This is a genomic window from Flavobacterium sp. 270, assembly GCF_004368785.1.
Classification (GTDB): domain Bacteria; phylum Bacteroidota; class Bacteroidia; order Flavobacteriales; family Flavobacteriaceae; genus Flavobacterium.
Genome location: NZ_SODM01000005.1, coordinates 1 through 57,312, shown reverse-complemented (window position 1 = coordinate 57,312; position 57,312 = coordinate 1). Strand labels below are relative to the sequence as shown.

61 protein-coding genes, 1 tRNA gene and 1 rRNA gene (1 of these 63 only partly in view) are annotated in these 57,312 nt (G+C 32.8%); 30 read left to right on the top strand and 33 right to left on the bottom strand.

The annotated features are described in order from the left end of the window. A protein-coding gene (locus tag EV144_RS17470; RefSeq protein ID WP_134150469.1) for a S46 family peptidase crosses the window boundary here: on the bottom strand, positions 1 to 2,088 show its 5' portion. It extends 57 nt beyond the left edge of the window; 2,088 of the gene's 2,145 nt are visible here — the first part of the coding sequence; the start codon lies at positions 2,086 to 2,088; the stop codon falls past the left edge of the window. A 312-nt stretch (positions 2,089 to 2,400) separates the two neighbouring features. Here EV144_RS17470 and EV144_RS17465 point away from each other — a divergent pair, with 312 nt between their 5' ends. Beyond that, positions 2,401 to 2,931, top strand: a complete 531-nt coding sequence (locus EV144_RS17465; RefSeq protein ID WP_134150468.1) for an outer membrane beta-barrel protein — start codon at positions 2,401 to 2,403, stop codon at positions 2,929 to 2,931. A gap of 101 nt (positions 2,932 to 3,032) precedes the next feature. Here EV144_RS17465 and obgE read toward each other — a convergent pair whose 3' ends face one another. From obgE to hpt, 4 genes are all read right to left on the bottom strand, one after another. Continuing rightward, the gene (gene obgE, locus EV144_RS17460; RefSeq protein WP_134150467.1) at positions 3,033 to 4,034 is read right to left on the bottom strand and encodes a GTPase ObgE; all 1,002 of its coding nucleotides are present in this window, start codon (positions 4,032 to 4,034) and stop codon (positions 3,033 to 3,035) included. Positions 4,035 to 4,136: 102 nt separating this feature from the next. Continuing rightward, the gene (locus EV144_RS17455) at positions 4,137 to 5,411 is read right to left on the bottom strand and encodes a hemolysin family protein (RefSeq protein ID WP_134150466.1); all 1,275 of its coding nucleotides are present in this window, start codon (positions 5,409 to 5,411) and stop codon (positions 4,137 to 4,139) included. 207 nt (positions 5,412 to 5,618) lie between these two features. Next, positions 5,619 to 6,191 (bottom strand): adenylate kinase, encoded by a 573-nt coding sequence (locus tag EV144_RS17450; protein WP_134150465.1) that lies wholly within the window; start codon positions 6,189 to 6,191, stop codon positions 5,619 to 5,621. Positions 6,192 to 6,270: 79 nt separating this feature from the next. After that, positions 6,271 to 6,801: a hypoxanthine phosphoribosyltransferase gene (hpt, locus tag EV144_RS17445; protein ID WP_134150464.1), complete on the bottom strand. Its 531-nt coding sequence runs from the start codon at positions 6,799 to 6,801 to the stop codon at positions 6,271 to 6,273. A 185-nt stretch (positions 6,802 to 6,986) separates the two neighbouring features. Between hpt and EV144_RS17440 the strand changes: the two genes are divergently transcribed. The 7 genes from EV144_RS17440 to EV144_RS17410 all read left to right on the top strand — a co-directional run bounded on the left by EV144_RS17440 (position 6,987) and on the right by EV144_RS17410 (position 16,127). Beyond that, entirely contained in the window at positions 6,987 to 8,261 is a 1,275-nt protein-coding gene (locus EV144_RS17440; RefSeq protein WP_134150463.1) for a PQQ-dependent sugar dehydrogenase, read from the top strand. Between the two features lie 134 nt (positions 8,262 to 8,395). Beyond that, positions 8,396 to 10,486, top strand: coding sequence for a TonB-dependent receptor (locus EV144_RS17435; protein ID WP_134150462.1), 2,091 nt, complete (start codon positions 8,396 to 8,398; stop codon positions 10,484 to 10,486). A gap of 23 nt (positions 10,487 to 10,509) precedes the next feature. Continuing rightward, entirely contained in the window at positions 10,510 to 11,061 is a 552-nt protein-coding gene (locus EV144_RS17430) for a hypothetical protein (RefSeq protein WP_134150461.1), read from the top strand. A 186-nt stretch (positions 11,062 to 11,247) separates the two neighbouring features. Further along, on the top strand, positions 11,248 to 12,405 hold the full coding sequence (locus EV144_RS17425; protein WP_134150460.1) for a 5-(carboxyamino)imidazole ribonucleotide synthase: 1,158 nt from the start codon (positions 11,248 to 11,250) through the stop codon (positions 12,403 to 12,405). 297 nt (positions 12,406 to 12,702) lie between these two features. Further along, positions 12,703 to 13,188 (top strand): 5-(carboxyamino)imidazole ribonucleotide mutase, encoded by a 486-nt coding sequence (gene purE, locus EV144_RS17420; protein ID WP_134150459.1) that lies wholly within the window; start codon positions 12,703 to 12,705, stop codon positions 13,186 to 13,188. Positions 13,189 to 13,316: 128 nt separating this feature from the next. Beyond that, positions 13,317 to 15,344, top strand: a complete 2,028-nt coding sequence (locus tag EV144_RS17415; RefSeq protein WP_134150458.1) for a M3 family metallopeptidase — start codon at positions 13,317 to 13,319, stop codon at positions 15,342 to 15,344. A 123-nt stretch (positions 15,345 to 15,467) separates the two neighbouring features. Beyond that, positions 15,468 to 16,127 (top strand): vancomycin high temperature exclusion protein, encoded by a 660-nt coding sequence (locus EV144_RS17410; RefSeq protein WP_134150457.1) that lies wholly within the window; start codon positions 15,468 to 15,470, stop codon positions 16,125 to 16,127. Positions 16,128 to 16,151: 24 nt separating this feature from the next. On the opposite strand, the gene EV144_RS17405 is transcribed toward EV144_RS17410, so the two are convergent. From EV144_RS17405 to EV144_RS17395, 3 genes are all read right to left on the bottom strand, one after another. Then, positions 16,152 to 16,502, bottom strand: a complete 351-nt coding sequence (locus tag EV144_RS17405) for a type II toxin-antitoxin system HicB family antitoxin (protein WP_134150456.1) — start codon at positions 16,500 to 16,502, stop codon at positions 16,152 to 16,154. Between the two features lies 1 nt (position 16,503). Next, positions 16,504 to 16,746, bottom strand: a complete 243-nt coding sequence (locus EV144_RS17400; protein ID WP_134150455.1) for a type II toxin-antitoxin system HicA family toxin — start codon at positions 16,744 to 16,746, stop codon at positions 16,504 to 16,506. 206 nt (positions 16,747 to 16,952) lie between these two features. Further along, entirely contained in the window at positions 16,953 to 18,215 is a 1,263-nt protein-coding gene (locus tag EV144_RS17395; protein WP_134150454.1) for a cation:proton antiporter, read from the bottom strand. A gap of 137 nt (positions 18,216 to 18,352) precedes the next feature. Here EV144_RS17395 and EV144_RS17390 point away from each other — a divergent pair, with 137 nt between their 5' ends. From EV144_RS17390 to EV144_RS17360, 7 genes are all read left to right on the top strand, one after another. Next, positions 18,353 to 18,856 (top strand): GbsR/MarR family transcriptional regulator, encoded by a 504-nt coding sequence (locus tag EV144_RS17390; RefSeq protein WP_134150453.1) that lies wholly within the window; start codon positions 18,353 to 18,355, stop codon positions 18,854 to 18,856. Positions 18,857 to 18,911: 55 nt separating this feature from the next. Continuing rightward, positions 18,912 to 19,244 carry a hypothetical protein gene (locus EV144_RS17385; protein WP_134150452.1) on the top strand — a complete coding sequence of 111 codons (333 nt, stop codon included), beginning with the start codon at positions 18,912 to 18,914 and terminating at the stop codon, positions 19,242 to 19,244. 2 nt (positions 19,245 to 19,246) lie between these two features. Continuing rightward, a complete protein-coding gene (locus tag EV144_RS17380; RefSeq protein ID WP_134150451.1) occupies positions 19,247 to 19,972 on the top strand; it encodes a YqjF family protein in 726 nt (241 codons plus the stop codon). Then, positions 19,956 to 20,309, top strand: coding sequence for a hypothetical protein (locus tag EV144_RS17375; protein WP_317129086.1), 354 nt, complete (start codon positions 19,956 to 19,958; stop codon positions 20,307 to 20,309). Before EV144_RS17380 ends, EV144_RS17375 begins: the two co-directional genes overlap by 17 nt. 18 nt (positions 20,310 to 20,327) lie before the next feature. Further along, positions 20,328 to 20,714, top strand: a complete 387-nt coding sequence (locus EV144_RS17370) for a hypothetical protein (RefSeq protein WP_134150450.1) — start codon at positions 20,328 to 20,330, stop codon at positions 20,712 to 20,714. Positions 20,715 to 20,803: 89 nt separating this feature from the next. Further along, entirely contained in the window at positions 20,804 to 21,712 is a 909-nt protein-coding gene (locus EV144_RS17365) for a TIGR01777 family oxidoreductase (RefSeq protein WP_134150449.1), read from the top strand. Next, positions 21,709 to 22,176, top strand: coding sequence for an SRPBCC family protein (locus tag EV144_RS17360; RefSeq protein ID WP_134150448.1), 468 nt, complete (start codon positions 21,709 to 21,711; stop codon positions 22,174 to 22,176). The genes EV144_RS17365 and EV144_RS17360 overlap by 4 nt, the downstream gene beginning before the upstream one ends. Here the strand turns inward: EV144_RS17360 and EV144_RS17355 are convergent. The 6 genes from EV144_RS17355 to EV144_RS17330 all read right to left on the bottom strand — a co-directional run bounded on the left by EV144_RS17355 (position 22,166) and on the right by EV144_RS17330 (position 27,331). Further along, positions 22,166 to 23,644, bottom strand: a complete 1,479-nt coding sequence (locus tag EV144_RS17355) for a hypothetical protein (protein WP_134150447.1) — start codon at positions 23,642 to 23,644, stop codon at positions 22,166 to 22,168. The genes EV144_RS17360 and EV144_RS17355 overlap by 11 nt on opposite strands. Before the next feature lie 157 nt (positions 23,645 to 23,801). After that, positions 23,802 to 24,215, bottom strand: a complete 414-nt coding sequence (locus EV144_RS17350; protein WP_134150446.1) for a DUF1842 domain-containing protein — start codon at positions 24,213 to 24,215, stop codon at positions 23,802 to 23,804. A gap of 341 nt (positions 24,216 to 24,556) precedes the next feature. Continuing rightward, entirely contained in the window at positions 24,557 to 24,919 is a 363-nt protein-coding gene (locus EV144_RS17345) for a hypothetical protein (protein ID WP_134150445.1), read from the bottom strand. 208 nt (positions 24,920 to 25,127) lie between these two features. After that, positions 25,128 to 25,598 (bottom strand): hypothetical protein, encoded by a 471-nt coding sequence (locus EV144_RS17340; RefSeq protein ID WP_134150444.1) that lies wholly within the window; start codon positions 25,596 to 25,598, stop codon positions 25,128 to 25,130. A gap of 24 nt (positions 25,599 to 25,622) precedes the next feature. Further along, positions 25,623 to 26,039 carry a hypothetical protein gene (locus EV144_RS17335; RefSeq protein WP_134150443.1) on the bottom strand — a complete coding sequence of 139 codons (417 nt, stop codon included), beginning with the start codon at positions 26,037 to 26,039 and terminating at the stop codon, positions 25,623 to 25,625. Positions 26,040 to 26,524: 485 nt separating this feature from the next. After that, positions 26,525 to 27,331: a hypothetical protein gene (locus tag EV144_RS17330; protein ID WP_134150442.1), complete on the bottom strand. Its 807-nt coding sequence runs from the start codon at positions 27,329 to 27,331 to the stop codon at positions 26,525 to 26,527. Between the two features lie 219 nt (positions 27,332 to 27,550). On the opposite strand from EV144_RS17330, the gene gcvP reads away from it, so the two are divergent. From gcvP to EV144_RS17300, 6 genes are all read left to right on the top strand, one after another. Continuing rightward, positions 27,551 to 30,400: an aminomethyl-transferring glycine dehydrogenase gene (gcvP, locus tag EV144_RS17325; protein WP_134150441.1), complete on the top strand. Its 2,850-nt coding sequence runs from the start codon at positions 27,551 to 27,553 to the stop codon at positions 30,398 to 30,400. Between the two features lie 279 nt (positions 30,401 to 30,679). Continuing rightward, positions 30,680 to 31,738, top strand: coding sequence for a 3-oxoacyl-ACP synthase III family protein (locus EV144_RS17320; RefSeq protein WP_134150440.1), 1,059 nt, complete (start codon positions 30,680 to 30,682; stop codon positions 31,736 to 31,738). A gap of 246 nt (positions 31,739 to 31,984) precedes the next feature. After that, positions 31,985 to 32,506: a methyltransferase gene (locus tag EV144_RS17315; protein WP_134150439.1), complete on the top strand. Its 522-nt coding sequence runs from the start codon at positions 31,985 to 31,987 to the stop codon at positions 32,504 to 32,506. Between the two features lie 103 nt (positions 32,507 to 32,609). Then, a complete protein-coding gene (locus tag EV144_RS17310; RefSeq protein WP_134150438.1) occupies positions 32,610 to 33,458 on the top strand; it encodes a glycosyltransferase in 849 nt (282 codons plus the stop codon). An 80-nt stretch (positions 33,459 to 33,538) separates the two neighbouring features. Beyond that, entirely contained in the window at positions 33,539 to 34,285 is a 747-nt protein-coding gene (locus tag EV144_RS17305; RefSeq protein WP_134150437.1) for an MlaE family ABC transporter permease, read from the top strand. Then, positions 34,285 to 35,046, top strand: coding sequence for an ABC transporter ATP-binding protein (locus tag EV144_RS17300; protein ID WP_134150436.1), 762 nt, complete (start codon positions 34,285 to 34,287; stop codon positions 35,044 to 35,046). The genes EV144_RS17305 and EV144_RS17300 overlap by 1 nt, the downstream gene beginning before the upstream one ends. 76 nt (positions 35,047 to 35,122) lie before the next feature. On the opposite strand, the gene EV144_RS17295 is transcribed toward EV144_RS17300, so the two are convergent. From EV144_RS17295 to EV144_RS17240, 12 genes are all read right to left on the bottom strand, one after another. After that, positions 35,123 to 35,719 carry a SprT-like domain-containing protein gene (locus EV144_RS17295; protein WP_134150435.1) on the bottom strand — a complete coding sequence of 199 codons (597 nt, stop codon included), beginning with the start codon at positions 35,717 to 35,719 and terminating at the stop codon, positions 35,123 to 35,125. 85 nt (positions 35,720 to 35,804) lie between these two features. Further along, a complete protein-coding gene (locus EV144_RS17290; RefSeq protein ID WP_134150434.1) occupies positions 35,805 to 36,482 on the bottom strand; it encodes an SDR family NAD(P)-dependent oxidoreductase in 678 nt (225 codons plus the stop codon). A gap of 37 nt (positions 36,483 to 36,519) precedes the next feature. After that, on the bottom strand, positions 36,520 to 37,491 hold the full coding sequence (locus EV144_RS17285; protein WP_134150433.1) for a M20/M25/M40 family metallo-hydrolase: 972 nt from the start codon (positions 37,489 to 37,491) through the stop codon (positions 36,520 to 36,522). 22 nt (positions 37,492 to 37,513) lie between these two features. Beyond that, on the bottom strand, positions 37,514 to 38,173 hold the full coding sequence (locus EV144_RS17280) for a hypothetical protein (protein ID WP_134150432.1): 660 nt from the start codon (positions 38,171 to 38,173) through the stop codon (positions 37,514 to 37,516). A 2-nt stretch (positions 38,174 to 38,175) separates the two neighbouring features. After that, positions 38,176 to 39,210, bottom strand: a complete 1,035-nt coding sequence (locus tag EV144_RS17275; protein WP_134150431.1) for a D-alanine--D-alanine ligase — start codon at positions 39,208 to 39,210, stop codon at positions 38,176 to 38,178. Between the two features lie 11 nt (positions 39,211 to 39,221). Then, positions 39,222 to 39,932 carry an NRDE family protein gene (locus EV144_RS17270; protein WP_134150430.1) on the bottom strand — a complete coding sequence of 237 codons (711 nt, stop codon included), beginning with the start codon at positions 39,930 to 39,932 and terminating at the stop codon, positions 39,222 to 39,224. Beyond that, positions 39,920 to 40,408, bottom strand: a complete 489-nt coding sequence (locus EV144_RS17265; RefSeq protein WP_134150429.1) for a DinB family protein — start codon at positions 40,406 to 40,408, stop codon at positions 39,920 to 39,922. Before EV144_RS17265 ends, EV144_RS17270 begins: the two co-directional genes overlap by 13 nt. Before the next feature lie 2 nt (positions 40,409 to 40,410). Beyond that, positions 40,411 to 40,797 (bottom strand): DoxX family protein, encoded by a 387-nt coding sequence (locus EV144_RS17260; protein ID WP_134150428.1) that lies wholly within the window; start codon positions 40,795 to 40,797, stop codon positions 40,411 to 40,413. A 6-nt stretch (positions 40,798 to 40,803) separates the two neighbouring features. After that, a complete protein-coding gene (locus tag EV144_RS17255; protein ID WP_134150427.1) occupies positions 40,804 to 41,262 on the bottom strand; it encodes a YHS domain-containing (seleno)protein in 459 nt (152 codons plus the stop codon). 6 nt (positions 41,263 to 41,268) lie between these two features. Next, positions 41,269 to 41,865 carry a peroxiredoxin-like family protein gene (locus tag EV144_RS17250; RefSeq protein WP_134150426.1) on the bottom strand — a complete coding sequence of 199 codons (597 nt, stop codon included), beginning with the start codon at positions 41,863 to 41,865 and terminating at the stop codon, positions 41,269 to 41,271. 90 nt (positions 41,866 to 41,955) lie between these two features. After that, positions 41,956 to 42,633 carry a Crp/Fnr family transcriptional regulator gene (locus tag EV144_RS17245; RefSeq protein WP_134150425.1) on the bottom strand — a complete coding sequence of 226 codons (678 nt, stop codon included), beginning with the start codon at positions 42,631 to 42,633 and terminating at the stop codon, positions 41,956 to 41,958. A 111-nt stretch (positions 42,634 to 42,744) separates the two neighbouring features. After that, positions 42,745 to 43,887: an acyl-CoA dehydrogenase gene (locus EV144_RS17240; RefSeq protein WP_041516214.1), complete on the bottom strand. Its 1,143-nt coding sequence runs from the start codon at positions 43,885 to 43,887 to the stop codon at positions 42,745 to 42,747. Between the two features lie 482 nt (positions 43,888 to 44,369). Here EV144_RS17240 and EV144_RS17235 point away from each other — a divergent pair, with 482 nt between their 5' ends. The 3 genes from EV144_RS17235 (at position 44,370) to EV144_RS17225 (ending at position 47,461) form a co-directional block, all read left to right on the top strand. After that, the gene (locus EV144_RS17235; protein ID WP_134150424.1) at positions 44,370 to 44,945 is read left to right on the top strand and encodes a chalcone isomerase family protein; all 576 of its coding nucleotides are present in this window, start codon (positions 44,370 to 44,372) and stop codon (positions 44,943 to 44,945) included. 141 nt (positions 44,946 to 45,086) lie between these two features. Then, the gene (locus EV144_RS17230; protein WP_134150423.1) at positions 45,087 to 46,313 is read left to right on the top strand and encodes a Glu/Leu/Phe/Val dehydrogenase dimerization domain-containing protein; all 1,227 of its coding nucleotides are present in this window, start codon (positions 45,087 to 45,089) and stop codon (positions 46,311 to 46,313) included. Between the two features lie 248 nt (positions 46,314 to 46,561). Next, positions 46,562 to 47,461 (top strand): energy transducer TonB, encoded by a 900-nt coding sequence (locus EV144_RS17225; protein ID WP_134150422.1) that lies wholly within the window; start codon positions 46,562 to 46,564, stop codon positions 47,459 to 47,461. Between the two features lie 307 nt (positions 47,462 to 47,768). On the opposite strand, the gene EV144_RS17220 is transcribed toward EV144_RS17225, so the two are convergent. Both EV144_RS17220 and EV144_RS17215 read right to left on the bottom strand, forming a co-directional pair. Beyond that, positions 47,769 to 48,164, bottom strand: coding sequence for an ExbD/TolR family protein (locus EV144_RS17220; protein ID WP_134150421.1), 396 nt, complete (start codon positions 48,162 to 48,164; stop codon positions 47,769 to 47,771). 3 nt (positions 48,165 to 48,167) lie between these two features. Next, positions 48,168 to 48,863 (bottom strand): MotA/TolQ/ExbB proton channel family protein, encoded by a 696-nt coding sequence (locus EV144_RS17215; RefSeq protein ID WP_134150420.1) that lies wholly within the window; start codon positions 48,861 to 48,863, stop codon positions 48,168 to 48,170. Between the two features lie 130 nt (positions 48,864 to 48,993). Between EV144_RS17215 and EV144_RS17210 the strand changes: the two genes are divergently transcribed. From EV144_RS17210 to EV144_RS17200, 3 genes are all read left to right on the top strand, one after another. Further along, positions 48,994 to 50,217, top strand: a complete 1,224-nt coding sequence (locus tag EV144_RS17210) for a bifunctional folylpolyglutamate synthase/dihydrofolate synthase (RefSeq protein ID WP_134150419.1) — start codon at positions 48,994 to 48,996, stop codon at positions 50,215 to 50,217. Positions 50,218 to 50,397: 180 nt separating this feature from the next. Further along, positions 50,398 to 50,475: transfer RNA gene (locus EV144_RS17205), tRNA-Val, on the top strand. A gap of 250 nt (positions 50,476 to 50,725) precedes the next feature. Next, on the top strand, positions 50,726 to 51,235 hold the full coding sequence (locus tag EV144_RS17200; RefSeq protein WP_134150418.1) for an SMI1/KNR4 family protein: 510 nt from the start codon (positions 50,726 to 50,728) through the stop codon (positions 51,233 to 51,235). Between the two features lie 235 nt (positions 51,236 to 51,470). Here the strand turns inward: EV144_RS17200 and EV144_RS17195 are convergent, their stop codons facing one another. Continuing rightward, positions 51,471 to 52,151, bottom strand: a complete 681-nt coding sequence (locus tag EV144_RS17195; RefSeq protein WP_134150417.1) for an alpha/beta fold hydrolase — start codon at positions 52,149 to 52,151, stop codon at positions 51,471 to 51,473. 56 nt (positions 52,152 to 52,207) lie between these two features. Then, positions 52,208 to 52,798: a Crp/Fnr family transcriptional regulator gene (locus EV144_RS17190; protein WP_134150416.1), complete on the bottom strand. Its 591-nt coding sequence runs from the start codon at positions 52,796 to 52,798 to the stop codon at positions 52,208 to 52,210. A 357-nt stretch (positions 52,799 to 53,155) separates the two neighbouring features. Here EV144_RS17190 and EV144_RS17185 point away from each other — a divergent pair, with 357 nt between their 5' ends. The 3 genes from EV144_RS17185 (at position 53,156) to EV144_RS17175 (ending at position 55,601) form a co-directional block, all read left to right on the top strand. Then, positions 53,156 to 54,358: a PQQ-binding-like beta-propeller repeat protein gene (locus tag EV144_RS17185; RefSeq protein WP_134150415.1), complete on the top strand. Its 1,203-nt coding sequence runs from the start codon at positions 53,156 to 53,158 to the stop codon at positions 54,356 to 54,358. 140 nt (positions 54,359 to 54,498) lie between these two features. After that, on the top strand, positions 54,499 to 54,999 hold the full coding sequence (locus EV144_RS17180; protein ID WP_134150414.1) for a hypothetical protein: 501 nt from the start codon (positions 54,499 to 54,501) through the stop codon (positions 54,997 to 54,999). Positions 55,000 to 55,130: 131 nt separating this feature from the next. Then, positions 55,131 to 55,601, top strand: coding sequence for a hypothetical protein (locus tag EV144_RS17175; protein WP_134150413.1), 471 nt, complete (start codon positions 55,131 to 55,133; stop codon positions 55,599 to 55,601). Positions 55,602 to 55,629: 28 nt separating this feature from the next. On the opposite strand, the gene lpxA is transcribed toward EV144_RS17175, so the two are convergent. From lpxA to rrf, 3 genes are all read right to left on the bottom strand, one after another. Beyond that, complete coding sequence (gene lpxA, locus EV144_RS17170) at positions 55,630 to 56,418, bottom strand: acyl-ACP--UDP-N-acetylglucosamine O-acyltransferase (RefSeq protein WP_134150412.1); 789 nt, start codon at positions 56,416 to 56,418, stop codon at positions 55,630 to 55,632. Positions 56,419 to 56,482: 64 nt separating this feature from the next. Then, positions 56,483 to 57,046: a Crp/Fnr family transcriptional regulator gene (locus tag EV144_RS17165; RefSeq protein WP_134150411.1), complete on the bottom strand. Its 564-nt coding sequence runs from the start codon at positions 57,044 to 57,046 to the stop codon at positions 56,483 to 56,485. A 174-nt stretch (positions 57,047 to 57,220) separates the two neighbouring features. After that, a 5S ribosomal RNA gene (rrf, locus tag EV144_RS17160) occupies positions 57,221 to 57,312 on the bottom strand; the annotation flags it as partial.

Genomic DNA, 57,312 nt, shown 5'->3' with positions numbered 1-57,312 from the left:
AATCCAAAGTACATAACGAATATCTACGTTAATTGTTCTTTGCAATTTAGGATCAAAAATAACGTCTCCAGCCATAGCTTCGATGTTTCCGTCGAATGCAATACCAATTAATTCTCCTTTTCCATTAAGAACTGGAGAACCAGAATTTCCACCAGTAATATCATTATCTGTTAAGAAGTTTATTGGCATATATCCTGCTTTATCAGCATATTGACCGTAATCTTTTGCTTTGTTTAATTCTAATAAACGTGCCGGTAAATCAAATTCCTGATCTCCTGCTTTATACTTTTTCACCATACTTTCCATGGTTGTATAATTGTTTATTGTTGCATCGTTACGCGGGTCAGCAGGCAAAGCGCGAACTTTTCCGTAAGTCAATCTCAAAGTAGAGTTTGCGTCTGGATATTTAATTGCATTTAGTTTTGATTCTCTTAATCCTTCTACCAATTCGCGGTAAGCAATTGCAAAACCATCATCGGCTTTAGCCTGATCATCAGTTTTAGCACGGTATTTTGTCAATAAATCATTAGAGATAATATATAAAGGATCGTGTACAATTGCCAATGGTTTTGGATCTGCCAAGAATGCCAATACTTTTTCTTTGTTTGTAAAATAGCTAATTTCAGTTGCTTTTGCTACATCTGCAGTAAAGTCGCCATTATTTGCCGTTTTCATTTTTGCAACTTCCGAAGCAAGTCCATATTCAGCAGCTTTAGAAGCGTATAAATTTAATTGCGCTGTTAAAACATCTTTTTCTAACGGAGCGTAAAATTCTCCATAAATGCTTTCAACCATTGCATTAATTTTAGGAAGCATTTCTGCTTTCTTAGCATCATTTTCTTTGTAATAAGCAATCAATGCATTTCCTAAATTTGCTGGTCCTGTTGCATAACTTGAAGTACGTAAAAGCTGTGTCAAATAGTTATCGTGACGCGCTTTTAAATTTGTTTCTTTATAATACTCGTTAATCGTCGGGATTACATTTTCGTATTTATCTTTATTAGCAGGTTTGCTTGCCCATTCGTAGAATTTATCTTCTTGAGCCGCTTTTGCGTCAACAGTTCCGGCTTTTGTTAAAGCATCAATCATTCCTTGACGGTTTTTCCAGTAGTTTGCTGTAGAAGCATATTTAGAAGCGTATTGTAAACGAACAGTTGCGTCTTTGTCCATGTACTTTTTCATTACGTCCATTCCGGTTTTTGCACCTTCAACCCAGGCAGGATATGCAAATTTTATATTTTGCTCAATTCCGCCAGCCGGCATCCAACGGTTTGTTCTTCCCGGATAACCTAAAATCATGGCAAAATCATTTTCTTTTACACCTTTAATACTTACTGGCAAATAATGTTTTGGCTGTAAAGGCACATTTGTTTTAGAATATTCTGCAGGATTTCCGTCTTTATCAGCATAAACTCTAAACATAGAGAAATCACCAGTTTGACGAGGCCATTCCCAGTTGTCTGTGTCACCACCAAATTTACCAACGCTTTCTGGAGGAGTTCCTACTAAACGTACATCTGTATAATCTTGGTAAACAAAATAGTAATATTCATTTCCTTGAAAGAAAGGACGAACTGAAACAGTGTATTTTCCACCTTCGTTATTTTCTTTTTCGATCAGGCTGATTTCCTGCTGAATGATTTTGTTTCTTTCTGTTTCAGACATTTGATCATTTACTTTTGATAAAATTCTTTTAGAAACATCATCCATACGCACGAAGAAACGAACATATAAAGATTTTGGTTTCATCTCTGCACTTCTTTCTTTTGCCCAGAAACCATCTTTCAAATAGTTTTGTTCAGCAGTAGAAAGTTCGGCAATAGCATTATAACCACAGTGGTGATTTGTTAAAACCAAACCGTCTTTAGAAACGATTTCAGCTGTACAACCTCCGTTAAATTGTACAATAGCATCTTTTAAACTATGGTGGTTAATACTGTAGATTTCTTCAGAAGTTAATTGAAGTCCCATTTTTTCCATATCTCTATGGTTTAATCTTTCGATAAACATCAAAAACCACATTCCTTCATCAGCTTTTGCCGGAAGAGCCATTAGGCACATGGTTAAGAATAAAACTATTTTTTTCATGTTATTTTGTTTAAGTAACGCGAATATAATTCATTTTCGCAATAAAAACATTTAAAATCAAATAAAGCAACATATATGAAATAGATTATTCTGATATTTTACGAAATCCATAATTGAAAAAAGAAGTACTGTAACTTTATTTTTTAAAATTAATACAAGAACAATCTATTAAATTTTTAAAAAATCATCTTTAAACATCTTAATAAAACATATTAATTGTAAAAATAAACTTTCTTTTAAAAATATTAATTATAAATTATTTCTTACAAATTAGATTTTATAGATTTGTCTTTAATAAATAATAATTATAAAATGAAAAAATTACTTTTAGTAGTTGCGCTGTTTGTTGCAACTATTTCGAATGCACAAAAAAACTCTGTATTATTGGGCGGGAACGTTGGATTTCAATCTGAAAAAATTGGTGATGCAAAAGCAACTGATTTTGATTTTTCTCCAAAAGTTGGATATCAATTTACAGACAACTGGACAATTGGTGTAGAGGGTTCTATTGCAAATGTAAAGGTAGACGGATTTGGTAAAACTGAAAAATATAAAATTGGAGGTTTTACACGTTACTCTTTACCTCTTTCTGAAACATTTGCTTTTTACACAGATTTGGGCGCAGGTTACCAATCAAGTTCTGTAAATGACGCTAAAGGTATGTATGTAAGTCTTACACCTGCATTATTCATTAATGTGAAAAGAGGTTTTGGATTAAACTTCTCTATCGGAGGTGTTAACTATGACAACTTAGATGGCAAAAATGATCCTAGACAAGAGCGTTTTGGTTTTAACTTTGGAAAAACTTTAAACATCGGAATTTCTAAAAACTTCCAATTATAAATTCTAAAATAAAAAAGAGACTATAAAAGTCTCTCTTGATGTACAATACTATTTGAGATTTAAAAGCCCAATAAAAAAATTTATTGGGCTTTTATTTTGTATTAATCGTTAAGCATTTTCCAAAGCTTGTCTTTTAGATCTGTCAAACCTTGTTGTGCAACTGATGAAATAAACATATACGGAACATCTTTAAAAGCAACATCTAATTCTACTTTTAATTCAGCTTTAAGTTCATCATCCAGCATATCACATTTTGAGATAACCAAAAGACGTTCTTTATCCAGCATTTCTGGATTGTATTTTGTCAATTCATTTACCAAAATATCATATTCTGCTTTAATATCCGGCGTATCAACAGGAACTAAAAATAGTAAAGTTGAGTTACGCTCAATATGACGTAAGAAATAATGTCCTAAACCTTTTCCTTCTGCCGCACCTTCAATAATTCCGGGAATATCTGCAATTACAAAAGATTGAAAATCTCTGTACGCCACAATTCCTAAATTTGGTTTTAATGTTGTAAACGGATAATCTGCAATCTTAGGTTTTGCTGAAGTTAAAACAGACAATAAAGTCGATTTTCCTGCATTCGGAAAACCTACTAAACCAACATCTGCCAAAACTTTAAGTTCCAGAATAACATCCATTTCTACACCCAATAAACCTGGCTGTGCATAACGTGGCGTTTGGTTGGTAGAACTTCTAAAGTGCCAGTTTCCTAAACCACCTTTTCCTCCTTTACAAAGAACTCTTTTTTCTCCATCTTCTGTGATTTCAAATAAAGTTTCTCCTGTTTCTTTGTCTTTTACAACAGTTCCCAAAGGTACTTCGATGTATTTATCTTCTCCATCAGCACCAGTGCTTCTGTCTCCTCCTCCATCACCGCCGTGTCCGGCTTTTACGTGTCGCGCAAATTTAAGGTGAAACAATGTCCAAAGACCTTTGTTTCCAACTAAATATACGTGTCCTCCACGTCCTCCGTCACCACCGTCCGGGCCTCCTTTTTCAATAAATTTCTCTCTATGTAAATGTGTAGATCCCTTTCCCCCTTTTCCGGAAGAAACATATATCTTAACATAATCTACAAAATTTCCCTCTGTCATTTTTCTTTGTTTATGTGTAGTTTTAGCTTTCAGGTTTCAGGTTTCAAGTTAAATGCGTTTACGCAACCTGAAACTTGAAACTTGAAACCTGAAACAAATTCTCTACTCTTTAAGCGCTTTTACCAGCACTTTATCAATCTTAACGCCGTCCATGTCGACAACTTCTAATACAAATTTCTGCCAGACTAATTTTTCTCCTTCTTTTGGAATATGAGAAAGCTCGGTCATAATCATACCGCTTACGGTGTTTACTTCGTAATCATTTGTCAGTTCGTCTAACTCAAAATAAGTTAGGAAATCATGTAATGAATAATGTCCGTCTACAAGCCATGAACCGTCTTCTCTTTCTATAAGCTGAAATTCATCTTTATAAAAATCAGATGCATCGCCAACTAAAGCTTCCAGAATATCATTCAATGTAATCATACCTTGAAAAACACCATATTCATCTGAAACCAACGCATAGTGAACTCCGGTCTTTTTGAAATTTTCTAAAGCTTTGTAAGCAGTAGTTTGTTCCATTAAATAAGGAGCATCAGATTTTATAGCGTTCAAATCGAAATTGTCTTTTTCGATGTTGGCAAATATATTTTTTAAGGTTACAATACCTACGATATCATCGTAATTGTCGCTGTAAATTGGATAAACGGTGTGAAGATCCTGTAAAACCAATTCTTTAATTCGGGCTTTATCAGCATTTAACGGTAACATGTCTACCGATTTACGGTGTGTCATTAAAGAACTTACTTTTCTATCACCAATGTGAAAAACACGTTCCACAATATCTTGCTCAATTTCCTGAACTTCTCCGCCTTCGGTTCCTTCTTTTATTATCGCTTTAATTTCTTCCTCAGTAACTTTTCCGTCGGCTGTTGGTTTGATTTGCAAAACATTCAATAAAAAATCTGTTGATGTTGTTAACAGCCAAATAAAAGGTGCCGTAACAATAGAAACAATTTTCATTGGCAGTGCGACCATTTTAGCAATAGATTCCGGATAATTTAATCCGATTCTTTTTGGCAGTAATTCTCCTAAAACCAAAGAGAAAAAAGTTAAAACGACAACAACAATCCCAACTGCAACAGAATGTGCATAAGGTTTTAAAGCTGCAAATCCGCTTACAAAAGTTTCGACATCTATTGTTATTTTATCTCCAGAATAAATACCAGTCAAAATTCCGATTAAAGTAATTCCGATTTGTACTGTTGATAAAAACTTGTTCGGAGAATTAGCTAAGTCCAATGCAATTTTGGCACTTTTATTCCCTTTTTTTGCTGCAGTTTCCAATCTGTTTTTTCTGGCCGAAATCAGTGCGATTTCAGACATAGAGAAAACTCCGTTTAATAGTATTAGAAAAAATATTATTAGTATTTCCAATTTGAGGTTTGTTCGTTATTGAATAGTCGTTAAATGTAATTTGTAACCTAATGTTTTGATAGCCCAGATGGGAGTAAAAAGCCCGGAGCTAAAAAAACTAATTTTTCCTGCCAGAAAACAGTCCCGATGCATCGGGAGAAGCTCGTTTTATGGTGTGGAAAAATAGTTTTTTTAGCGAGGACTTGTAACGACAGCTGGAAAAAGCTTCTACAAATTATCTATAACTGACGTTAATCGCTCTGTAATTTCTTCGATAGTTCCGATACCGTTTACGGCATAAAACTTATTTTGTTCTTTGTAATATCCAATTAGCGGCGCTGTTTTTTCATTATATTCCTGATATCTTACACGAATTTTTTCTTCGTCCTGATCATCAACTCTTCCGCTTGTTTTTCCTCTTTCTAATAAACGTGCTACTAGAATTTCATCATCTGCTTCCAACGCGATTGTAGCGGTAACGCTAGAACCAATTGTTGGTAAAAATTTATCTAATGCAGCAGCCTGATCTAATGTTCTTGGGTAACCATCAAACAAAAATCCTGCTGTATCTGGGTGTTTTTTTACTTCGTCTATTAACATTGCAGTAGTTACTTCGCAAGGAACTAATTCTCCATTGTCCATAAATACTCTTGCTCTTTTACCTAAATCTGTATCATTTTTTAAATTAAAACGAAAAATATCTCCTGTTGAAAGGTGTGTTAAATTGTATTTTTCTTTTAAAAATTCTGCCTGAGTTCCTTTTCCTGCCCCTGGCTTTCCAAATAAAACAATGTTAATCATAATATGTGTGTGTTGTTACTTCTTGACTTTTTTTAAAGAAGTTTAAAATGAATATATAGTTGTGTGTATGTGTTTAAAATTATTCTGCCAATTTATATACTTCGCCCAGATTTCTGCCTAATCCATCATAGTCTAAACCGTAACCAACGATGAATTTATTTGGAATCCTGATTCCGATATAATCTATTTTAATGTCTTTTTTGTAAGCTTCCGGTTTAAAGAACAATGTTGCAATTTTAAAATGCTTTACATTTTGTGCTTTAAAAATTGCTTTTAATTCTTCTATCGTATTTCCTGTATCTACAATATCTTCTATAATAATGACGCTTCTGCCAGACAAATCCTGATTAATTCCAATTAATTGGTTGACTGTGTTTGTTGATTCTGTACCTTCATAAGAAGCCATTTTTACGAATGAAACTTCGCAGGGTTTTTTATATTTTTTCAGAAAATCTGCAACAACCATAAATGCGCCATTCAAAACTCCAATAAAAATTGGGGTATCATCTCCAAAATCATCTTCTATTTCTGTAACTAATTTAGTTACAGCAAAATCAATTTCTTTAGCCGAAATAAACGGAACAAATTGTTTATCGTGAAGTTGTATCATTATTTTTATGTTTAAAATAATGCGCAAAGATACAGAATTACAACTTAATACCTTATATGAAAATAGCGTCTCCTAACATTTTTTTAAGAATGTTAAATATCAGTTAATAATTACAATCTTATAACAAAGCTAAGCCTGTAATTAAGTAAATTGTTGTTCTATAAACATTTAACCCCTAATCTAAAATGAAAACAACCGTACAAATATTTTCTGCCTTTTTAGCTATTACAATGACTGCCTGCAACGGACAGGTAAAAAAGGAAGAAAAAGAAGCTTTGGCAGCACAACCTGGAAATGTGGTAAAAACGGCTATTGGAGATCTTAAACTTCCGCCGCCATACGCAACTGAATCTAAAACAAACAACAGTAAAGTTCTAAAATGGTCTGATGGAAAAATGCCTAAAGCTCCTGAAGGTTTTACGGTTTCTAAATTTGCAGATGGTTTTGAAAATCCGCGTTGGACTTATATTGCTCCTAATAATGACATTTTTGTTGTAGAAAGCGGTACGAGAACCAGTAAAAATCAGATTACGGTTTTTCGCGATGCAGATAAAGACGGAAAATTTGAAACCAGAAATGTTTTTATTTCTGGCTTAAACAGACCTTTTGGAATGCTGGTTCTAAAAGATTTTTTCTATATAGCCAATACTGATGGTTTATATCGCTATCCTTATAAAAATAATCCGCTGAAATTAGAAACGCAGGGCACAAAAATCCTTGAACTTCCTGCAGGCGGTTACAACAATCACTGGACGAGAAATATTATTGCAAATCCTAACGGTACAAAAATTTATGTTTCTGTGGGTTCTGGAAGTAATAATGCGGAACACGGAATGGAATCTGAATTGCGCCGTGCCGATATTTTAGAAATTAATCCTGATGGAACAGGCGAAAAAATCTACGCTGCGGGTCTTAGAAATCCGGTTGGAATGGATTGGAATCCTGCTAACGGCGAACTTTGGACTGCGGTTAATGAGCGCGACGAATTGGGCGATGATTTGGTTCCTGATTATATTACGAGCGTTAAAAAAGATGGCTTTTATGGCTGGCCTTATTCGTATTATGGAAATATTTTAGACCCAAGAATGAAAGGCGAACGCAAAGATTTGGCTGCAAAAGCTATTGTTCCGGATGTTCCGGTTGGTGCTCACACGGCTTCTTTGGGTTTGGCATTTTATACTAAAGATGCATTTCCTAAAAAATATAAAAACGGAATTTTTGTTGGACAGCATGGTTCTTGGAACCGCGCTAAAATATCCGGCTATAAAGTTCTTTTTGTTCCTTTTGCAAACGGAAAACCTTCTGGAAAACCCGAAGATTTCTTAACCGGATTTATTGCTAATGAAGAAAAAGCCGAAGTTTACGGTCGTCCGGTTGCGGTTACGGTTATGAAAGATGGTTCGCTTCTTGTAAATGATGACAGCGCTAATACGATTTGGAAAGTGACAGCGAATAAATAAATTCCAATAATTTTGGAAAACTCCAATTTTTAAAAATTCCAAATTCCAAAATGAACTCATTTCAAATTGGAATTTGGAATTTTAAAAATATTGAAATTTATTTACACCAAGATTTTATTTAACCCAAATCATTTATGACTTTAAAAAAATATTGTCTTCTTTGTTTTGCATTACTTTTTCTTCAAAATATAAATGCACAAAATAGAGAAGGTAAAACTATTGATACGCTTCAGACAGAAAAATTGGATGAAGTAATTATTAGCCCGCTTCACATTAATAATACGATACAAGATACGCCGGCTTCTATTGGCATTTTATCTAAAAAAGAATTACTGCAAAATAATACAACTGATATTAGTACTGTAATAAATACAATTCCCGGTGTGTTTATGCAGTCTGCAAATATTACAACAACCCGAATTTCTATTCGCGGGATTGGCGCAAGAACGCCTTATGGAACCAATAAAATAAGGGCTTTTTATGGCAGTATTCCGCTGACTTCCGGAAATAGCGAAACGGTTATTGATGATATTGATCTGGAAAACCTGAATCAAATTGAAATTATTAAAGGGCCGCTTTCAAGTGTTTACGGCGCAGGATTGGGAGGTGCAATTTTAATATCGCCGCAACTTTCAAAAAATATTGGCGAAAGCGCAGGAATCAGCACTGTTGTGGGTTCTTATGGTTTATTAAAAAATACTTTAAATTATAGTTTAAACGAAAAACAAGGAAGTTTGAATCTGAGTTATCACAAACTCGAAACTGACGGCTGGAGAGAAAACAGCGCGTATAATCGTGAAGGTGTTACTTTGGCGGGCGAATTATTTAAAAAGAAAAACAGCAAGCTTACTTATTTTTCTAATTACACGTATTTGAAAGCCTACATTCCGAGTTCGATCAATAAAACCATGTTTGATAATAGTCCGCAATCTGGAGCGCCAACTTGGGTAGCTTCAAAAGGATTTAAAGAATATAAATCGACATTGGCAGGATTGGCTTATGATTTTAAGATTAATGAAAATCTGAGCAATTCGACTTCAGTTTTTATGAATTATAAAGACAGTAACGAACCCAGACCTTTTGACATTCTTCGCCAATATACTTTTGCAAGCGGCGCGAGAACTCAGTTTTCTGGTAATTTTAAAATTAATGAAATTGAAAACCAATTTATAACCGGAATCGAATATTTTACAGACCATTATAAAGGTAATACGTTCCAGAATTTATATCAGCAGAACAACGGGCAAGGAAGTCTGCAAGGCGATCAGCTTACAGAAACAGGTCAGAAAAGGAATTTCTATAATATTTTTGCACAGTTTAGAACGTTGTTATCGAGAAAATTTGAGATTCAGGCTGGATTAGATTATAACAAAACAGAATTTGAATTAGAAAATTACAATCTCAATTCGACTCAAAATTATAGTTATGATGGTATTTTTTCGCCACAGCTTTCTTTCTTATTTAAACCTAATGCGCAACAAACTGTATATTTTTCTGCAAGTCGAGGATTTTCGTTGCCTGCAACAGAAGAAACCTTAACAAGCACTGGCTCTATTAATCCTGATATAAAACCAGAGAATGGTTATAATTTTGAACTTGGTGGTAAATTCTATTTTTTCAATAAAAGACTTTATTCAGAAATTAGTATTTATCGAATGGAAATAAAAGATTTACTGGTTGCAAAACGAGTTGGCGACGATCAATATGTAGGGGTAAATGCTGGAAAAACTTTTCATGAAGGAATCGAAATTACCTTAAATCACAATTGGCCTATTAATTCTTTTTTCAATATCAACTCTTATATTTCTGGCTCTTTTGGAAATTATGAATTTAAAGAGTTTGTGGATAATGGAAATGATTTCTCTGGAAATAAACTAACGGGAGTTCCTGCCAATAAAGTAAATGCAGGAATAAATTTAAACACAAGTTTAGGAATTTATCTGAGCGGCGATTTTCAGTTTATAGATAAAATTCCTCTAAATGACGCAAACGCAGTTTATGCTGATTCTTACAATATAATTAACCTAAAAACGGGTTATCGATTTGAAATTCTGCCTAAGTTAAATGCTCATTTAGCTGCAGGTATAAACAATGTAACTAACGAAAAATATGCTTCTTTAATCCTGCCAAATGCCGTTGCAGTCGGAAATACTTCGCCTCGCTATTATTATCCCGGTCTTCCTACAAATTTTTACGGATTAGTCTCCCTAAATTACCTATTTTAGTTCCCGATTTAAAATCCACAAAGATGCCTTCTGAACTCCAATCAAAGCTAGATTACGTAAATGCTTACCGGGAAAACCGACTCAAAGCTGCTCAATATATTTTAGAAAATAAAGATTATTTTGATGAATTGGTTAAGATTTGCTTTTCGCCATCTGACAAAAATAATCACAGAGCCTGTTGGATTTTAGAATTTGTATCGTACGAAGAATTAATTTGGCTTCAGCCTTATGTTGATTTTTTCTGCGAAAATTTGAAACATTTAAAAGAAGAAAGTTCATTAAGACCAATTGCAAAAGTTTTACAACATTTAGTAAAATCGCATTATAAAAAGGCTGAAAACTGCATTTTACTTTCCGAAGAAAATCTTCAACATTGTATTGAAGTTTCTTTTGACTGGTTAATAAATGATACCAAAGTGGCTACAAAAGCATATTCTATAAGAACATTATATGTTTTAGGAAATTATTACGACTGGATTCATCCTGAACTTAAAATTATTATCGAAAAGGATTACGCAGATCATTCGGCTGCTTATAAAGCGGTTGCTAAAGAAGTTTTGAAGAAAATGAAATAACGTTTTTTTTTCGTTTGCCACGAATGACACGAATTTCACAAATTTTTGCAGCGCTAAATTACTTCGTGCAATTCGTGTCATTCGTGGCAAACTTTAAAAAAATCTTTTTTAATCCTTTTAATCTGTGGCAGAAAAATTTTTAGGGTAAAAAAAGATTAAAAAGTATCTTTGCAAAAACACAACACAATGAATTATTTTTCTTCTGATTTTAAATTAGGAATATTAGGCGGCGGACAATTAGGTAAAATGCTATTGTCTGACACCAGAAAATTTGATATCCAAACATACGTTTTAGATCCGAGCGACGAAGCTCCGAGCAAAATTGCCTGCAATAAATTTTTTCAAGGTGATTTGATGGATTATGAAACGGTTTACAATTTTGGAAAACAAATTGATGTTTTAACTTTCGAAATTGAATTGGTAAATCTTGAAGCTTTAACGCAATTAGAAAATGAAGGCGTAAAAGTGTATCCTTCGCCAAAAACCTTAAAAGGAATTCAAAATAAAGGAGTTCAAAAAGATTTTTACACCCAAAGTAATATTCCGACAGCTGCATATTTACGATTTGACAGTCCCGAACATTTGCAAAAATCGGTTGGAAATAACGAAATAACAATTCCATTTGTATGGAAATGTACCGAATTTGGTTATGATGGAAATGGCGTAAAAGTCATTCGTCAGATTTCTGATATGGATGATCTTCCAAATGTAGAATGTATTGCAGAAACTATGATTCCGTTTAAAAACGAATTGGCTGTTATAGTTTGCCGTAATCCGTCTGGTGAAATCAAAACATATCCGGTTGTAGAAATGGAATTTCACCCAGAAGCCAACCAAGTAGAATACGTAATCTGTCCTGCAAGAATTGACGAAAAAGTAGCCGAAAAAGCCCGAGCAATTGCTTTGAATGTTTCTGAAAAATTCAATCATGTTGGTCTTTTAGCGGTAGAAATGTTCCAAACCAGTGATGATGAAGTTTTGGTAAATGAAGTAGCGCCGCGTCCGCACAATTCTGGACATTATTCAATCGAAGCAAGTTATACTTCACAATTCGAAAATCATTTACGTGCAATTTTAGATCTTCCGTTAGGAAATACAGAAAGCAAAGTTGCCGGAGTTATGGTAAATTTAGTGGGCGCCGAAGGATTTTCTGGCGATGTAGTTTACGAAAACATCGAAACCATTTTAGGATGGGACGGCGTTACACCACACATTTACGGTAAAAAACAAACTCGTCCATTTAGAAAAATGGGACACGTTACTATTGTAAATGAGGATATGCAAGAAGCAAGAAGAATTGCTGAGGAAGTTAAGAATACTATTAAAGTGATTAGCAATCAATAATTTGTTTTTTAATCAAAAATGGATTTTCTAGATATACTAATTAACTTTTTTAATGTAACAGACAATTCGAATCTGATTAAGATTAATTTTGAAAAATTCACTGATAAAAATGAATATTTCGGTGAGCGAATAAAAAGTTTTGTTTCGTTCACAATAATGATATTATGTATTATCGCATTAGTTTTTGGTATTGCATTTTTGATTTATAAATTATTAAAAGATATTTAAAACTACAGCGTTTTAGTTTCGGTTATAAAACCTGAAACTTAAAACTTGAAACAAAATAAACAACAAAAAATGAGCAAAGTAGCCATCATAATGGGAAGCATCTCAGACATGCCAGTCATGCAGGATGCCATCGATATATTAAAACAATTTAATGTAGAAGTAGAAGTAGATATTGTTTCGGCGCACAGAACGCCAGAAAAATTATTCGATTTCAGTAAAAATGCTCACACTCGCGGGATTTCGGTAATTATTGCCGGCGCTGGCGGTGCCGCACATTTACCTGGAATGGTTGCTTCTATGTCACCACTTCCTGTAATTGGAGTTCCTGTAAAATCAAGCAATTCGATTGATGGCTGGGATTCTGTTTTGTCAATTCTTCAAATGCCGGGCGGTGTTCCTGTTGCAACTGTTGCTTTGAACGGTGCAAAAAATGCGGGAATTTTAGCTGCGCAAATTATTGGAAGCCATGACAAAAAAGTTCTTGACACTATTATTGCTTATAAAGAAGAATTGAAAGCGGCGGTTAATAAAGCAGCTGAAGGTTTAAAGAAATAAACTTCCTTTTATAACGTTTTACATTCCTGCAAGGTTTCCAAAACCTTGTAGGTATACAACATTTAGATTTAAATACTTAAAATAAACCTACAAGGTTTTGGAAACCTTGCAGAATAAAAAACTATATCATGAGTATATTAACACAGTATTTTAATACCAAACATAATACAGCGCCTTTTTCGCAAATTAAAATCGAAGATTATTTTCCGGCTTTTCTGGAAGGAATTGCTTTGGCTAAAGCCGAAATTGATGCAATCGTAAACAATCCCGAAGCACCAACTTTTGAAAATACTATTGTAGCAATGGATTTTTCAGGTGATATTTTAGATCGTCTTTCTAGTGTTTTCTTCAATTTGAATTCCGCTGAAACGAATGACGAAATGCAGAAAATCGCTCAGGAAGTTTCGCCTTTATTAGCAGAATTTGGAAATGACATTACGCTGAATGCAGATTTATTTGCAAAAATAAAAGCCGTTTACAATCAAAAAGAAAGTTTAAATCTGAATCCGGAGCAAACTACACTTTTAGACAAAAAATATAAAAGTTTCTCTAGAAACGGAGCCAATTTAGCAGAAGACAAAAAAGACCGCTTACGCGAAATTGATAAAGAATTATCAAAATTGAGTTTGCAGTTTGGAGAAAATGTTTTGGCAGAAACCAATGCTTTTGAATTGCATTTAACTAATGAAAGTGATTTAGCTGGTTTGCCAGAAGGAACTATTGAAGCAGCGAGATTATTAGCCAAAAGTCAGGAAAAAGAAGGCTGGATTTTTACTTTAGATCATCCAAGTTATATTCCGTTTTTAACTTATGCTGATAACCGCGAACTGCGTAAAAAAATGGCAATTGCATTTGGCGCAAAAGCTTTTCAAAATAATGAATTTGACAATCAGGAAAATGTCTTAAAAATAGCTAAACTTCGTTTTGAAAGAGCCAATTTATTAGGTTATAAAACGCACGCACATTTTGTTTTGGAAGAAAGAATGGCCGAAAGTCCAGATAAAGTTTTTACATTCTTAAATGATTTATTGGCTAAAGCAAAACCTGCAGCTCAAAAGGAGTTTACAGAATTAACCGCTTTCGCGAAAAAACTAGACGGAATCGAACAATTGGAAAAATGGGACGGCGCTTATTATTCTGAAAAATTAAAACAACAGCTTTTTAATTTAGACGATGAAAAACTAAAACCTTATTTTCAGTTAGAAAAAGTTTTAGAGGGCGCTTTTACTGTTGCCAAAAAACTTTACGGTTTAACTTTTACAGAAGTTTTTGATATCGATAAATACCATGAAGAAGTTACTACTTATGAAGTAACAGATGCTGAAAATAATTTAGTTTCGATTTTCTACGCAGATTTCTTCCCAAGAAAAGGAAAAAGAAACGGCGCGTGGATGACTTCATTCAAACATCAATATAAAAAAGACGGCGTTAACGAAAGACCGCATATTTCGAACGTTTGTAATTTTACAAAACCAACAGAAACAAAACCTTCATTATTGACTTTTAATGAAGTAACGACTTTATTTCACGAATTTGGCCACGGCTTACACGGAATGTTAGCTAATACAACATATCCAAGTTTATCTGGAACTTCTGTTTTCTGGGATTTCGTAGAATTACCAAGTCAGATTATGGAAAACTGGTGTTACGAGCCAGAAGCTTTGGCTTTGTTTGCTAATCATTACGAAACGGGAGAAATTATTCCGATTGAATATGTGCAGAAAATTAAAGAAAGTGCAAGTTTCCAAGAAGGTTTAGCGACTTTACGTCAGTTGAGTTTTGGATTATTAGACATGGCTTGGCACGGACAAGATCCGACGAATATTACGGATCTAAAAGCTTTTGAAACCGAACAATTTGCCAATACACAATTGTATCCCGATGTAAAAGAAAACGCAATGAGCACGGCTTTTTCGCATATTTTTCAAGGTGGCTATTCTTCTGGATATTACAGCTACAAATGGGCAGAAGTTTTAGATGCCGATGCTTTTGAATATTTTCATGAAAAAGGAATTTTCAATAGTGAAGTAGCTTCAAAATTCAAAGAAAACGTACTTTCAAAAGGAGGAACAGAACATCCGATGATTTTATACAAACGTTTTAGAGGTCAGGAACCAAAACCTGAAGCTTTGTTGAAACGTGCAGGACTTCTATAATTGTAGATTTCTGATTTTAGATTTTAGATTAAACCGAAGTATTGCTACTTCGGTTTTTTTAATTTGACTTTTGGAGTAAATAAATTTATTTATCTTCGTTAGAAACCAACTCTTACAATATTCATGAAAAAATATTTTAAAATACTATTGTATCTTTCTATCGCAGGCTTGATCATGATTATTTCGGTAAATTATTATGTAAAATCGTCGACCAAAAAATACATTCATCACTCTTTGAAAAAATTTCCAAAAAATGATGTCGGAATTATTTTTGGCGCTGGAATTAACGGAAATCAGCCAAGTAAATATCTAAAAGACAGATTAGATGCTGGTATTTTATTGTATAAAGCAAAAAGAATAAATAAAATTTTACTGTCTGGCGATAACGGACGCGAGGAATATGATGAATTAACGGTAATGAAAAATTACTGTTATAGAAACGGCGTTGACACAACTCATATATTTATTGATTACGCAGGTTTCGACACTTACTCTACTATGTATAGAGCTAAATATATTTTTAAGATTAAGAAAGCAACTTTGATTTCGCAGGAATATCATTTGAACAGAGCACTTTATATTGGGAGAAGTTTGGGCATAAAATCGGCTGGATATTCAGCCAATAAAGGAGAGTACAAAGGTTATAAGTATGTTACGTTTAGAGAATATCTTTCTACATTCAAATCTTTCATTGATGTTTTTAGAAATCGGGAACCGCACTTTTTAGGAAATCCAATCAATATTGATGGTCCTTCTAATTATTCTAAAGAAGATAAGAGATAAGAGATAAATGATATTCTTTGTTCCTTAATTTAAAACTTCTTCATGTTTTATAATATAGGACAATGCTTCTTTTACAATTTCATTTAAATTCAATCCTTTTTTAGTGGCCAAAAGAGCTATTTTTTGATGTAATTCCTGAGATACTCTCACGTTAAAAGACCCCTTATAAATTTTATCTGGAGATTTATTTAATAATTTACAGGTTTCTAAATAATCGTCTACAGCTTCTTTAAAAGATTCTTCCAATTCTTTAACCGAAGAACCTTCAAATGTGACCAAATCGTTTACTCCCTGAATTTTTCCAAAGAAAATTTTATCATCTGCAGAAAATTCCAATGTTCCAACGTATCCGTTATATTCTAAATAGTTTTTCATATTATAATTTCAAATGTTCAATAATAATATCTAGCTGGTATATTTTCAAAACCTTTTGTGGATGTGGTTCATGCAAACTTATAATTTGTTTATCTTCATTAACGAATTTCCTTCTCGAACCACCAGTTTTTCCTTGTGAGATCTGTTTATAACCAAAATGATTTAGAATCTTCAGCATTTCATCCCAAGAAAAATCTTTTGGTTTTGATTTTAACTTTTCAATAAGCTTATCAATTTTACTCATACAAATTTATCATTAAATCTTTAATTTGCAACTATAATTTAGTTACAAACAAAACGTAAGATAAAATTAAGAAAAATCTTTCAAATAAATTTATATTTTAAAACTTCTATTTTGAAATTGTAACAAAAAAAAGACTTGCAATTTTCTTCACAAGTCTTTTATCGTTTTAAAAGAAATAGAAATCTTTATTCTATTTTCTATATTCTTTACTCTTTCTCCAAAACTTTATTAGCAACTTTTCCAACGGTTAAACCTTGCACGACAATTGAAAATAACACTACAATGTAAGTGATTTCAAGAAGCAGGTTTTTATATTCTCCGTCGGGAAGTGAAAGCACCAAAGCAATAGAAACTCCGCCACGAATGCCGCCCCAAACCAAAACGGTTAATGAGCCTTTGTTATACGCCGATTTAATTCCGAAAAACTTGAAGATGTCGAAGAATTTCCACGGTAAAACAATTGAAAATATTCGGGCAAATAATACGATCAAAATAGTCACCAAACCAATTACTAATTGTTTCTCCAGATTCGGCAGCAACAATAATTCGAAACCAATAAATAAGAACAAAATTGCATTTAGTATTTCATCAATAAGCTCCCAAAATTTTTCCAGATAATCTTTTGTTGTTTCGCTCATTGCAACTTTTTTGCCATAATTTCCGATAATTAATCCGGCAACAACCATTGCAAGCGGGCTGGAAACGTGTAAACTTTTGGCGATCAAAAAGCCACCCATAACAATTGAAAGCGTTATTAGAACCGAAACTTTATAATCGTCAATTTTCTTAAGCACTTTTGATGCAGTAAATCCTAAAACAGCTCCCAATAAAAGTCCGCCGATACCTTCTTTTGCAAAAAGCCATGCTATAGAACCCAAACTCATATCAAATGCTGGATCTGTAGCCATTTCCATAACTACGGCAAACATTACCACGGCTACTCCATCATTAAATAATGATTCTCCAACAATTTTGGTTTCGATTCTTTTTGGGACTTTAGCTTGTTTTAAAACGCCAAGAACTACAATTGGATCGGTTGGAGAAATTAATGTTCCGAAAACCAAGCAGAATAAATAAGGAATTTTTATCCCGAAAAATGGTGCAATATAAAAAAGAAGCATCGAAATAATTAAGGCTGAAAGCACTACAGAAACTGTAGAATAAATCATAATCGGCACTTTTTGTTCTTTTAAATCGGACATGTTTACGTGTAAAGCGCCGGCAAAAAGAAGAAAATTCAACATTGCTCCCATCAGAATTTCATTAAAGTCAAATTCTTTTATCAAAGCAAAAAAATGTCTTGTTGTTGCAGGAAAATAAGAATCCCCCAAAAGACGAATTCCGACAGAAACTAACATGGCGATAATCATGATTCCAATAGTTCCCGGAAGTTTTAAAAATCTTAAATTTAAATAGGCGAAGAAAGAAGCCAGCACGATTAGTACTGAAAAGGTGTAGTATAATTCCATAAAAGTGATTTTTACAAAAATAGCCGTATCATTAGTTAATCAAAAATTTAGGGACTTGAATTAACATAACTTTATTATCCTTAAAATAAGTTTCATTTATTTTTGAAAGTTTAAAAACTTTTATATACATTTGTACTATGGAATTCAAAGAAGCAAAAAATAAATTCGTTCAGACTTGGGGAGCATTAGGTTCTCAATGGGGCATTAATAAAACTATGGCACAGATTCATGCTTTATTAATGGTTTCTAACGAAGCGGTTTCTATGGAAGAAGTGATGGAAGAATTACAGATTTCGCGTGGAAATGCCAGTATGAATTTACGTGCTTTAATGGATTGGGGAATTGTTTATAAAGAATATAAAGCCGGAGAAAGGAGAGAGTTTTTTACTGCTGAAAAAGATTTGGACGAATTGGCTGTAAAAATTGCGAGAGAAAGAAGTAAGAGAGAAATTAAACCTGCTCTTAAAATCTTAAAAGAAGTTTCGTCGATTGAAGCAAAAGATTCTGCAGAAGAAAAACACTTTGTAGATCAAACTAATAAACTATATGATTTTGTTTTGAAAGCAGATAATATGTTAGATAAAATGACAGAGTTTAATGAAAACTGGTTAGGCCGTTTGGTCCTAAAAATCATGAAATAAAAAAATTTAATTAAAACTTTCATTATTTTCTGAAAGTTTAAAACAATCAATAACTATGAAAGCCTTAAAAAACATGAATACATTAGCTCTTGCCATTCCGTTTGCAATTGCAATAACATTTCCAATTTTTAAAGAAGGAGCTCTTATTTTTGCTTTACTATCTACTATGGTTACAGGCTTTATTCAGGTTTGTATTGGAATTAAAATGCTAATTGATAATCCTAAAGAAAAAAATATACAGTTCTACATTTCAGGAGTAATTGTGTTTTTTGGAGTATGGTTCGTAAATCATCTTATTGGTTATAATGACTTTTTAAATTACATATTACTTCCAATCCCTTTAATACTTGCCATTTATTTGAGTTTATTAATCTACAAAAAACAATAATCATGAGTTTCTTAAACGCACAATGGAAAAATTTAGCATTAATAAACTATGAAATTGATGCTCAAATTTTAGAGAAATATCTTCCTGCAGGAACAGAATTAGATATCTGGAATGGCAGATGTTATGTTAGTCTGGTTGGTTTTCTATTTAAAGAAACGAAAGTATTGGGAATAAAAATTCCGTTTCATGTTGATTTTGAAGAAGTCAATCTTAGGTTTTATGTAAAACGTTTTGAAAACGGAGAATGGAAACGCGGTGTTGTTTTTATTAAAGAAATTGTTCCGAAAAAAGCCATCACTTTTATAGCTAACAGTTTATATAATGAACATTATGAAACGCTAAAAATGAGACATAAAATCACTGAAAATGAAAACACAAAAACATTTAATTATCAGTGGAAAATCGACGGAAAATGGAATACGATTAAACTGGAAACGAAAAAAGAATTCAAAGAAATTGAAATTGATTCTGAAGCTGGATTTATAACAGAACATTATTTTGGGTATACAAAATATGACGAAAAAACCACTTTTGAATATGAAGTAAAACATCCGAGATGGCAGCAATTAGAAGTCAGCAATTATATGCTTAAAGTTGATTTTCTGAGAAATTATGGTGATGATTTCGCTGTTTTACAAAATGCAAAACCGGTTTCTGTTTTATTAGCGAAAGGATCTAAAATAAAAGTAGAAAACAAAAAAACGCTGCGTCATGAATATCAACCTTAACATCATCGGATATTTTATTTACCTGAGCATCACAATTTTCATCATTCTAAAAGTTGGAAAAATCTGTTATAAAAACGGAAATATTTATGTCGCAGCATTGATTCCGAATCATGCTGAAATCTGCCAAAAAATAAATCAGGTTTTGTTGATGGCGTATTATCTTTTAAATATTGGTTATTGCGCCGTGACTTTAATTTCCTGGCAAAAAATAACATCATCGACACAACTTATTGAAACGATTGGAATTAAAACTGCGATTATCATTTTCATTATTTCAATATTACATTATCTGAATATTATACTACTTACCAAATACATTCAAAAATTAATTAAATAACATTTAAATTTTAATATCATGGAAACTACAAAATTCTTAATCGGTTACGGTATTTATCTGCCAATTGCTTTATTTCTTACTTATTATGTTTCTAAAACGCTTTTTAAAAACGGAAAGATTTTTATGCTTGACATTTTTAAAGGAAGAGAAGAAATTGCAGAAGCGACCAATAAACTTTTTGAAACGGGCTTTTATTTATTGAATATTGGTTTTGCTCTAATGATCTTACAACTAAATTTATATGATAATACGTATCAGGAATTAATAGAAAAACTGAGTTATAAAATTGGCGGATTTTCTATTTATTTGGGAATAATGTTGTTCTTTAATTTATACTTTTTCTTTAGAGGAAAACGAAAAGCTAAAGAAGCTAGAATTGAAGAAAGATTGGTTTTTAAGGCTTAAAATTTTAAAATTTGCCACGAATTACACGAATTGATATTTAAAATTTAATAAAAAAATTTGTGTAATTCGCGGCTAAAAAAAAACGCATCATGAAAAAACTCATTATAGCTGCCGGAACAGGATTTTTAGGGCAGGTTCTTGTAGATCATTTCAAAGATAAATTTGATAAAATTGTAATTCTGACCAGAGGAAAATCTAAAATTGTTAACGGAATTAAATATGTAAACTGGAATGCTAAAAGTTTTTCTGGCTGGGAAAAGGAATTAGAAAACGCAGCGGTTTTGATAAATCTTGCCGGAAAATCTGTTGATTGCCGTTACACCCGAGAGAATAAAAGAGAAATTTTACTATCAAGAATAGAAAGTACGAAGATTTTGAACAAAGCGATTTTGGCTTGTAAAAATCCGCCAAAGCATTTTCTTAATTCATCAACCTCAACAATCTATAGATTTTCATTGGATAAAGAAATGGACGAGGAAAATGGCGAAATCGGAAATGATTTTTCTATGAATATTGCGCAGTCTTGGGAAAAAGCATTTTTTAAAACCGAAACTCCAAATACCTTAAAAACCGCTTTGAGAACTTCTATTGTTTTAGGAAAAAATGGCGGCGCTTTGATTCCGCTAAAGACTTTAGCAAAATTTGGTTTGGGCGGCAAACAAGGAAAAGGCAATCAATTTGTAAGCTGGATTCATGAATTGGATTTTGCGCGTGCAATTGATTTTATAATGGAGAAAGAAGTAACGGGAGTTGTAAATCTTGTTTCTCCGAAACCAATTCGTAATGAAAATTTTATGGCTTTACTAAGAAAAGAAGTTAGAGTACCTTTTGGAATTCCTATTAATACTTTTCTATTAAAAGTTGGATCTTTTTTTATTCGAACAGAAAGCGAATTAGTTTTGAAAAGTAGAAATGTGATTCCGAAACGGCTTTTAGAAAGTGGTTTTAAATTTGAATTTGATTCTTTAGAAAAAGCATTAAAAAATTTAATAAAATGACAACAATACATTTAGTCACCAAAATAAATGCTCCGAAACAAATTGTTTTTGATACTGCGAGAGATATCGATTTGCATCAAAAGTCTGTGGCAACATCAAACGAAAAGGCAATTGCAGGAATTACAACGGGTTTAATTAATGAAAATGAAACCGTAACCTGGCGCGGAAAACATTTCGGATTTTATCTAACGCACAAAAGCCGAATCATTAAAATGGATTTGTACGATTATTTTCTCGATGAAATGGAAGAAGGAAAGTTTAAATCTTTTAAACATCAGCATATTTTTAAAGAAATAAACGGAGTTACTATTATGACAGATTTGTTACAATATGAAACTCCGTTTGGGATCATTGGAAGATTATTTGATTTTTTTCTTTTAAAAAAACATATGACAAATTTCCTTTTACAGCGAAATAAAATTTTAACTGAAACCGCTGAGAAAGAATTTTCTCTTATTGATTAGCTTTATAGAATTCTTCAAACTGTTTGACTTTTTGTGCTTCGATTTCTTCAACACGTTTTGCGTTAGCATTATTTGCATTTTTAGCAGCAGTCAAATTTGTTTTTGGTTTGGTAAACATTAAATAATCTCCAAATATGTGACTTAAAAACAAAGGGGATTTTCCTGGTCTTTGGCTGTCAAAATTTGCCGATTGATGACAATCAAAACAACTCACCAAATTAGTATTATCAATATCGTGTATGTTATCTTTAAAAGTCTGCGTATAGGTTTCCATCGTAATGTTTGCTAAATTAACAGAACCTCTTGCCAATGAATCTGGCAATGCACTCGAAATATCTCTTGTAACAATTGCTTTTGCTTGATTTTCTGGAGAAACGCCATCAAAATTTAACCAAACAGAACCGTTGTAAAAATAATTTCTAAAGACATCTTTCAATTTAGACGCTACACATTTATTGATATTATCTATATTATTAAAATTAGCCGGCTCTGCCTGACTCGTTTTCGTAAAAGCATCCGTGTTTAAATTTTTTGGCACTCCATATTCATAAAGAATAAATGCTTTATTAGGCAGTACTGGTGAACTTGCTTTTCTAGGCCATGTAATTCCATCTACGCCAGAAGTGGTTCCTTTTTCGTAAAACAACATTTCGTTTGCAGCTGTTACTGAATTGTTTTTCTTATCGTAAAGAGGCGCCATATCTTTATGCTCAAAAGTGGCCCAGATAAATTCAGGATGATTTTTTACAACTCCTACCACATGCATTCCTAGTAGTGCCATGGTTTTCTTCACATATTGTCCTTTTTTGTTTTGAACTGCGGCAATAGTGGTAAAATAATCAGATTGTTGTTGTTTTGGAATTGCATCTAGGTTTATCCACGAAACTTTTAATTCAAATGCTCCAACTGGAAATGTCTCTAAATTTGCAACAGGTAATTTTCCGCTATTAATTAGCTTGGCCATTAAAACTGCTTTGTCTTTTAATAGATTGTTTACATGGATTGAATAATATACTGTATCGACAACATTATTATATTTTGCATTTGAGATCAAAACGCCTAAACGTCCTGCTTGGTTAAAAGAAGTTAAAGCCAGTTTTATGCCCAATTGCGGCGCAACATCTTCCATTTGTTCACTAACTAAATTCAGCGAATCTAAAAACAAAGGATTACCGCTTGGCATTGGTTTTGTAAGCCACAAGAATTTTTGCCATGACCATTGATGAAAGATACAATTGGTAGTACTGCTGGCATCAAAAGGGCTTCCGTCTCCTTCTGCCGGCGGTGGTGTTTGCTCGTGAGGGAACCAGCTGGCTTCGCAATTACACGAATCTGCTGCCACATTGCTGGTATATGCAGAGGGTATTATTTTTTTTACTATTTCAGATCTGTTATAATAAAGAAATAGTAATACACTGGTTATTATAACAATGCATAATAAACCAAAAACAATAGCTTTTTTTTTCATTTTTTTATTTTTTAGGTGATGAAGAATTACTTCTATCCATTTTATAGTTTTGGTAGATGAGGATTCAGAGATAACTTTAGCTGCAATAAAAAAGACCGTCTTAATCAGACGATCTTTTATATCAAAACTTTAAAGAACTTTTAGTTTAAGTTTTAGCTTATGCTAATTCTTCTTTTAATTGTTTGGCTGATGCCACTGGTACGTTTTCAATTTGGTGTTTGTAGTAAGAGAAACCACCTGTTCCGTTCCAAGCATTATCAATAGCTAAATGAGCATCAAAATCTGCTAAAAAAGCTCCAATTGCAGGAGGTGGAAAAGACTGAACGTATTGTCCGTGTAAGCTCACTAATTGTGTAACTTTTCCTAATCCAGATGCATATATTTTTCCTTTTACCTGAACAACGATGTGGCTGTCCGGACCATTTACGGCCTGAGTAATTACTACTGTACCTGTAACAGAATGTTGTGATGGTACAACTACTAAACTAAATTTTGCGATTGGAGCACCTGGTGTTCCAACTTTTCCAATTGTTCCTGTTGCTAAATAAGCACCTGCTAATAAATTTTCCATGGTTTATGTTTTTAAGGTTGTTTTTCTTACTCGTAAGGCTTTTCAGAAACCGCCTCGTTTTTTTAAGTGGTAGCTGCTCCACAGGATTGATTTATTTTTTTGAAATAGCATTATCGAATTTAAAATCAGATTAAAGAAACATTTACATGTTATTCTTTCTTCCTTTTTTCTATACCAAAACTATATCAGATATGGTATCCTAAATAAAAAAATGTCATGAGAGGACATTTTTTAGTTATGAGAGCAGTAAAAAATGACACGAGAAAAAAAGACCTGAATATTTTTGCTGTTAAGTCACCTAAATAAATTGAAATAGCAATTTGGCAGGATTGCCTGATGTCTTAACTTACATATGGAGTTGTGCAAATTGGCAATACAACTGTGCGACTTGTAGAACCGTTATTGTAACTAAAAGTGAGGTTACTAATTATATTTTTTAAAGTAATAGTGACTGCTACAACTCCTGTCCAGAGATCTAAATTATCATCGTATGGTAAAGGAGGAGCATTATAGGCAAATTCTACATTAATTAAAGTAATAGCAAGCTTGCCTTTAAACTGAGGATCAATAGGTAGTATACTCCAACAGACTTTAGTACCTGATGCAACATAAGTCTGCAGCTGAGAAGTACCTTCATTTTTTGAGTATTTATTTCTATTGTCAACCACAAAACATCCTTTTTCCGGACTATTAGTAGCCAACATATTAACATCAACCCATATCTGAATAAAAACAGTACAAGCTGAAGGTGGTATTAAAGACCTCGATATATTTATATAATCATTAATCACCTTATTAATTTATGGAGTTATAATTGAGAGTTTTGAGAAATTTGTAAATCCGATACTACTACTTATAAAAAAAGAGTACCTCCGAAGATATTGGAGGTACTGTTATTTAATTTACCGTTAACTATGCAGTACATGTTAAGAACGGATCCCACCAGTAATACTGTGTAGGTGCTCCACCAACAGATACTCCAATTTTAATTTGATACGTACACTGCCCTTGTATCATAGCAGTTCCTAACCATTGATATGAACCTGTTTGTTGTGGTGAAGGCCATCCCCAATTTCCGAAAATATTAGTTCCGTTAGAAATTTCAAGACCAACAATTTGAACAGTATCTCCTTGTTGACCTGCTGCATCAATAGGAAAAACATTAAATGCGATTCCAAAACCAGCAGTAACCTGTGAAGACAATTCAAGTCCGCCTTCTCCAGAACTTCCTCCTACTGCATTATTATCCATCATATAAATTCCTGTTCCTGCATATGGACCAGAAGTTTGGCTGTATAGATATACTGTATCTACAGCAATATTAATTACTCTCGCAGGAATTACGGAGCTTGCACTAAAAGCTAAATTTGTTTTATTATTCATGATTTTGTTTTTTAGGGTGATTATTTATGCAGAAACTGGTACAATTGTTACTGGCAGTGTTACGGTGATAGATTGACCACCTCCATTATAGCTAAATACTATATTAGAGTTAACATTACCTCCAACAGTAGATGTTGTAAGTTGTCCAGTAAACATATTTGAAGCTCCTGGAACTGGAGCCGGTGGTGTTGCCCAACCAGATTGAGCACCAACTTGTGTAATTGCAAAACTGCCATTGTATTGTGGATCAATTGGTAAAACTGACCAGCATACGTTACTTCCTGTAATTACTTGAGTTGTTAAATTAGCTGTCCCTTCTCCACTAGATTGTTGACTTTTATTGCTAACTGCATAACATCCAACAGTAGATCCTTGCTTTAGTGAATTGATATCTGCCCAAACTTGGACAAAAACCGTACATTGATTTGTAGGTATTGACATAATATTTAGTTTTTATTTTCCTTACTCATAAGGCTTTTCGGGTTTCGCCTCGTTTTTTTATGTGGGCTCTGAACTCCACTTATTTCAATGTATTTTTTACATTCGAAAATCTTAAGAGATTGTCTTTGTAGGTTACACAAAAACAAACTATACTCCTAAAAATCAAATTAATACATTAATAAAATAAATTTGCTAGCTTTTTTATTTTGTTCATCAAAGCTAAATCAGGTATGGAGATTTAAATAAAAAAATGTTATAAGAGAACCATATATCGTCATGAGAGAAGTAAAAGAATGCTATAAGATTATTAGCATATTTAGGAAAAACCCTAAATACGCAAATCAGATAAATAATCTAGCGTTAAAGTAAAAGCAGGTAAAAACTAAACGAAATATATAAATACAGCAATTGAGATCAGAAGCTGATCCAATAAGTAAAAGCCAATTGTATATAGCTCTGGAAGAAAAAACGAAGAAAATATTTTATTATAAATAAACAATCATAAGCCACCATAAGATTGGTACAGCTTCTACCCAAAAAGAAGTATAATATTTAGAACGATTTGGATTTGCAAAATAGATGAATGCCATTAATACAGTAACCATAATTAAATTTATAACAACATCACGAAAGCTAAAAGATAATATACCAACAATCCAAAACGGAATTAAAAGTAAGAACCCCAAAATTTTAGTTCGCTTTACGCCTATTGTTTGCGGAACGGTCTGCAAATGCGGATCGTCATTAGCTAAATCTAGAATTTCAAAAACCAAAATCAGTACGAAAACTAAAACAAAACGCTGAATGCATCTTATAAAAAAGTTAGCCGTAAAAGGAACCTCAGCATTTATTAAAGGTAAAACCAAAGTTGCCCCAACCCAGCAAATGGCAACTATATAAATTTTTACTCCAGCCCAGTTTCGGGCATTTCTTCTATTAGGAAAAAACGGAAGCGTATATAATGCCGTAACCGCAAAAATTCCAAAAGAAACAATTTGGGTAATTCGTTTTAATTGAAAGAAATAATAACCTACCAAAACAACCGAAATTATACTTAAAACAGCGATAATTTTTAATTGTGTGCTAATCGGATTTTTTTTGACCCGAACCAAAGCATCGTATTTAACAAAATTATACCCCACAATTGTTCCGAAGAAAACGAACAAAGCCATTGCTTCATCATATTCAATATTAAAAAAATGAAAGGTTACCCGAACCAGCGCATAACACGATAAAGCCACATGAATACTGCTATTTAGGTAAAAATCGAATATTTGTTTTAATAGTTTCATATCTCAAATCTAATCAATTAGTAACAAATCAACTCTTTAGTTATAAATTTGATAAAAATTGAAGTTAAAAATACCCATTAAATTATTAATAATACTTAATTTTGCGCCACAAAAAAACAACACATTTACTATAAAATGTAATAATCCTTGTGTAACATGCGGTTAAGTCCGAAAAAACACACTTTGAAAATTACCTGACCTAAAATTAGATAGCTACAAATGAGAACAGATGCTTTTGCTTTAAGACACATTGGCCCAAGAGAAACCGATCTTCCATACATGTTGAAGACCATTGGAGTTGACTCTATTGAACAACTGGTTTACGAAACACTTCCAGATGATATTCGTCTAAAAGCGCCTTTGAATTTAGATCCTGCAATGACAGAATTCGAGTTCGCAAATCATATTCGTGAATTAGGGAAGAAAAATAAAACATTTAAATCATACATTGGTTTGGGTTATCACCCAACTATCGTTCCGGCTCCAATTCAAAGAAATATTTTTGAAAATCCAGGATGGTACACTGCTTACACACCTTATCAGGCAGAAATTGCTCAAGGTCGTTTAGAAGCTATTTTGAATTTCCAAACTACAGTTATTGAATTATCTGGAATGGAAATCGCAAATGCTTCTTTATTAGATGAAGGAACTGCAGCTGCAGAAGCGATGGCGTTATTATTTGACGTTCGTACTCGTGATCAAAAGAAAAACAATACACACAAATTCTTCGTTTCTGAAGAAATTTTACCACAAACTTTATCTGTACTTCAAACACGTTCAACTCCAATCGGAATTGAATTAGTTGTTGGAAATCACGAAAACTTTGATTTTTCAAATGAGTTTTTCGGAGCGATTTTACAATATCCTGGAAAATACGGTCAGGTAAACGATTATAGCGCTTTTGTTGCTAAAGCAAAAGAAAACGAAATTAAAGTGGCTTTTGCTGCTGATATTTTATCATTAGCAACTTTAACTTCTCCAGGAGAAATGGGAGCCGCAGTTGTAGTGGGAACAACACAACGTTTTGGTGTTCCAATGGGTTATGGCGGACCTCACGCTGCATTTTTTGCAACTAAAGATGAATACAAAAGATCTATGCCAGGTCGTATCATCGGAGTTTCTATTGATGTAAACGGAAACCGCGCTTTGCGTATGGCTTTAGGAACTCGTGAGCAACACATCAAACGTGAAAAAGCTACTTCTAATATTTGTACGGCTCAGGTTTTACTAGCGGTTATGGCCGGAATGTACGCGGTTTACCACGGACCAAAAGGTTTAAAATATATTGCAAACAAAGTTCACGCATCTGCAGTTACAACTGCTGAAGCTTTAAATAAATTAGGAGTTTACCAAACCAACACCACTTACTTTGATACTATTTTAGTAAAAGCAGACGCTCAAAAAGTAAAAGCTGCTGCAGAGAAAAACAAAGTAAACTTCTTCTATCCTGATGCTGACAGCATTTCGATTTCATTCAACGAAACAACTTCTGTTGCAGACATCAATCAAATTATTGCCATTTTTGCTGAAGCTTTAGGAAAAGAAACTTTTACCGTTTCTGAATTATCTGCTGCGAGTCAATTACCGGCATCATTAGAAAGAACATCTTCTTTCTTAACACATGATGTTTTCAACAATCATCATTCAGAAAGTCAGTTGATGCGCTACATCAAAAAATTAGAGCGTAAAGATTTATCATTGAATCACTCGATGATTTCGTTAGGTTCTTGTACAATGAAATTGAACGCAGCTTCAGAAATGTTGCCTTTATCTATGCCAAACTGGAACAGCATTCACCCGTTTGCACCAGTTGATCAGGTTGAAGGTTACCTTACAATGCTTAAAAAATTAGAGCAGCAATTAAATGTAATTACTGGTTTTGCCGGAACAACTTTACAGCCAAACTCTGGAGCGCAAGGAGAATATGCCGGTTTAATGGCAATTCGTGCTTACCACATGTCAAGAAATGAAGGTCACCGTAATGTATGTTTGATTCCTTCATCGGCTCACGGAACAAATCCTGCTTCTGCAGCGATGGCCGGAATGAAAATTATTGTTACGAAAACGACTCCGGAAGGAAATATTGACGTAGAAGATTTAAGAGAAAAAGCAATTGAACACAAAGATGATTTATCTTGTTTAATGGTAACCTACCCTTCTACTCATGGAGTTTTCGAATCTTCAATTATTGAAATCACAAAATTAATCCACGATAACGGCGGATTAGTATATATGGACGGTGCCAACATGAACGCGCAGGTTGGATTAACAAACCCGGCTACAATTGGCGCTGACGTTTGTCACTTAAACTTACACAAAACTTTTGCTATTCCTCACGGTGGCGGCGGACCAGGAGTTGGACCAATTTGTGTGAACGAAAAATTAGTTCCGTTTTTACCAACAAACCCAATCTTGAATGTTGGTGGAGAACAAGCGATTACCGCTATTTCATCTGCACCTTACGGATCGGCTTTAGTTTGTTTAATTTCTTACGGTTACATCACAATGATGGGTGCTGAAGGATTAAAAAGTGCTACAGAACACGCGATTTTGAATGCTAACTATATGAAAGCACGTTTCGAAGGTCACTATCCAATTCTTTACACAGGGGAATGCGGAAGAGCGGCGCACGAAATGATTTTAGATTGCCGTTCATTCAAAGAAAACGGAATTGAAGTTGGTGATATCGCTAAACGTTTGATGGATTATGGTTTCCACGCTCCAACGGTTTCTTTCCCAGTTGCCGGAACTTTAATGATCGAACCTACAGAATCTGAAGATTTAGCAGAATTAGATCGTTTTTGTGATGCACTTATTTCAATCAGAAAAGAGATTGAAGCTGCAACAGCTGATGATAAAAACAATGTATTGAAAAATGCACCTCACACTTTAGCAATGTTAACTACAGACAATTGGGAATTCCCTTATTCGAGAGAAAAAGCGGCTTATCCATTAGATTATATTGCCGAAAATAAATTCTGGCCATCAGTTCGTCGTGTAGATGACGCATACGGTGACAGAAATTTAATTTGCAGCTGTGCACCTATCGAAGCTTACATGGAAAACTAAAATTTAGTTTTTACTTATATAAATACCCCGATCTGGAATTTCAGAATCGGGGTATTTTTTTTGTAAACTAAAATAAATCACAGTATTACTTAATAATGTTACATCTTTATCTCAAACGTTTGAAATCTCAGTTAAACCTAAAATTCATTAAAAAATAACCATTATTTAAAGGGTAAAAATTTTAATTTCACAATTATATGCATGCATAGTATTTTTTATGATAGTTATCATGATTTTATTTATACTTTAGCAATAAATTTATCGGATAATTAAGGAATAATGAAAATAAAAATAATTGGTATAGGAAGTTATATTCCTACTAAAGAAGTAAGCAATACTGACTTTGACAAACATGTTTTTTTGAATGAAGACGGAACTCCTTTTGCTTACCCGAATGAAGTTGTTATAAAAAAATTTAAAGGCATTACCGGAATTGAAAACCGACGTTATGCAGAAGATCAATATACGGCATCTGATTTGGCTTTTTTTGCAGCCGAAAAAGCGATAGCAAATGCTAATATTGACAAAGAATCTTTAGACTACATTATTTTCGCACATAATTTTGGCGATGTAAAAACAGGAACAAATCAAACGGATATTCTTCCGAGTTTGGCAACCCGTGTTAAAAACAAATTGGATATCAAAAATCCAAAATGTGTGGCTTATGATATACTTTTTGGATGTCCGGGATGGATTGAAGGAGTTTTGCAGGCCAATGCTTTCATAAAATCTGGAATGGCAAAAAGAGTTATGGTAATCGGAGCCGAAACGCTTTCGAGAGTTGTAGATGATCATGATCGTGATTCTATGATTTATTCTGATGGAGCCGGAGTTTCAATCTTAGAAGCATCAACTGATGAAGCTGGTTTATTGTCTTACGAAAGTGCCACTTTTGCAAATGATGAAGCTAACTTTTTATTCTTCGGAAAATCTTATAACCCAGATTTAGATCCAGATATTAAATACATTAAAATGTACGGTCGTAAAATTTACGAATTTGCATTAAGTCAAGTGCCTTTAGCGATGAAAAGCTGTTTGGATAAAAGCGGTATTGGCATTGATGAGGTAAAGAAAATCCTAATTCATCAGGCGAATGAAAAAATGGACGAAGCTATAATCGAACGTTTCTATAAATTATACGATAAAGCTGCACCACATGATGTTATGCCAATGAGTATTCATGATTTAGGAAACAGCAGTGTAGCAACAGTACCTACACTTTTTGATTTAATTCTTCAGGGAAAAATCGAAAATCATGAAATCAACAAAGGTGATGTTGTAATTTTTGCTTCTGTTGGAGCGGGAATGAATGTTAACGCTTTTGTTTATAGATATTAATAAAGAGTTTTAAGCTTTTATAAGAGAAGTCAATTTCTCGCAAAGACGCGAAGTCGCAAATTTTTTCTATTGCCCAAAGATTACAAGATTAAAATGATTAAAAAATCTGCTTAAATCTGCAAAATCTGCGTGAAACAGAAAAACTTTACGACTTCGCGTCTTTGCGAGAAATTCATTCAAATTAAAAAAAATACAAAACAGCAGATAACTTTGTATATTTGCGCCTTTGCAGATAAAAAATAAAAAATGTACGAAAAAACATTTCCTAATAAAAGATTCAAACTTACCTTAGAGTTTTTACAAAAGCACGTTAGCACATCAGAAACTATTTTTGATTTTGGCGTTCCAAATCCATTTTCCAAAATAATGGAAGAAAATGGTTATACCGTAAAAAACACAAAAGGCGAAGATTTAGACAACGATCAAACTGCCCTACAAACAGAAGAATATACTGTTTTTACGGCGTTTGAAATTTTTGAACATTTGCTAAATCCTTACACGATTTTAGAAAATGTAAAATGTGATAAATTGTTAATTTCAATTCCATTACGTTTATGGTTTTCACCAGCATATCGTTCTAAGACAGACATGTGGGACAGACATTACCACGAATTTGAAGACTGGCAACTGGACTGGCTTTTAGAAAAAACGGGATGGAAAATCACGGATCGTTTACAATTTACGCATCCAGTAAAAAAGTTTGGATTTAGACCCTTATTAAGATATTTTACTCCAAGATATTACATTGTCTATGCTGAAAGAGCATAAATTTTAAATTCCAAAAATAAAATTCCAAATTCCAATTTGAAAATTAGTTCGAGTTGGAATTTGGAATTTAAAATAATTGGAATTTAATACTAAATTGAAGTTTATGAATTATTACATTGTTATCCCCGCGCACAACGAACAAGATCTAATTGGTCTGACTTTGCAGTCTTTGGTTTCCCAAACTGTTTTACCTTCTAAAGTAGTTGTTGTTAACGACAATTCTACAGATAAAACGGAAGAAGTTGTATTGGGTTTTGCAAAAGACAATCCTTATATTTCTGTTGTAAATAAAACTTCTGATGCAATACACATGCCGGGAAGTAAAGTGATTCAGGCTTTTCAAAAAGGTTTTGAAACTTTAGATTCTAATTACGATATTATTGTAAAAATAGACGGTGATTTAATTTTTCCTCCTAATTATTTTGAAACTATAATTAAACATTTTGAATCGGATTCTCGAATTGGAATGGTTGGCGGGTTTTGCTATATCGATAAAAATGGCGAGTGGGTTTTAGAAAACCTTACTGATAAAGATCATATTCGCGGCGCTTTAAAAGCTTACAGAAAAGAAACCTATGAGCAAATTGGCGGTTTAAAACCTGCAATGGGCTGGGACACGGTTGATGAATTACTGTGTAAATTTTACGATTGGAAAATTGTCACCGATGAATCTTTACATGTAAAACATCTTAAACCAACTGGCGCAAACTACAACAAAACAGCACGTTATAAACAAGGAGAAGCTTTTTATACACTTGGTTACGGTTTTTGGATTACCGCAATTGCATCTGCAAAACTAGCCATGATGAAGAAAAAACCTCTTCTGTTTTTAGATTATATTAAAGGGTTTTGGAAAGCTAAAAAAGCTAAAACACCTTTATTAGTTACTCCAGAACAAGCTAAATTTATTAGAAATTACCGTTTACAAAAAATGAAACAAAAGTTAATTTGATTGCCAAAACAACCGAAAAAACTTAACTCATAACCCAAAACTCGTAACTTCTTTTTACCTTAGCCAATATTTCAAAAACTATGATGCTCATTCGTTATTTATCCCAAATAGGAAGATATTTTTTAATGCTGAAAGAAATTTTCAATAAACAGACCAAATGGCCTGTTATGAAAAGCTTAATTTTAAAGGAAATCGACGATCTTATTATTGACTCTCTTGGAATTGTTTGCTTTATCTCTTTCTTTATCGGAGGAGTTGTAGCGATTCAAACTGCCTTAAACTTAACTAACCCTTTAATTCCTAAATATTTAATTGGTTTTGCAACTCGTCAATCTGTAATTTTGGAGTTTGCACCTACTTTTATTTCGGTTATTATGGCTGGAAAAATGGGGTCTTATATTACTTCAAGTATCGGAACTATGCGTGTTACCGAACAAATTGATGCTTTGGAAGTTATGGGAGTTAATTCCTTAAACTATTTAGTTTTTCCAAAAATTATTGCTTTATTGATGTATCCTTTTGTGATCTGCATTAGTATGTTTTTAGGTATTTTTGGAGGATGGATGGCTTCTGCTTATGGCGGATTTTCGACTAGTCAGGACTTTATCGCTGGAGCGCAGATGGAATTTATTCCGTTTCATATCACTTACGCTTTTATTAAAACTCTAATTTTTGCAATGTTATTGGCAACAATTCCATCTTTTCATGGATATTATATGAAAGGTGGTGCATTAGAAGTTGGTAAAGCAAGTACGGTATCGTTTGTATGGACATCGGTTTGTATCATTCTTTTTAATTATATATTAACTCAATTATTATTAGGATAATGATAGAAGTAAAAAACATAGAAAAATCATTTGGCGACAGTAAGGTTTTAAAAGGCGTTTCGACGGTTTTTGAAACTGGAAAAACCAACTTGATTATCGGGCAAAGTGGATCTGGAAAAACGGTTTTATTAAAAACTTTACTAGGAATTCATACTCCTGATTCTGGAAGTATTGAATTTGACGGAAGAATTTATTCTGATTTAGATAAGGATGAAAAACGTGAATTGAGAACTGAAATCGGAATGGTATTTCAGGGAAGTGCGTTGTTTGATTCTATGACTGTTGAAGAAAATGTTGCTTTTCCGCTAAGAATGTTTACCAGCGATAACAAAGCAAAAATAAAAGAGCGTGTAGATTTTGTTCTTGAAAGAGTAAACTTAATTGATGCACACAAAAAACTGCCTTCTGAAATTTCCGGAGGTATGCAGAAACGTGTGGCAATTGCGCGTGCGATTGTAAACAATCCAAAATATTTGTTTTGTGATGAACCAAACTCTGGTCTAGATCCGAACACTTCAACTTTGATTGACAACCTTATTAAAGAAATTACCGAAGAATACAATATTACCACGGTTATTAATACGCACGATATGAACTCTGTAATGGAAATTGGAGAGAATATTGTTTTCTTGAAAAAAGGATTAAAAGCGTGGCAGGGAACTAAAGAAGAAATCTTTAGAACAGATAATAAAGATATTGTGAAATTCGTGTATTCTTCTAACTTATTCAAAAAAGTTAGAGAAGCGTATTTAAAAGGCTAGATTTTTTAAAAATTCAAATAAAAAAAATCCAAATTCCAACTTATACAGATTGGAATTTGGATTTTTTTATTGGGATTTAATTTAACAACTCCACTTCCGCGTTTGGATTAAAAAGATACGTTTTTCCAGAGCTAATTTCGAGACATTCAAAACGTTTTGTTCTTACAGCAATCTTTTTAAATACTTTTCCGTTTTTAATTTTGAAAACACTTCCGTAGGGAATTTCAAAAATATAGTTTTTATCGTCTCTGGCATCATATTGCTTTAAAGCCAAGGACAAAGTTGTATCTGTGTCACTACTCGCCGTAGGATTCTTAAAATGGCGTGCTAATAAAGGCAATAACTGGCCAGGGAAAATCTCAGGCCGAATAAAAGGCACCATCAACCGCTGAAAAGAATATTTCCATTCGTCTCCATGAGGTGTGATGTTTCTTCCAAATTTTTCGAATGCAACTAAATGCGAAATTTCATGAATAAGCGTAATCAAAAAACGATATTTATTTAAACTTGCATTTACCGTAATCTCATGTTTGCCACTTGGTCCGCGTCTGTAATCACCATGACGCGTCTGACGCTCATTTACGATTTTCAGATGAACCTGATTGGCAACAATCAAATCAAAAACAGGCTTTACAGCGTGTTCTGGTATATATTTTGCTAAAGTTTCGCTCAATTTTTCAGTTAAATATTATTTGTAAAAAGTTAGAAGTTCTTGACAAAGTAATTGGAATTTGGAATTTAAATATTGGGATTTAAACTTAAGGATTAGTAGAAGAAACTTCTAAAACCTTTCCATTAAAATATTTATTTCCATTTAATGTAAAATCATAAATATAAGTCGCCATTCCTTCTGCAGAAATTGGAGCCTGATAACCCGGAAAAGCTTCATTCAACATTTCTGTTTGTACAGAACCTAAAGCCAGAACATTAAACGAAATTCCTTTTTCTTTATATTCTTCTGCCAATAATTCTGTTAAAGTAATAACTGCACCTTTACTCGAACTATACGCTGCTAAACCTGCAAATTTCAAACTCCCACGTACACCGCCAATCGAGCTGATTGTTACGACATGACTGTCGCTTTGAAGATAAGGAAGAGAAATTCTCGTAAGATTTGCAACTGCAAAAACATTCACTTTATAAATACTTTCAAAATCTGCCTGCGTTGTTTCGGCAAAAGGTTTCAAAAGTAAAGCGCCGGCATTGTGTACCAAAGCATCCACTTTTTTCCAGGTTGATGAAAGGAAATCTTCTACTTTATATAATTCTGATTCGTTTGATAAATCTACAGATAAGCAAGTTACATTTTCATGCTCTAAAAGTGCCTGCGGTGTTTTTCTGGAAATAGCCAATACTTTATTACCAGCATTTGCAAACTGCAAAGCCAATTCGTAACCTATACCTCTGCTCGTTCCTGTTATAATAATATTTTTCATAATGCAAAAATAAACAAAACGGTAAAACGAGTGTGTATTATTTCATGGTAATTTCCTGTGTTTTAGAACTTGCAATTTGAGTTACAGCCGGCAGAAATTCTTGTATAAAAGAAGTCATGTGCGGGATATCCATTACTTTAAATTCGTCTGAAGGATGATGGTAAAAATCAAAATTTTCAAAGTCAAAAGTACTTATGGACTGACACGGTTTTTTGAAAACATCGTAAAATGAATAATTATCAGATCTGTAAAATAATTCATATTCGGCTTCTTTTGGTAAAAAGCCAATTGTTTTTTTACCGGTGTATTCGTTTATTTTTTCAGCCATATTCGATTTGTCAAAACCTGTTATGTACGCTAAATAATCTCTTTTCATCGGTACGCCGATCATTTCAATATTGAGTTGCGCGTATAAATTAAAATCTTGTTTTTTAAGTTTCTGAACCAGACTTTTAGATCCTAACAATCCTTTTTCTTCTCCGGCAAAAAACACAACAAGAATACTGCGTTTGTTCGATTTTGTTTCGATGAAATATTTTGCCATTTGTGCAACAGCCGTTACGCCAGAAGCATCATCATTGGCACCGTTATTAATAACGTCTGCCTGTTTATTTTTTAATAAACCAATGTGATCGTAATGTGCACTTAGCACCACAAATTCCTTTTTAAGTTCGGGATCTGTTCCTTCTATAACACCGACAATATTGTAAGCAGGAGTTTTAAAATTGGTCAATGTATCGCGATAAGTAGCAAAATAAGGTTTTACATTGTTTTTCTTTAAAAAATCTTCTAGAAAAACAGCCGCTTTTTCAATTCCTTTAGTTCCGGTTTCACGTCCTTCTAATTCATCCGAAGAAAGATATTTTAAAAAATCTGAAACGTCTGATTGTTCTACTTTATACGTAATCTCAACCGGTTTATCTGATTGTGAAGCTTTTTCGCTTACTGTCGCTATATTTGATTTACAAGCTAATAAAAGGAAAGGAAGAAAGAAGTAAAGTTTTTTCATAGATAGAATTTTAGCTTCAAAGCTAAAACTCTAAAGCAGTTGATTTAAAATATTTTTTATACACTTTGAATACCTGAATACTTCCTAATAAAACAAAAAAGAGCGGAATAAATACAGGCATTATATACTCAGAAAATTGATTAGTTCTTTGAAAAATATGCTGTAATGTTACAATCAAACTTAGCATTCCTAAAAAAACACCAATCAAAGTTCCTGCAATATAATAATATTTTAACTTTTTTTCGGTCGTAATGTATTTTGAATTAACCAAATAAAGATTCCAACTGGTCCAAAATGGCAATTGCAAAAAATTAAAACAGTTTAAAATTACGCCGATTACAAATGGCGAATACATTAAATAAGAATTTAAATTACTGCTCAATCCTGAAGTTGAAGTTGCATTTGAATAAAAGAAATAGGCCAAAACAAACATAAAAATGACGGCGAAAAAATCAATAATTTTCATCAGCTTTTTATTTTTCACTAATTGTTTTGCAAAAAGAAGCGTGAAATAAATCACGAAGGTTTCTACAAAAATAACTCCAAACAAAAAGAAAACTAAATTATGAAGTCCCGATTTTGTATAAATTTCTAAGCCGGCTAAATTGAGATATCCCAAAGGAATTGATCCAATAAAACTCACCAGAAATCCGACCGATATGTTTTGGGCTTTTTTAAGCATTTCTAAAAATTTAGAATTTTATTGTTTTGAGTCAAATGCAAACGGTATTGATTTATACCTACTTTATAATCTAAATAAGGAAATCCTCTTTTATGGTTGGCAACACTTATTTCGTACATATACGTAATGTGTCGCGCCAGCTCTTTCCAAGCAAACCAAATAGAATGTTTGGGATCGTAAATATGTGTTGGTTCACTCGCTGCGCCATTTAATTCTACAATCTGAAAATTTTCTCCTCGCTCTAATTCTTCAAAAGAGTTGTACATAATATCAAATCTTCCGAAGTAAAACTCTGGAATTTGTGTGCAAATTTTATTAATGGTTTCTGTTAGTTTTGGCGTAATCCAATGACTTCCGTCTATAAATTTTGCACCGCGCGCATGATTTCCAAACGGAACTAAATTTACTTCTTCGCCTTTTGGAACTATTTGATACAATAAATCTCCATATTCTTCTTGCAAGGCTTCGAGTTGTAATTTGAATCTTGGTGTTTTACGAATTAAGTTTTCAATTGTAGAAACACCATCTCCAATAACAATTAGAAATTCTTTGGAAACAATTCCAGTTATTCTGCCTTCTTTTTCGTTTGGATGTCGAACGTAAAAAATGCCGACTTCATTTTTAAACGAAATCAGATCTTGCAAAAGAAAATCGAAATTGGCTTTTTCCATATAATTAGTAAGCTCAGAAACGGTGTGGATTTTTTTTACTCCAGAACCACGTAATCCAATATCCGGTTTTGCTATTAATGGAAAATAAATTCCTTTTTCGACCACTTCGTGAATGATTTTCTTTAGCGGACTATTTTCTTTTATTAAAATGGTTTTGGGATAATATTGTTTGGGAAGCAAATCGTAAATCTGTTTTTTGCTTTCCATCAAAAATCCTCCGTTTTTAATTTTCGGATTTGATGCATTAAAGAAAAATATTGATCTTGCTTTGATGGCATAATAGGCCCAAAGAAAATAAATCGGGATGTATAAAACCTGAAAAGGCCAATACTCCCAATTTGCGATTTTGTGAAAAAATAGTTTCATTTTATACGGTATTAAATACTAATAAAAGCGGTAGAAAACTCCTTGGCGGTAACTAAATCATGATAATCAATGATACTTTTATTCTGCGATACAATGACTTGGGTAATACTTAATGTTTTCAAAGTATTTTCTCTGTTGATGATTAAGCCGTTTTCAGAATCATCTCCTTCGGTATTTTTATGAAAACCCAGCATATCCAAAGCTGTAATTTCGTTTTTGTCTTTTAGAAAATTAGCAAACCAACTCGATCGTTTTTTCCTAATTTCTTCCGGATACAAGGTTACAGACGACCAAATATGATTTTTGGTTTCGTCTAATTGGGAGGCTCTTTTGATCAAGCCATCCCAAATAAGTTCATACAGTTTTTTATCCTGATATAAAACCAAAGTAAAAGGCTCAATATCTTCGAGGTTTATCTCGTGCCAAAAATCTTTTGGAGAAGCACTGCAAATAATATCTAAAGCAATTAACCCGCGGCTTTTTCTATACAAAAACTGATGTTCATGTTTTACGATTCCGCCATTCAAAAGAACCAAAACAGTTCCGTTTGCATCAACAACAAACCAGGTTCCGCCAGCTTTTGGGTCTTTTGGATACATGATATTTTTACCATTGCAGGTATAACTTTTAGGCGGAATTGCACTTGGGCGTAATACTTTCTCATCTCGATTGGACGTAATTATTACGGTTTCATTGCTATTTATAAAACTTACTGTACACATTGGTTTCTATATTCTATTGTGGAACGTGCAACACCAAAATTTTCATTTAATAAAATGGTATCATATTGTAAAACAGCCACTTTTATTAATGCCTGATGATGAATACAGTGTTCTAAATTATACAAGAGTTCTCTGTAATAATTACTTTGAATTCTAAAAGTAAGTCCGTCAATCATCTGTTCTAAATAGATTATTTTATTTTCTCTTTTTAATCCCGATTTTACGGCCGAAATAAATTGTTTTGCAAATTCTGTTTCGGTTTCAATTTGTTTATTACGTTCGCGGTTATCATAATTTAAAACTCCAGAATCGTAACTATTTTCAAGACATTGAAACATTTCAAGAATATGACGTGTATGCGCGCCAATACTCGAATTGCTTAATGCTTCGCAAGAATGAGAGTAGGATTGATTAGATAATTGATCTAACAAATTTGTTAACTCATCTAAACTGTGATTAATTGCTTTTATCAACATGGTTATTTCGTTTTTAGAAGGTTAATAATTATATTTCGATTCAGATAAAGTAATATCAAACAGCATAATAAAGTAATCAAAGCGAGGGCAAAAAGTAATCCTCCGTCATTTTCAACTTCAATTCCTAAAACAAATAAATGCGAAAGAACAGCGCCAGTCATCACGCCCACTCCGCCTAAAGCTCCAAGCCACGTTGTTTTAGGAATTAAAATCAAAATAACTACGATCAATTCTGCAATTCCAGAACCAATTCTTCCATAAGGTTCAGCACCCAAAGCCGAAAAAACATAAACACTTTCGGGCGCGCCGGTAAACTTAAAATACAATGTCTGCAGTAAAATTACCGAAGCAATTATTCGCAAAACCCAGGTTATTTGTGTTGTCTTCATAACCTTTTATTTATATATTTTTTTCCAGTTTACTTCAGCTTTTGCTTTTAAATTGGCTTCGTCTTTGTTCCAACTTTTTAATGTATTATTAAAAAAAGCATTGTAAAACAAATAGAGTTTTCCATCCACAATTTTAAACGTTTCCGGGTTTATTTCTACTTTTTCTCCGGCGCTTCCCATTGCATAAGCACACCAGCCACCAAATTGCGGTTCATAAGCAGCAGGATTTTTTACGAAAAGATCTTTGTTTGCTGCTGATGAAAATTTATAAACAACTCCCATATAAGAAGCCGTAAAATCATTTTTTCCTTTTATGGCTTTATTTTGTTTAAAATAAGCTACCGGATCATAACCTTGAATTGCAGTTTTATTTTCTAAATTATACTGAGCAATTCTTTTAGCATCATTTTGAGCAAATGAAACTGTTGATACTAAAACAAATAATATTAAAACTAACTTTTTCATCTTCTTTTAATTTAAGTTTTTTAATACTGAAACTAATAATTCAGCAGTTATACGATGTTTAAAATCTGGCGAAATATATTCAAACAGAATGTCACCATCAGTATTTACTACAAAAACAGAAGGAACCGGTAAAAAATTAGTATTTGCTCCTTTTGAATGTACGTTAATAACTGATTTATAGTTTTCTGGAGCTTCAAAAGCAATTCCGAAGGCTTTAATAAATTCTCCTTTTGAGTCAGAAAGTAAAGTGTATTTTACTTTATCCTTTTCTTCGGTAATTTTTAAATTTTCAGGAGCATCTGGACTTACTGCAATTACCTGATAACCTAAATCCAGAATTTGTTTTTCGGCTTCAGCCAAAGCAGACAAATGCAGATTACAATAAGGACACCAGCCGCCACGGTAAAAAACCAAAACAGTTTTCTTTTTCTTGATTAAATCAGAAACATTTACGGCTTTGTCTTCAGATGATTTTAAAATCGAATTCGGAATTTTCTCTCCTATCAATAAAGGAGCAATATCAGTTGCAGATTTGGGAACTGCATTTTGAGCATTTGCAACAATACTTGTTGTCGCAAACAGCATAAAAAGTAATTTTTTCATAGTTGTAGTTTTTCATCTTTTATGATGATGTAAAACTACTTTGATATGAAAAAACAATTTGTCGGCTAACTTACACTTCAGGTAAAATAGTTATAATTTGGTAATATCCGGAATGATAATTTCTTTTCTGGCGTAACTTAAAAGATTGTTCGTTTCCATCTCATTCAGTAATTGCGTCGCGGTTTGTCTTGAGGTACAAATAATCTGGGCGATATCGTTTTGGGTCAAATAATTTTCGATCGCAACAGAATTTCCATTTCTTACTCCTTCTTGTTCCGCCCAATCTTTTAGAAATTGGTACAATCTTGTCTTGGCATCTTTAGAAATTAAATTGGCGTAACTGTTTTTAATACGTTTCATTTTTAAACCCACAAACTTCGTGTACGAAAGTGCCAATGTTGGATTTCTTAATAATAAGTCTTCAAAATCAGACATTAAAAAACTGCAGATTGCAACATCGTCAGACAATACTTTTGCATATTCGTTGGCTTTATCGTCTTTTTCTAAAGTTAATTCGCCAAACAAATCACCTTTCTGAATAATGTCTTTTATAGTTTCGTTTCCGTCTTCATCGACAGCGACAATTTTGATATTTCCTTTTTTAAGTAAAAAAATACGAGGCACATCTGAAGAAGAGAAATAAATAATTTCGCCTTTTGATGCTTTTTTAAAACCTGTAATAATGCACAATTGCTTGATTTGTCCGAAGCTTAAAGTCCGGAACAATTTGTGATCGCGCAAATACCAATATTTTAATTCGTCGTACATAATTGATAATTCAGATGCTGTAAATGTAATTAAATTATCTTCTTAAAAACAAAACCCTTTCGAAGCTTAAACTTCAAAAGGGTTTTTTAGTATTTATTTTTTATTGAAAAATTATCCTGCGATAACAGATCTCGAAATTACAATTTTCTGAATTTCTGAAGTTCCTTCATAAATCTGAGTAATCTTAGCATCACGCATAAAACGCTCTACATGATATTCTTTTACATAACCATTTCCTCCGTGAATCTGAACCGCTTCAACCGCAGTGTCCATTGCAACTTGCGAAGCAAATAATTTTGCCATTGCGCCAGAAACATCATAATTTTTGTGCTGGTCTTTATCCCAAGCTGCTTTCATACATAAATGACGTGCTGCTTCAATATTTACCGCCATATCTGCTAATTTAAAAGCAATTGCCTGATGGTTGCAGATTTCAGTTCCAAAAGCTTTACGTTCTTTAGAATATTTCAAAGCAAGTTCGTAAGCACCAGAAGCAATTCCTAAAGCCTGAGAAGCAATACCAATACGGCCTCCGGCTAAAGTTTTCATCGCAAATTTAAACCCAAAACCATCTTCTCCAATTCTGTTTTCTTTAGGAACTTTTACATCAGAAAACATTAATGAATGTGTATCTGAACCGCGAATTCCCATTTTTTGTTCTTTTGGACCAATAGAAAAACCAGGCATATCTTTGGTCATAATCAATGCATTGATTCCTTTATGTTTTAATTCTGGGTGCGTTTGTGCAATTACTAAATATACAGAAGCGGTATTCCCGTTTGTAATCCAGTTTTTTGTTCCGTTTACCAGATAATGGTCGCCCATATCAATTGCAGTAGTTTTTTGCGAAGTTGCATCACTTCCCGCTTCCGGCTCACTTAAACAAAATGCTCCGTGAATTTCACCAGACGCCAAACCTGGCAAATATTTTTGTTTTTGTTCTTCAGTTCCAAATTCCTGTAATCCCCAGCAAACCAAAGAATTGTTTACAGACATTACTACAGAAGCAGAGGCATCAACTTTAGAAATTTCTTCCATCGCGATTACATAAGAAATTGCATCCAGCCCGCTTCCTCCATATTTTGGATCAACCATCATTCCCATGAAACCTAATTGTCCCATTTTTTTTACTTGCTCTGTCGGAAAAATTTGTTTTTCGTCACGCTCAATAACACCCGGAAGCAGCTCGTTTTGAGCGAAATCTCTAGCGGCTTGCTGAATCATTAAATGTTCTTCGGTAAGATTGAAATCCATAGTTTTATAATTTATTGTTTTTTAAACGGTTTTTAAATTAAACCGTTAAGTGGTTGTTTATTTTTTTGTTTTTGAATTACTTAATTTCCTGAAAAAAAGCTACCAAAGATAATTTTTAAAAGCGAAATTAACAATGCATGCATACAAAATTAATAGATTGACAACAATAACGATAACGTTTTCGTAATAATATAGGTTTTTACATTAAGTGGCATTAATCCTGCAACGTTTTCTTTAATTTTTAAGAATAAAATTGTTGGTTTAAATTCATAAATCAGAAAAAAAGCGGCCGTTTTTTATTTCAAAAAGATTAAACAAATCTTAAAGCACGTAATTCTACGTAAACTAACTCTTATTAATTTGATTATTAAACCAATAGAATTAAAAAAAACTCAATGCAAAGAAAAAAAACATGTTAACAAAGCACTTATTATTAAGAAATTAACATTAATTTTGACCAAAAATTAAATAATCGATAGAACATGAGAAAGATTTTACTATTACTTACACTACTTTTAAGCTTACAATTTTCTGCGGTTTCTGCCCAAACTCAATTAGAGGTAAATGGCGTTACTGTTCCTAGAAAAATTGACTTTCAAAATAAGACATTACAACTTAATGGTGCAGGCGGGAGATCTAAAATGTGGTTAGAAGTTTATGTACAAGCTTTGTATCTATCTCAATTAAGTCAGGATCCTAAATTTATTATTGACAGCGATACTGAAATGGCTATTAGAATTGAAATCACTTCTTCTATGGTTTCTTCAAATAAACTAACAAAGGCGATGAATGCTGGTTTTGAAAAATCTGCAGGAAGTAATCTTAACGAATTACGCCCAAGAATTGAAGAATTTAAAACTTTCTTAAGTGATGCTATAACAGAGAAAGACGTATTTATTTTGGCTTACAATCCGCTGGACCAAACTTTATATGTTTATAAAAACGAAACTCTAAAAGGAAAAATTCCCGGATTTGATTTCAAACAAGCTTTATTCGGAATCTGGCTTTCTAACAAACCAGTTGACGAAACTTTAAAGAAAAATTTATTAGGAATGTAATTTTCAATTTCCCTTAATATACTTAAGCCGAAGACGTAATGTTTTCGGCTTTCTTTTTTATAAAAATAAAATTGCTGAAAAATACATTATTCGCATTATTCTATTTCATACTTTTACACAAACTAAACATATCTTAACAAAATGAAAGATTTATTACAGCAATTTGAAAATAAAGCACCTGAAATTGTTTTTAACTGGAAAGATTCTGAAACAGAAGCCGAAGGATGGACGGTTATTAATTCGCTTCGCGGAGGAGCTGCCGGCGGTGGAACAAGAATGAGAAAAGGATTAGATATGAATGAAGTTTTGTCGCTGGCAAAAACTATGGAAGTTAAGTTTTCTGTTTCTGGCCCGGCAATTGGCGGTGCTAAATCCGGAATTAATTTTGACCCTAATGATCCTCGCAAAAAAGGAGTTTTACAACGTTGGTACAAAGCGGTTTCGCCTTTATTAAAAAGCTATTACGGAACTGGCGGCGATTTAAATGTTGATGAAATTCACGAAGTAATCCCAATGACAGAAGAATGTGGTGTCTGGCATCCGCAAGAAGGTGTTTTTAACGGACATTTTAAACCAACAGAAGCAGATAAAATTAATAGAATTGGGCAATTGCGCCAAGGTGTAATTAAAGTAATCGAAAACCCTAAATTTTCACCAGATGTAACACGAAAATATACCGTTGCCGATATGATTACCGGTTTTGGAGTTGCAGAGGCTGTTCGCCATTTTTACGCAACGTATGGCGGAGACATAAAAGGTAAAAAAGCAATCGTACAAGGTTTTGGAAACGTAGGTTCTGCTGCTGCTTTTTATTTAGCTGAAATGGGCGCAAAAGTTATCGGAATTATTGACCGCGACGGAGGTTTAATTAAAGAAGAAGGTTTCTCTTTTGATGAAATTAAAACACTATTTTTAAATAAAGACGGAAACAAATTAGTTGCCGAAAATATGATTCCATTTGAAGAAGTCAACTCAAAAATCTGGACAATTGGTGCTGAAATTTTCACGCCCTGTGCTGCTTCTAGATTGGTTACTCAAACACAAATTGACAGTTTAATTGCAAACGGATTGGAAGTAATTTCTTGTGGTGCAAATGTTCCTTTTGCCGATAAAGAAATTTTCTTCGGTTCTATTATGGAAGAAGTAGATCATAAAGTAAGTTTGATTCCTGATTTTATTTCGAACTGCGGAATGGCAAGGGTTTTTGCTTATTTCATGGAGAAAAAAGTTCAAATGACAGATGAGGCAATTTTTAATGACACATCAGAAATCATTAAAAATGCGATTGTAAAAGCTCATGCTTTAAATTCATCAAAAACAAATATCAGTGCAACGGCTTTTGAAATTGCATTGAAACAATTAGTATAATTTTTTTTATACTTTTCTTAAAAACGAATCAGATAAATATATTTGGTTCGTTTTTTTTGTTTCTCGCAGATTTAGCAGATTAAGGGGATTTTTATTTCGTTTGAATAGAAAATAAATCTACATGATCTGCTAAATCTGCGAGAAAAAACCAGCCACATTTTACGCCTAAATTCCTAATTTGATTGTAAACAATTTTTACTACTTTTAAACGTTTTTATTTTAATACAATTACAAAATTTAGAATTATAATGAGCGTAGCCACTTCTTCAGATAAAAAGAAATCTTTACTAATTTCTACTGCTATATATGCGGTAATTTTAGTATTGCTGTTTTTTATACGTTTTTGGCCTCCTTATAATCCGGAAAATAATGCCGCGCTTGCATCAGGCGGTGGCGGTGGTGGTGTAACTGTAAATTTTGGTGACAGTGATTTAGGTTCTGGAGCCAATTATAAAAGCGAAGTTTTGAATGTAAAAAATAACGCAAAAGCGACTCCAGTAAAATCAACTCCTGAAGAAGCAATTATAACACAGGAAAACACAACTACAGATAATGATGTTGTTATTCCGACAAAAGAAAAACCTAAAAAACCTGTTCCGGTTGAAAAACCAGTAACAAAACCTGTTCCTGAAAAACCAAAAGTTTCGAACTCTACAAACGATGCTTTATCTAGTATTTTAAAAGGATCAAATAAAGGCGGTGACGGCGATGATAAAGTAGCTGGAAATAAAGGAAAAGCAAACGGAAGTTTAGGCTCTAACGGATATTACGGAACTGGTGGTTCTGGCGGTGGGACCGGTGGCGGTAACGGAACCGGAAATGGTATTGGCACAGGAAGCGGTTACGGAGCCGGAAGTGGCGGAGGTTCTGGAGGTGGATCGGGTTATTCTCTTGGAAACAGAAAAGCTTTATCTAAACCTGCACCAAAATACACTTGTAACGAAGAAGGAAAAGTTGTTGTAGAAGTAAGCGTTGACCAAAACGGAAAAACGATTAGCGCAACTGCCGGAATAAAAGGAACTACAAATACAGCAAAATGTTTGCTAGATCAAGCCAGAATTGCTGCAATGAATACAAAATGGGAATCTGACGATGATGCTCCTGTAAAACAAGTTGGGAAAATTATTTATAATTTTAGTTTGAATTAAAACACGAATTTCACGGATCTACACTAAATCTGTTCTTATATAAAAAGGCTTTCAGAAATCTGAAGGCCTTTTTTAGTTTAGTTTGTCATTGCGAGGAATGAAGCATCTCACTAGAAATTCCTCACAGCTAATCTCAATCTTTGTAGAATCCCGCGTGCGATTTCTCCTTTAGTCGAAATGACAAGTTGCGTGAGGAATAGAAGCTGGCTACCGACAGCTATCGGGACGACCGAAATAAAAAAATGGGCGAATCAACTTATACTGTTTCGCCATTTTTTTTATTATGGTCACGTCCTAGTAATTTTTTCTACTTCGGACTTGTAGCAATAACAAATTTCAAATTATTCTTTACTCCTATTTGCAAAACATCAACTAAATCTTGCACTTGCAAATTAAACGGAATACGAACTACAACGGTTTGCTCTTTATCGGTTCCGATCTTAGTCATTAATGAAGTTTCCAGGTTTTCAAAATCAACCGGTTCTTTGTCGATGTAAAACTTTTTATCTTCTGTAACGGATAAACTTATCAGCTGTTTATTTGTTTTTTCATTGGCTTTGGCTTTTGGCAATGTCATTTTAATAACATTAGGATTTGCCAGCGTTGAGATAATTAAGAAAAACAACAACAGGAAAAACATAATATCACTTAAAGACGAAGTCGCGACCTCGGCATGAAATCTTCTTTTTCTTTTAATAGACATACCTTATGCTCTTTGAATTATATTGACAAATTCTAATATTTGTTTCTGAATTTTTAAAGCAAAATCATCAATTTTTCCGTTTAATAAGTGGTAAGCGCTATACGCGATAATACCCACAATTAATCCAGAACCAGAGCTGATCATTTTTTCGTATAAACCTCCGGAAATGTTTCCGATACTAATATTTTCTGTTACCGAAATGCTGTAGAAAATCTTAATAACTCCAGAAATAGTTCCGATAAAACCTAATGTTGGCGCAATACCTGCAATAAGTCCTAAATGACCTAAGCGTCTTTCCATTTCACCAATTTCAATATCAGCGGCGCGGTCCATATTAGATTCGATTTCTGCAATTGGTCTTCCGATTACTAAAACACCTTCTTTTAAAATATTTGCAGCTGCAGTATCATTTCTTTCTACAATCGTTCTCGCTAATTCGATATTTCCAGAATTTAATTTATCACCAACATCCTGCATTAATCTACTGTCGATTTTTGATGCTTTACTAATGTATAAATAGCGTTCTATAATTACATAAAAAGTGTAAAATAATAGGATTGCAATTGGAATCAGGAAGAAACCTCCTTTTAGAATAAATCCCAAAACTGATATTTCGGTATTAGGTGCGATTTTTTCGATTACCACATTAGAAGCGGCGTTTGCAATGGTATCTGTTTGTGCTTGAATAAAACTAAACATATATTAATTCTGGTTTTTAATAATTAATTCTAAAAAATATTTGAAATTTGCAATAAAGATAATTTTCGCTGTAATATTAAACTACAAAAATCGAAATTTATTTCAATCAACAACTATTTTATCCAAATAAATGAACTATCAAGAAACTACAAACTGGATGTTTAATCAGCTTCCGATGTACCAGCTTCAAGGCGCTTCGGCATACAAAGAAGACTTGACCAACATAAAACTGCTGGCGGAACATCTTGGCAATCCCGAAAACCAATTAAAATGTATTCATGTTGCAGGAACAAATGGCAAAGGATCTACGTCGCATATGCTGGCATCTGTACTGCAGGAATCTGGATATAAGGTTGGATTATACACTTCGCCACATTTAAAAGATTTTAGAGAGCGAATTAGAATAAACGGAAAAGAAATTTCTGAAGATTTTGTTTGTGAATTTATCGCAAAACATAAAGATTTTTTTGAAGCTAATGATATGAGTTTTTTCGAAATGTCTGTTGGTTTAGCATTTGATTATTTTGCTGCTGAAAAAGTAGATATTGCAGTAATTGAAGTTGGCTTGGGTGGAAGACTTGATGCAACAAATATTATTACGCCTTTGGTTTCGGTAATTACCAATATAGATTTAGATCACACTCAATTTTTAGGAAATACTCCTGCAGCAATTGCAGGCGAGAAAGCCGGAATTATAAAACAAAACATTCCTGTTGTTATTGGCGAATATACGGCAGAAACACAGCCGGTTTTTTTGGCTAAAGCCGAAGAAAAAAATGCAGCGATTTATTTTGCTTCCGATTTAATTCCAGAAGTTTTCCCGTCTGACTTAATTGGTGATTATCAATTTCACAACAAGAAAATGGTTCAGCAGGCCATTGCGGTTTTAAACAGCCAAAACCAATTTAAGGTTTCTGATGAAAATTTAAAAGCTGGTTTATTAAATACTGTAAAAAATACAGGCTTACAAGGAAGATGGCAGCAATTAGGCGAAAATCCAAAAATAATCTGCGACACGGCACACAACAAACATGGACTTGCGGTTGTTATGAATCAAATTCAGAAAGAAACTTTTGAAAACCTGCACATTGTTCTTGGAGTTGTAAATGACAAAGATCTGGATTCGATTTTACCTCTTTTTCCTAAAAAGGCTCAATATTATTTTTGCAGACCAGATTCTTCGAGAGGTCTAGCTACAGAAATTTTACAAAATGCAGCTAAGAATTACGATCTTAAAGGAGAAAAATACGATTCTGTTGTAAGCGCATTTACAGAAGCCAAGAAAAATGCCGGAAAAAATGATTTTATTTATGTTGGCGGAAGCACTTTTGTAGTTGCAGAACTCCCTTTGTAATAAATGAAACTGCAATCAATAAAAAAGTTTTAAAAAATCATTTTAATAACAAATTCATAAACAGCGAGATATAATTTATTTTTAAAAAAGTTTTATTTTTTATTCAATTTTCTTTGCAGAACTGAAAAACTAGCGTATATTTGCACTCGCAATCACAAACGATAGCAACCTAGTAAAATAGGGCGATTAGCTCAGCTGGTTCAGAGCACCTCGTTTACACCGAGGGGGTCGGGGGTTCGAACCCCTCATCGCCCACCAAGAAACTCCTTAAGAAATTAAGGAGTTTTTTTTATTTATATACTTTACAAATCACTTCGAGTAACTTTTTATTTTCTCAAAATAAATCTAAATTCGTAGAAACTATCAATCTCAGTATTATGTTTTTGTGTACTATTGTAAAACCTTTGCTTACTTAAGTCCTCTCCATATTTTTGAAAAGAAAAATAGACCACTTTTAAAGAAACGGCATTTATAAGTTATCAAGTATTTGCTTTAGAACACAAAACTAATGAAAAACATATCTGAACTAATTTTAGCATTAAGTAGCTTAAAAAATAGAAATTATTTTTTCATTACTGAAAATCTAGAAAATACAGAACAAACTGAAAAAAAATTAGGCTTAAAATTCCCTGATGCCATTAGTAAATTTTACTCAATATATAATGGTGGTTTTATTCCAAATTCTTTAATATCAGAAAAGAAAATTAATGATGGTAGATTTTATGATGAAATTGAATGGGAAAGTAATGCATTTCTAAACCTTGAAGATATTCTATATTACTACAACTTAGAGAAAGAAAACGCTATAAATTTTAAACAAGAGGAACACCTAAACTCAAAAAGGCTTATTCCTTTTTTCAGAACCAAACAACAAGAATTATTAGTTTTTACAGAAAATTCACTTATACTTCGGGCTAAAGAAATGGATAATAATGAAATTTCATGGATTCATTTGTACCAAAATTTCGAAAGCCTTCTGAATGAATACATTAAAAATAAAGGTGAGATTAGTTTGTAAAGAGCTTAAAAAACAACCGTTAGCAGGAACAACAATATTAACAAATACCTCATTTTATATTTTCAAAAAAAGATAAAATAGAGATTAAGTGTTCGACTGAGATCCCTGTCAGCCCACAGAATTTTCAAAAACTCCAAAGTCATATGATTTTGGAGTTTTTTTTATTTAGAATATACTTAAAATAAATGAAAAAAACCGCTCTCAGGCGGTCTCTTATCTAATCTGTAAAACTATTTTAAATTGATGCCGCCGCCTGACGTATAACATCAATGACAATTTCGGGTTTTGAAAGCATTGGCACGTGACTGCTTTCAATTTCGAATACTTTTGCTCCCATACGCTTAGAAACCCAGCGTTGCAAATCAGGATGAACTGTATGGTCTTGTTTACATAAAATATACCAGCTTGGAATAGTATCCCATGGAGTTTTTGTAATTTTCTGTTGATGAAACAAATCATATACCGGCGCATAATGTGTTGCCCATACCAATTTTTGCTCTTCTTCGGAAATGTCACCGGCAAAAAATTCGGTTCCCGATGGGAGCATCCAAGCGCGACCGTCTGCTACTTCTACACGTGAAAAAATATCAGAAGGGTATTTATCAAGTTGTTCCTGTACAGTTTCACCAACAGCAGGGGCTACTGCAGCTATGTATACAAGACCAACCACGCGTTCATCACTCGCAGCAGCTGTAATAGTTGCTCCGCCATAAGAATGACCTACAAGAATAACAGGACCTCCAACACGGTTTATTGTCCGTATAACAGTTGCTACATCTTCTTCAAATGAGTCTAACCCATATTGCACTGCGATTACTTCATGTCCATCGGCTTGCAAAGCAGGAATTACTTTGCTAAAGCATGAACCATCTGCCCAAATTCCATGGCAGAAGACGATTTTAGATTTTGGTGTCATAGTGTTTAAATTTTAATAAAGTTAAAAATTAACACTTGAGAAAAAGTTAACTTAAGTTAACTTCCACGCTTTGAAAGTCTTTTTCTTATCCTGCACAATGATTGAAATTCTATTCCCAGAAATGATGAAATATCCTTTAACGCTACAACATTAAATATTTCCGGAGCTTCATTAATCAGCTTCAGATATCTTTCTTCAGGAGAAAGATCATAATAGCCCAAAAATCTATCTTCTACCAATTTATAAGCATACTCCGCAAATAATCTTCCAACTTTCTCCCATTCAATCGAACTCTTATAAAGCTCTTGAAGATCGTCATAACTTATACTGATAACTTCTGCTTCGGTGATTGCTTCTATATCATAATCACAAGGGATTTGCTGAACAAAACTTACAAATGAAACCAAAGTTTGTCCCGGAGGATGTATAAAAACATTTCTCTGCTCACCGTCAATACCTACTTTATAAGTCCTAAAATACCCATTTAATATAAAAGATGCAGTTCTACAAATACGTCCGCTCTTATTGTATTTTTCTCCTTTGTTGTATGTCTTTGTTTTCCACATATTTGTTGACAAAGAGAAAGCTTCTCCTGACAAATTACAACAATAACTTAAAAACTGACTTGCTGCTTTCAGGTTATCCATATCGAAATAGTTTGGTTATATATTATTTTATCTCAAAGGTAGGTTTCATACAAATTTAAATATTATCCATTAATAATTTTTGAATATCTGTTACTCTTTCATGGCACTTTTATTCTAAAAAAAATAAATGAGAATTTACGCGGATGTATTCATTAAACTTAGACACTTTATCACCTACCAAGAAGCTCTTAAAAAAATTAAGGATTTTTTATGTTGCATATTATATTTAAAACCTGCTCCGGACACGACTTCTAAAATCCTCTAAAACAATTTTTAACTATATTTGACATAGATTGTTTTGTTTGGCAACTTTTTTGCTGTAAAGAAAAATCAAATCATCAAACCCAAATCTTAAAAATGAAAACAAAACTAATAACTCTTTTATTTGTATTTTCCATAATAAATACGTTTGGGCAAGTACCAGCCACATCAAAAACTACCATTACTAATAATAAAATTTTACCGCTTAGTGACATGGTCACTAATAAAGCTGTAACGCCGCTTAAAAAAGTTCCATTGGACGCTGCATCAATTTTAATTTATGATTACGACGGTTCGCTTTTTTCGTATGATTTAGAATCTGAACAAATTGGCTGGACTGTAAAAGCTTCAGATTCTCATACTGAAATGTGCGCCAATAAAGTAACGATATCTAATGGAGTTGTATACATACCGTTTATAAACGGTGAAATTTTTGCAGTAGATAATCAAAGTGGTGATGTGTTTTGGAAATCAAGATTAGGCAACATTACAGATCAAATTGTTCTAAAAGATCAGGCTCCAATTGTAAGCAGTGGAAAGCTGTACATAACTGCTCAAAATCAAAATGGAAGCAGTAATATTTATGCTCTTGATATAAAAGATGGTAGTTTAGCATGGACTTACAAACTGGATACTCCAAATAATGACATTCCGGTACTCTTTTTTAATAACAAAATTTTTGTGCCAAGTGCATCCAATTTATACAGTTTTGATGCAAATACAGGAAAAGTTCTTAACCAAAAGAGCTTCGAAGAAAGCATGCACAGTAAACCTGTAACAGATGATGAAAATATATTTATAGCAAATGAAAAAGATTTAGTTTTTGCCTTAAATCCTGATAAACTTGACATTTTATGGCAATTTAAATTAGGTGATAATCAACACAATATTAAGGAACGCATCTTTAGTAAAGACAAAAAATTATATTTTGCAGCACAAGGCGATGCGGTTTCTTCTGTATATGCCGTCGATTCAAAAACAGGGTCTCAGATTTGGAAAAGGGATTTTAAAGATGACAATATCGAATACATAACTGAAGACAGTGATAACATTTGGGGATATACTCGTAAAGGAAGACTTTTTCAACTAGATATAACGAATGGTGAAATTGCATTTGAAATAAAATTAACAACCTTACCAATTTCTAATATTGAATTTCCTGTTGATGATACTATATTTTATTATTGTGATGCTGGTTTAATTAAATTTGATTTAAGTACAAAAGATGAAGATTTATATTATATGCGAACCTCTATTAAAGATAACGTGTATAGCGCATTTCTAAAAATTATTAGGTAAGAATTATCTATTATTCAATTCTGAAATACTCTTATACTCTATCATAAAACTCCTTAAAAATTAAGGAGTTTTTTTGTGACTTTATTTTCTATACTTTTAGTACAATACTTTGAGAATAACATTTTCTAAAAGCAATAATTATGGATTATCAATTTTATTTAGATAAATTTCAAGCATCTGCCAATTTGATTGACACTAAAATACTTGAAGAAAAAAATATTCTTTTAAATGTTGGAGTTGTTTTAGATTCTGTTTTTCTAAAATTGTATAAAAAAGAATGGACGAATGATTTAGAAGACCCTTTGAATGCAAAAACGAGAATCTTTTTTTCGATTTGGGTTAATGATCATACTTTAAACAATAGAAAAATCTATTACAATATACATGCTTTAAAACTACGAAACCTGAAAGGTTATTCTATTACGAGCAGAAATTTTGCCGAAATCTTCAGATTACATTTTAAAGATTTTGAAAATAATTGGGAAAACGTAAGTCTAAAACACGGACCTTTAACATTAATGGAAGGCTGGAAAAATCTGGAAGAAGAAAATATGAAAAACACAATTGTAAATCTTGCGAATAATTTTCTGGAAATTGAATATTTAATTAACGAAACTCTAGAAAAATTTAAAAATAAATAAAAATAGTTATACACTTTAAGATTTTAGCTGCATTTCTGTTTTAATTCTTATATTCGTTCCGGAAAAATCCTGTTATTAAAGTTAGAGAATGCTATATCTCTACATTATCTCTCCTGTTACAAATATAAAATATGTCTATATTCACAAGATTATTTAAAAAACCAAATACTGAATGTCCAAGATGTTTAGGAAAAGGAAATGTCGACTGGAATGACATTAACCGCCTCAATAAACAATTGAAATGGCTTCCTGGAAAATGTGCACTTTGTAAAGGCACAGGAAAAGTTCATCAAGAAAAAATTTCTAAATCTTTAACAGAAAATACATATTTAACTATTAATCTCCAGGAATCCGAACGCCAAAAAATAGTAAATTCAGACGAAGAAGCATTACAACGTTCAAAAATCTACGATGAATATTTAGATAATCTGATTAAAGAAATTGAACGTTTACATTTTGTAGAAAAAAAAACCGCTGAAGAAATAGCCACAGCTTTATTTCTAAATCATACTAGTGGCTTAATTAAAATTAAACTTGGTAAGAGAGAATTAAAGGATTATGTACAGAAAGTGATTGATCTTAAAAAAACAGAGCTTAAATAATTCAAAAACAATAAAAATAGGATATATTTTATTCTGACATCGAACAATCTTGATATCCTTTGATAATTCCTCGTTTTGATTCTCTTATAAAATTCAAAATTTGATTTCGTTCCTGACTTTGCGGAAAATGGTCTTCAATATAATTTAAAGAAAGCGTTGTATTTCTTTTCTGCTGAAAAATAATCCGGTAAATACTCCTTAATTCATTTATCTTATTTACCTCAAAATTACGCCTTTTTAAACCAACTGTATTTATACCTACAAATCTTAAAGGTTCACGAGCTACGGTTATGTATGGAGGAATATCTTTTACAATCTTACTCATACCACTAATCATAGAATGTGCGCCAATTACAGAAAATTGATGGATAGCAGACAAACCACTTATATTGACCCAATCTTCAACTATAACTTCACCAGCTATTCCAACACTAAAACCGATAATACAATTATTCCCAATTAAACAATCATGCCCAACATGCACATTAGACATAAATAAATTATTATTACCTATAATTGTTTTTCCTTTAGAAGCAGTTCCTTTGTTCATAGTCACAAATTCTCTAATAATATTATTAGAACCAATTTCTAACAAACTGTATTCGTTTCTATATTTTAAATCTTGCGGATTTCCACCCAAGACTGCACCTGAATGAATTTGACAATTCTCTCCAATTCTAGTGCCGTTAAGAATATTCACGTTATTACCAATCCACGTATTTTCTCCGATTACAACATCATCTTCTATAGTAGAAAAATTTCCAATATAAACGTTTTTGCCAATAACAGCCTCTTTTCCTATTACCGAATACTTCAATTTCAACTTATTTAAATTTAAAGCAAATATTAGATAAAAGAAAATATATTCTTTTGACTTAATGTCAAATAATTGAGGCTCTAATTCTGCTTAAAGTTTCTTGACTAACATCAATAAGCGATGCAATATGCTTTAATTTTGCTCTAGCTACAATTTGAGGAAATGACTCTAGTAGATACTGATATCTTTCACTAGCATTCATTAATTTATAAAAATGATGAAATTCATTAAGCTTTGAAAGATAAAGCCTAAGTAAACTAATATGAAATTTAGCAAATAACGGGTATTCTAATAAAGTTTGTTCATCTGCATATGATAATGAATAAACCGTTGTTTTTTCACATGCTTGAAACAATTCAATTGATTCCTTTTGTTCAAAAAAACTACTCAATGAAGTTATAAATTGATGATCCGTATAAATCCATTTAGTAACTTCATCTCCCTCATTATAAAAGAATCTACGAACTAAGCCAGATTTAATGAAATATATTTTAGAACATACTTTACCTTCTTCAATAATAAAATCGTTTTTCTTAAAACTTTCTTCTCTGAAAAATTCACGTACCGCTTCTTCAGTTTTGCTATCTATTTTTTGAAATGTATTTATAAATGCAATTAACTCTGTCATCTTAATTCAATTGATAATTTAGAACAATATCGATAATATATATTGTAAAACCAATTAATATAATTGTTCAATAATAAATCAAAAGCAATCAAAAAATGAATATAAGCCCGAGAAAAAAATCCAAACATTCGTAAAAACAAAAAACCCTATCCGTTTAGGATAGGGTTTTTCAAAGAAAGGCGACGACATACTCTCCCACAATACTGCAGTACCATCTGCGCAGGCGGGCTTAACTACTCTGTTCGGGATGGGAAGAGGTGAGCCCC

Bases quoted from the DNA above. Each gene is read 5' to 3' on its own strand.
- EV144_RS17355 (WP_134150447.1), bottom strand. From the start codon at position 23,644: ATGAAAAAAAAAGCTATTGTTTTTGGTTTATTATGCATTGTTATAATA.
- EV144_RS17235 (WP_134150424.1), top strand. From the start codon at position 44,370: ATGAGAAAGATTTTACTATTACTTACACTACTTTTAAGCTTACAATTT.
- EV144_RS17215 (WP_134150420.1), bottom strand. From the start codon at position 48,863: ATGTTTAGTTTTATTCAAGCACAAACAGATACCATTGCAAACGCCGCT.
- EV144_RS17390 (WP_134150453.1), top strand. From the start codon at position 18,353: ATGGAATTCAAAGAAGCAAAAAATAAATTCGTTCAGACTTGGGGAGCA.
- EV144_RS17245 (WP_134150425.1), bottom strand. From the start codon at position 42,633: ATGTACGACGAATTAAAATATTGGTATTTGCGCGATCACAAATTGTTC.
- EV144_RS17290 (WP_134150434.1), bottom strand. From the start codon at position 36,482: ATGAAAAATATTATTATAACAGGAACGAGCAGAGGTATAGGTTACGAA.
- EV144_RS17370 (WP_134150450.1), top strand. From the start codon at position 20,328: ATGGAAACTACAAAATTCTTAATCGGTTACGGTATTTATCTGCCAATT.
- EV144_RS17190 (WP_134150416.1), bottom strand. From the start codon at position 52,798: ATGGATAACCTGAAAGCAGCAAGTCAGTTTTTAAGTTATTGTTGTAAT.
- EV144_RS17430 (WP_134150461.1), top strand. From the start codon at position 10,510: ATGCCTTCTGAACTCCAATCAAAGCTAGATTACGTAAATGCTTACCGG.
- EV144_RS17395 (WP_134150454.1), bottom strand. From the start codon at position 18,215: ATGGAATTATACTACACCTTTTCAGTACTAATCGTGCTGGCTTCTTTC.
- EV144_RS17165 (WP_134150411.1), bottom strand. From the start codon at position 57,046: ATGACAGAGTTAATTGCATTTATAAATACATTTCAAAAAATAGATAGC.
- EV144_RS17425 (WP_134150460.1), top strand. From the start codon at position 11,248: ATGAATTATTTTTCTTCTGATTTTAAATTAGGAATATTAGGCGGCGGA.
- EV144_RS17185 (WP_134150415.1), top strand. From the start codon at position 53,156: ATGAAAACAAAACTAATAACTCTTTTATTTGTATTTTCCATAATAAAT.
- EV144_RS17450 (WP_134150465.1), bottom strand. From the start codon at position 6,191: ATGATTAACATTGTTTTATTTGGAAAGCCAGGGGCAGGAAAAGGAACT.
- EV144_RS17220 (WP_134150421.1), bottom strand. From the start codon at position 48,164: ATGTCTATTAAAAGAAAAAGAAGATTTCATGCCGAGGTCGCGACTTCG.
- gcvP (WP_134150441.1), top strand. From the start codon at position 27,551: ATGAGAACAGATGCTTTTGCTTTAAGACACATTGGCCCAAGAGAAACC.
- EV144_RS17400 (WP_134150455.1), bottom strand. From the start codon at position 16,746: ATGAGTAAAATTGATAAGCTTATTGAAAAGTTAAAATCAAAACCAAAA.
- EV144_RS17315 (WP_134150439.1), top strand. From the start codon at position 31,985: ATGTACGAAAAAACATTTCCTAATAAAAGATTCAAACTTACCTTAGAG.
- EV144_RS17320 (WP_134150440.1), top strand. From the start codon at position 30,680: ATGAAAATAAAAATAATTGGTATAGGAAGTTATATTCCTACTAAAGAA.
- EV144_RS17285 (WP_134150433.1), bottom strand. From the start codon at position 37,491: ATGAAAAAACTTTACTTCTTTCTTCCTTTCCTTTTATTAGCTTGTAAA.
- EV144_RS17405 (WP_134150456.1), bottom strand. From the start codon at position 16,502: ATGAAAAACTATTTAGAATATAACGGATACGTTGGAACATTGGAATTT.
- EV144_RS17275 (WP_134150431.1), bottom strand. From the start codon at position 39,210: ATGAAACTATTTTTTCACAAAATCGCAAATTGGGAGTATTGGCCTTTT.
- purE (WP_134150459.1), top strand. From the start codon at position 12,703: ATGAGCAAAGTAGCCATCATAATGGGAAGCATCTCAGACATGCCAGTC.
- EV144_RS17305 (WP_134150437.1), top strand. From the start codon at position 33,539: ATGATGCTCATTCGTTATTTATCCCAAATAGGAAGATATTTTTTAATG.
- EV144_RS17380 (WP_134150451.1), top strand. From the start codon at position 19,247: ATGAGTTTCTTAAACGCACAATGGAAAAATTTAGCATTAATAAACTAT.
- EV144_RS17415 (WP_134150458.1), top strand. From the start codon at position 13,317: ATGAGTATATTAACACAGTATTTTAATACCAAACATAATACAGCGCCT.
- EV144_RS17265 (WP_134150429.1), bottom strand. From the start codon at position 40,408: ATGTTGATAAAAGCAATTAATCACAGTTTAGATGAGTTAACAAATTTG.
- hpt (WP_134150464.1), bottom strand. From the start codon at position 6,801: ATGATACAACTTCACGATAAACAATTTGTTCCGTTTATTTCGGCTAAA.
- EV144_RS17345 (WP_134150445.1), bottom strand. From the start codon at position 24,919: ATGTTGGCTACTAATAGTCCGGAAAAAGGATGTTTTGTGGTTGACAAT.
- EV144_RS17365 (WP_134150449.1), top strand. From the start codon at position 20,804: ATGAAAAAACTCATTATAGCTGCCGGAACAGGATTTTTAGGGCAGGTT.
- EV144_RS17195 (WP_134150417.1), bottom strand. From the start codon at position 52,151: ATGACACCAAAATCTAAAATCGTCTTCTGCCATGGAATTTGGGCAGAT.
- EV144_RS17260 (WP_134150428.1), bottom strand. From the start codon at position 40,797: ATGAAGACAACACAAATAACCTGGGTTTTGCGAATAATTGCTTCGGTA.
- EV144_RS17270 (WP_134150430.1), bottom strand. From the start codon at position 39,932: ATGTGTACAGTAAGTTTTATAAATAGCAATGAAACCGTAATAATTACG.
- EV144_RS17330 (WP_134150442.1), bottom strand. From the start codon at position 27,331: ATGAAACTATTAAAACAAATATTCGATTTTTACCTAAATAGCAGTATT.
- EV144_RS17175 (WP_134150413.1), top strand. From the start codon at position 55,131: ATGTCTATATTCACAAGATTATTTAAAAAACCAAATACTGAATGTCCA.
- EV144_RS17435 (WP_134150462.1), top strand. From the start codon at position 8,396: ATGACTTTAAAAAAATATTGTCTTCTTTGTTTTGCATTACTTTTTCTT.
- EV144_RS17350 (WP_134150446.1), bottom strand. From the start codon at position 24,215: ATGGAAAATTTATTAGCAGGTGCTTATTTAGCAACAGGAACAATTGGA.
- EV144_RS17180 (WP_134150414.1), top strand. From the start codon at position 54,499: ATGGATTATCAATTTTATTTAGATAAATTTCAAGCATCTGCCAATTTG.
- EV144_RS17340 (WP_134150444.1), bottom strand. From the start codon at position 25,598: ATGAATAATAAAACAAATTTAGCTTTTAGTGCAAGCTCCGTAATTCCT.
- EV144_RS17230 (WP_134150423.1), top strand. From the start codon at position 45,087: ATGAAAGATTTATTACAGCAATTTGAAAATAAAGCACCTGAAATTGTT.
- EV144_RS17465 (WP_134150468.1), top strand. From the start codon at position 2,401: ATGAAAAAATTACTTTTAGTAGTTGCGCTGTTTGTTGCAACTATTTCG.
- EV144_RS17240 (WP_041516214.1), bottom strand. From the start codon at position 43,887: ATGGATTTCAATCTTACCGAAGAACATTTAATGATTCAGCAAGCCGCT.
- EV144_RS17280 (WP_134150432.1), bottom strand. From the start codon at position 38,173: ATGCTTAAAAAAGCCCAAAACATATCGGTCGGATTTCTGGTGAGTTTT.
- EV144_RS17250 (WP_134150426.1), bottom strand. From the start codon at position 41,865: ATGAAAAAATTACTTTTTATGCTGTTTGCGACAACAAGTATTGTTGCA.
- EV144_RS17360 (WP_134150448.1), top strand. From the start codon at position 21,709: ATGACAACAATACATTTAGTCACCAAAATAAATGCTCCGAAACAAATT.
- EV144_RS17200 (WP_134150418.1), top strand. From the start codon at position 50,726: ATGAAAAACATATCTGAACTAATTTTAGCATTAAGTAGCTTAAAAAAT.
- EV144_RS17375 (WP_317129086.1), top strand. From the start codon at position 19,956: ATGAATATCAACCTTAACATCATCGGATATTTTATTTACCTGAGCATC.
- EV144_RS17335 (WP_134150443.1), bottom strand. From the start codon at position 26,039: ATGTCAATACCTACAAATCAATGTACGGTTTTTGTCCAAGTTTGGGCA.
- EV144_RS17225 (WP_134150422.1), top strand. From the start codon at position 46,562: ATGAGCGTAGCCACTTCTTCAGATAAAAAGAAATCTTTACTAATTTCT.
- EV144_RS17210 (WP_134150419.1), top strand. From the start codon at position 48,994: ATGAACTATCAAGAAACTACAAACTGGATGTTTAATCAGCTTCCGATG.
- EV144_RS17255 (WP_134150427.1), bottom strand. From the start codon at position 41,262: ATGAAAAAGTTAGTTTTAATATTATTTGTTTTAGTATCAACAGTTTCA.
- EV144_RS17310 (WP_134150438.1), top strand. From the start codon at position 32,610: ATGAATTATTACATTGTTATCCCCGCGCACAACGAACAAGATCTAATT.
- obgE (WP_134150467.1), bottom strand. From the start codon at position 4,034: ATGACAGAGGGAAATTTTGTAGATTATGTTAAGATATATGTTTCTTCC.
- EV144_RS17300 (WP_134150436.1), top strand. From the start codon at position 34,285: ATGATAGAAGTAAAAAACATAGAAAAATCATTTGGCGACAGTAAGGTT.
- EV144_RS17385 (WP_134150452.1), top strand. From the start codon at position 18,912: ATGAAAGCCTTAAAAAACATGAATACATTAGCTCTTGCCATTCCGTTT.
- EV144_RS17410 (WP_134150457.1), top strand. From the start codon at position 15,468: ATGAAAAAATATTTTAAAATACTATTGTATCTTTCTATCGCAGGCTTG.
- EV144_RS17440 (WP_134150463.1), top strand. From the start codon at position 6,987: ATGAAAACAACCGTACAAATATTTTCTGCCTTTTTAGCTATTACAATG.